This window comes from Klebsiella sp. K47 (genome assembly GCF_051858335.1).
In the GTDB taxonomy this organism is placed as follows: Bacteria; Pseudomonadota; Gammaproteobacteria; order Enterobacterales; family Enterobacteriaceae; genus Klebsiella; species Klebsiella pneumoniae.
Map to the genome: position 1 here is coordinate 56530 of NZ_JBPYUI010000022.1, position 42833 is coordinate 99362.

The 42833-nt window shown below is 57.4% G+C and carries 38 protein-coding genes and 1 riboswitch (1 of these 39 running past the window's edge); of the genes, 19 read left to right on the forward strand and 19 right to left on the reverse strand.

The window, feature by feature from the left end:
* On the reverse strand, positions 1–678 hold the 5' end (the start) of the coding sequence (cpxA, locus tag RRF55_RS19810; RefSeq protein WP_002882898.1) for an envelope stress sensor histidine kinase CpxA. Its footprint begins 696 nt before the window's first position; the window shows 678 of its 1374 coding nt (coding positions 1–678); it begins with the start codon at positions 676–678; its stop codon lies off the left edge, out of view.
* Entirely contained in the window at positions 675–1373 is a 699-nt protein-coding gene (gene cpxR / locus RRF55_RS19815) for an envelope stress response regulator transcription factor CpxR (RefSeq protein WP_002882901.1), read from the reverse strand. Before cpxR ends, cpxA begins: the two co-directional genes overlap by 4 nt.
* A gap of 149 nt (positions 1374–1522) precedes the next feature.
* Here cpxR and cpxP point away from each other — a divergent pair, with 149 nt between their 5' ends.
* The 3 genes from cpxP to pfkA all read left to right on the forward strand — a co-directional run bounded on the left by cpxP (position 1523) and on the right by pfkA (position 4246).
* Positions 1523–2026 (forward strand): cell-envelope stress modulator CpxP, encoded by a 504-nt coding sequence (gene cpxP, locus RRF55_RS19820; RefSeq protein WP_004178004.1) that lies wholly within the window; start codon positions 1523–1525, stop codon positions 2024–2026.
* A 158-nt stretch (positions 2027–2184) separates the two neighbouring features.
* Positions 2185–3087, forward strand: a complete 903-nt coding sequence (gene fieF / locus RRF55_RS19825; protein WP_002882907.1) for a CDF family cation-efflux transporter FieF — start codon at positions 2185–2187, stop codon at positions 3085–3087.
* Positions 3088–3283: 196 nt separating this feature from the next.
* Entirely contained in the window at positions 3284–4246 is a 963-nt protein-coding gene (pfkA, locus tag RRF55_RS19830; protein ID WP_002882911.1) for a 6-phosphofructokinase, read from the forward strand.
* Positions 4247–4307: 61 nt separating this feature from the next.
* On the opposite strand, the gene rraA is transcribed toward pfkA, so the two are convergent.
* From rraA to priA, 7 genes are all read right to left on the reverse strand, one after another.
* Positions 4308–4793 carry a ribonuclease E activity regulator RraA gene (gene rraA / locus RRF55_RS19835; protein WP_002882913.1) on the reverse strand — a complete coding sequence of 162 codons (486 nt, stop codon included), beginning with the start codon at positions 4791–4793 and terminating at the stop codon, positions 4308–4310.
* A 92-nt stretch (positions 4794–4885) separates the two neighbouring features.
* Entirely contained in the window at positions 4886–5806 is a 921-nt protein-coding gene (menA, locus tag RRF55_RS19840) for a 1,4-dihydroxy-2-naphthoate polyprenyltransferase (RefSeq protein WP_002882914.1), read from the reverse strand.
* A 69-nt stretch (positions 5807–5875) separates the two neighbouring features.
* Positions 5876–7210 carry an HslU--HslV peptidase ATPase subunit gene (gene hslU, locus RRF55_RS19845; RefSeq protein WP_002882917.1) on the reverse strand — a complete coding sequence of 445 codons (1335 nt, stop codon included), beginning with the start codon at positions 7208–7210 and terminating at the stop codon, positions 5876–5878.
* Positions 7211–7219: 9 nt separating this feature from the next.
* Positions 7220–7750 carry an ATP-dependent protease subunit HslV gene (hslV, locus tag RRF55_RS19850; protein ID WP_002882918.1) on the reverse strand — a complete coding sequence of 177 codons (531 nt, stop codon included), beginning with the start codon at positions 7748–7750 and terminating at the stop codon, positions 7220–7222.
* A 91-nt stretch (positions 7751–7841) separates the two neighbouring features.
* Positions 7842–8810 carry a cell division protein FtsN gene (gene ftsN, locus RRF55_RS19855; RefSeq protein ID WP_002882919.1) on the reverse strand — a complete coding sequence of 323 codons (969 nt, stop codon included), beginning with the start codon at positions 8808–8810 and terminating at the stop codon, positions 7842–7844.
* 93 nt (positions 8811–8903) lie between these two features.
* On the reverse strand, positions 8904–9932 hold the full coding sequence (gene cytR, locus RRF55_RS19860; RefSeq protein WP_002882921.1) for a DNA-binding transcriptional regulator CytR: 1029 nt from the start codon (positions 9930–9932) through the stop codon (positions 8904–8906).
* Positions 9933–10082: 150 nt separating this feature from the next.
* Positions 10083–12278 carry a primosomal protein N' gene (gene priA / locus RRF55_RS19865; RefSeq protein ID WP_004177997.1) on the reverse strand — a complete coding sequence of 732 codons (2196 nt, stop codon included), beginning with the start codon at positions 12276–12278 and terminating at the stop codon, positions 10083–10085.
* A gap of 252 nt (positions 12279–12530) precedes the next feature.
* Here priA and rpmE point away from each other — a divergent pair, with 252 nt between their 5' ends.
* Complete coding sequence (rpmE, locus tag RRF55_RS19870) at positions 12531–12743, forward strand: 50S ribosomal protein L31 (RefSeq protein ID WP_002882922.1); 213 nt, start codon at positions 12531–12533, stop codon at positions 12741–12743.
* Between the two features lie 101 nt (positions 12744–12844).
* On the opposite strand, the gene metJ is transcribed toward rpmE, so the two are convergent.
* Positions 12845–13162 (reverse strand): met regulon transcriptional regulator MetJ, encoded by a 318-nt coding sequence (metJ, locus tag RRF55_RS19875; protein ID WP_002882924.1) that lies wholly within the window; start codon positions 13160–13162, stop codon positions 12845–12847.
* A 267-nt stretch (positions 13163–13429) separates the two neighbouring features.
* Between metJ and metB the strand changes: the two genes are divergently transcribed.
* Together metB and RRF55_RS19885 are read left to right on the forward strand one after the other, a co-directional pair.
* Positions 13430–14590 (forward strand): cystathionine gamma-synthase, encoded by a 1161-nt coding sequence (metB, locus tag RRF55_RS19880; protein WP_004150388.1) that lies wholly within the window; start codon positions 13430–13432, stop codon positions 14588–14590.
* A gap of 2 nt (positions 14591–14592) precedes the next feature.
* Positions 14593–17025: a bifunctional aspartate kinase/homoserine dehydrogenase II gene (locus tag RRF55_RS19885; RefSeq protein WP_002882944.1), complete on the forward strand. Its 2433-nt coding sequence runs from the start codon at positions 14593–14595 to the stop codon at positions 17023–17025.
* Here the strand turns inward: RRF55_RS19885 and RRF55_RS19890 are convergent.
* Complete coding sequence (locus tag RRF55_RS19890; protein WP_004177992.1) at positions 17000–18136, reverse strand: IS1/IS1595 family N-terminal zinc-binding domain-containing protein; 1137 nt, start codon at positions 18134–18136, stop codon at positions 17000–17002. The two genes, RRF55_RS19885 and RRF55_RS19890, sit on opposite strands and share 26 nt — an antisense overlap.
* 138 nt (positions 18137–18274) lie before the next feature.
* Here RRF55_RS19890 and RRF55_RS19895 point away from each other — a divergent pair, with 138 nt between their 5' ends.
* Complete coding sequence (locus RRF55_RS19895; RefSeq protein ID WP_048290082.1) at positions 18275–19831, forward strand: bifunctional metallophosphatase/5'-nucleotidase; 1557 nt, start codon at positions 18275–18277, stop codon at positions 19829–19831.
* A gap of 37 nt (positions 19832–19868) precedes the next feature.
* Here RRF55_RS19895 and RRF55_RS19900 read toward each other — a convergent pair whose 3' ends face one another.
* Positions 19869–20240: a carboxymuconolactone decarboxylase family protein gene (locus RRF55_RS19900; protein ID WP_002882947.1), complete on the reverse strand. Its 372-nt coding sequence runs from the start codon at positions 20238–20240 to the stop codon at positions 19869–19871.
* 91 nt (positions 20241–20331) lie between these two features.
* Here RRF55_RS19900 and RRF55_RS19905 point away from each other — a divergent pair, with 91 nt between their 5' ends.
* From RRF55_RS19905 to RRF55_RS19915, 3 genes are all read left to right on the forward strand, one after another.
* Complete coding sequence (locus RRF55_RS19905; RefSeq protein WP_439419158.1) at positions 20332–21240, forward strand: LysR family transcriptional regulator; 909 nt, start codon at positions 20332–20334, stop codon at positions 21238–21240.
* A gap of 228 nt (positions 21241–21468) precedes the next feature.
* Positions 21469–22356 (forward strand): methylenetetrahydrofolate reductase, encoded by an 888-nt coding sequence (gene metF, locus RRF55_RS19910; protein WP_002882952.1) that lies wholly within the window; start codon positions 21469–21471, stop codon positions 22354–22356.
* Between the two features lie 143 nt (positions 22357–22499).
* Entirely contained in the window at positions 22500–23381 is an 882-nt protein-coding gene (locus tag RRF55_RS19915) for a DMT family transporter (protein ID WP_004177983.1), read from the forward strand.
* Positions 23382–23444: 63 nt separating this feature from the next.
* On the opposite strand, the gene gldA is transcribed toward RRF55_RS19915, so the two are convergent.
* The 3 genes from gldA to RRF55_RS19930 form a co-directional block, all read right to left on the reverse strand.
* A complete protein-coding gene (gene gldA / locus RRF55_RS19920; RefSeq protein WP_004146274.1) occupies positions 23445–24548 on the reverse strand; it encodes a bifunctional L-1,2-propanediol dehydrogenase/glycerol dehydrogenase in 1104 nt (367 codons plus the stop codon).
* Between the two features lie 54 nt (positions 24549–24602).
* On the reverse strand, positions 24603–25265 hold the full coding sequence (gene fsa / locus RRF55_RS19925; RefSeq protein ID WP_004177977.1) for a fructose-6-phosphate aldolase: 663 nt from the start codon (positions 25263–25265) through the stop codon (positions 24603–24605).
* Between the two features lie 205 nt (positions 25266–25470).
* Positions 25471–26457 carry an AraC family transcriptional regulator gene (locus RRF55_RS19930; protein WP_074185302.1) on the reverse strand — a complete coding sequence of 329 codons (987 nt, stop codon included), beginning with the start codon at positions 26455–26457 and terminating at the stop codon, positions 25471–25473.
* Positions 26458–26481: 24 nt separating this feature from the next.
* Here RRF55_RS19930 and zinT point away from each other — a divergent pair, with 24 nt between their 5' ends.
* Positions 26482–27132, forward strand: a complete 651-nt coding sequence (zinT, locus tag RRF55_RS19935; RefSeq protein ID WP_016530043.1) for a metal-binding protein ZinT — start codon at positions 26482–26484, stop codon at positions 27130–27132.
* Positions 27133–27175: 43 nt separating this feature from the next.
* On the opposite strand, the gene ppc is transcribed toward zinT, so the two are convergent.
* Positions 27176–29827: a phosphoenolpyruvate carboxylase gene (ppc, locus tag RRF55_RS19940; protein WP_004181636.1), complete on the reverse strand. Its 2652-nt coding sequence runs from the start codon at positions 29825–29827 to the stop codon at positions 27176–27178.
* A 258-nt stretch (positions 29828–30085) separates the two neighbouring features.
* On the reverse strand, positions 30086–31237 hold the full coding sequence (gene argE / locus RRF55_RS19945) for an acetylornithine deacetylase (RefSeq protein WP_004177969.1): 1152 nt from the start codon (positions 31235–31237) through the stop codon (positions 30086–30088).
* Between the two features lie 113 nt (positions 31238–31350).
* Here argE and argC point away from each other — a divergent pair, with 113 nt between their 5' ends.
* From argC to oxyR, 4 genes are all read left to right on the forward strand, one after another.
* Complete coding sequence (gene argC, locus RRF55_RS19950; RefSeq protein WP_004181637.1) at positions 31351–32355, forward strand: N-acetyl-gamma-glutamyl-phosphate reductase; 1005 nt, start codon at positions 31351–31353, stop codon at positions 32353–32355.
* A 6-nt stretch (positions 32356–32361) separates the two neighbouring features.
* Entirely contained in the window at positions 32362–33138 is a 777-nt protein-coding gene (gene argB / locus RRF55_RS19955) for an acetylglutamate kinase (protein WP_015959218.1), read from the forward strand.
* Positions 33139–33237: 99 nt separating this feature from the next.
* Positions 33238–34611, forward strand: a complete 1374-nt coding sequence (argH, locus tag RRF55_RS19960) for an argininosuccinate lyase (protein WP_004146283.1) — start codon at positions 33238–33240, stop codon at positions 34609–34611.
* A gap of 259 nt (positions 34612–34870) precedes the next feature.
* Complete coding sequence (gene oxyR, locus RRF55_RS19965) at positions 34871–35788, forward strand: DNA-binding transcriptional regulator OxyR (protein WP_002883015.1); 918 nt, start codon at positions 34871–34873, stop codon at positions 35786–35788.
* On the opposite strand, the gene sthA is transcribed toward oxyR, so the two are convergent.
* On the reverse strand, positions 35771–37171 hold the full coding sequence (gene sthA, locus RRF55_RS19970) for a Si-specific NAD(P)(+) transhydrogenase (protein ID WP_002883016.1): 1401 nt from the start codon (positions 37169–37171) through the stop codon (positions 35771–35773). The genes oxyR and sthA overlap by 18 nt on opposite strands.
* A gap of 196 nt (positions 37172–37367) precedes the next feature.
* Here sthA and fabR point away from each other — a divergent pair, with 196 nt between their 5' ends.
* Together fabR and RRF55_RS19980 are read left to right on the forward strand one after the other, a co-directional pair.
* Entirely contained in the window at positions 37368–38003 is a 636-nt protein-coding gene (gene fabR / locus RRF55_RS19975; RefSeq protein WP_004151856.1) for an HTH-type transcriptional repressor FabR, read from the forward strand.
* Positions 38004–38018: 15 nt separating this feature from the next.
* Positions 38019–38378 (forward strand): YijD family membrane protein, encoded by a 360-nt coding sequence (locus RRF55_RS19980; protein ID WP_002883021.1) that lies wholly within the window; start codon positions 38019–38021, stop codon positions 38376–38378.
* 51 nt (positions 38379–38429) lie between these two features.
* On the opposite strand, the gene trmA is transcribed toward RRF55_RS19980, so the two are convergent.
* On the reverse strand, positions 38430–39530 hold the full coding sequence (gene trmA, locus RRF55_RS19985) for a tRNA (uridine(54)-C5)-methyltransferase TrmA (RefSeq protein WP_002883023.1): 1101 nt from the start codon (positions 39528–39530) through the stop codon (positions 38430–38432).
* A 114-nt stretch (positions 39531–39644) separates the two neighbouring features.
* A riboswitch (cobalamin riboswitch) is annotated at positions 39645–39831 on the forward strand.
* Positions 39832–39896: 65 nt separating this feature from the next.
* Between trmA and btuB the strand changes: the two genes are divergently transcribed.
* On the forward strand, positions 39897–41735 hold the full coding sequence (gene btuB, locus RRF55_RS19990) for a TonB-dependent vitamin B12 receptor BtuB (protein WP_032415951.1): 1839 nt from the start codon (positions 39897–39899) through the stop codon (positions 41733–41735).
* Positions 41680–42531 carry a glutamate racemase gene (murI, locus tag RRF55_RS19995; protein ID WP_002883026.1) on the forward strand — a complete coding sequence of 284 codons (852 nt, stop codon included), beginning with the start codon at positions 41680–41682 and terminating at the stop codon, positions 42529–42531. The genes btuB and murI overlap by 56 nt, the downstream gene beginning before the upstream one ends.
* Positions 42532–42833 lie beyond the last annotated feature (302 nt).

Consider the following 42833-nt stretch of genomic DNA (forward strand, 5'->3'; position numbering starts at 1 on the left):
GTTAAAGCTGGCGCCGGCGGCTAAAAACTCCTGCGGCCCGGCTTCCAGCTCCGGATGCTGGCGCAGGTTGCCCTGGGCGACTTCATCGGCGGCATTTTTCAGCTTACGCGCCGGTTTCGCCAGGCTCCACGCCAGCCACAGCAGCAGCGGGGCGCTGACCAGCATCGTGACGATCAGCAGCAGCAGCGGCCGGTCAAACAGCAGGTTGATAAAGTCGGATTGTGAGGTGCTGGCGGGACGAATCAGATAGAGCTGATAGTTATCCTCCCCGTCCCGGACGGAAAACGGGCCCACCATTTCCAGGCGGCCATAGCGTTTTTTCTGCGGATGATCGGCGTTATCGGCCTGGCCGATAAAGTTACGAATGATCTGCATTTCGTTGCGTTCTGCGCCGATCACGCGGCCTTCGCTGGTCACCAGCAGCAGGCGTTGTCCCGGAGGCGCCCATTTATCGATGGCGCGAAACAAACGACGCCACCACATCAGGTCGTTTGGCGGATCGTTGGCCAGCTCGGCCTCGACGTGCTGCTCGATCATGATGCCCTGACGCTGCTCGCTTTCCAGCAGCTCGGTCATCTGCCGGGAATCCAGTTTGGGCAACATCAGCACCAGCATCAACACCAGCGCCAGCGTGAGCCAGAAGATGGCGAAGATGCGTGCAGTCAAACTTCCAATCATGAAGCGGAAACCATCAGATACCCGCGGCCACGCAGCGTTTTAAACCACGGATGGCCATCTTTGCGCTCCGGCAGCTTACGCCGCAGGTTGGAAATATGCATATCGATGGCGCGGTCGAACGGCGTCAGGCGCTTGCCTAACACTTCCTGGCTTAAATGCTCACGGGAGACTACCTGACCGAGATGCTGCGCTAACAGATAGAGCAGGGTGAACTCGGTGCCGGTGAGCTCCAGCGTCTGGCCATCGAAATTGGCTTCCTGGCGGCCCGGATTGAGGCTTAAGGCATCCACTTCCAGGGTTGGTGAGCCGGCTTCGGTCGTCTGCTGCTGCTCGCTCCAGTGGGAACGGCGCAGAATCGCGCGTATACGGGCCACCAGCTCGCGATCGTTGAATGGCTTAGGCAAATAGTCATCCGCGCCCAGCTCGAGGCCGAGAACGCGATCCAGCTCGCTTCCGCGCGCTGTTAGCATGATAACCGGAGTCTGGTGTGTCTGACGCAGCTCTTTCAGCGTATCGATACCGTTTTTCTTCGGCATCATCACGTCGAGCAGCAATAAATCAACGCTGTCGTCCAGAAGGGCCAGCGCCTGTTCCCCATCATGGGCCACCAGCACGTTAAAACCTTCCATATCGAGCAGCTCTTTTAACAGGGAGGTGAGCTCCCGGTCATCATCAACTAACAGGATTTTATTCATTGTTTAAATACCTCCGAGGCAGAAATTACGTCATCAAGGCCCGCTAATCCATGACTTTACGTTGTTTTACACCCCCTGACGCATGTTTGCAGCCTGAATCGTAGACTGTCTCTCGTTGAATCGCGACACAAACGTTTTGGGAGTATGTGATGCGCAATGTTATCGCTGCCGTCATGGCCTCAACGCTGGCGCTAAGTGCATATAGCCAGGCCGCTGAAGTCGTTACCAGCGTTAACTGGCTCCCCGGAGACGAAGGGGGACAGCGCGGTAGCCAAAGCCATATGTTTGACGGCATAAGTTTAACCGAGCAGCAACGTCAGCAGTTACGGGATCTTATGCAACGGGCACGCCACGACAGGCTCCCCGTTAATGTTAGCGAAATGGAGACAATGCATCGCCTTGTCACCGCAGAAAATTTTGATGAAAACGCTGTGCGCGCTCAGGCAGAAAAGATGGCGCAGGAACAGGTTGCCCGCCAGGTCGAGATGGCTAAGGTTCGCAACCAGATGTACCACCTGCTTACGCCAGAGCAGCAAGCGGTTTTAAATGCTAAGCACCAGCAGCGTATGGATCAGTTGCGTGAGGTTGCAAGGATGCAGAAAGGCTCAGCGATGATGCTTTCGAGTAGTAGCAACACCCTGCAACCCCAGTAACAAACCCTGTTTTCCTTGCCATAGACACCATCCCTGTCTTCCCCCACATGATGTGGGGGTTTTTTTTGCCCTTTTTACGGTAAATCAACTCCTTCGCCTATCCCGTGAGCGTCACAAGTTCGGGTTATACTAAGCGCATTGCAGGAGAAGGAGCCTATATGAATCAATCTTATGGCCGGTTGGTCAGTCGCGCCGCTATCGCCGCGACGGCTATGGCCTCCGCGTTACTTTTGATCAAAATTTTTGCGTGGTGGTATACCGGTTCTGTCAGTATTCTGGCTGCGCTGGTGGATTCGCTGGTGGACATTGCCGCCTCGCTGACCAACCTGCTGGTGGTTCGCTATTCGCTACAGCCTGCTGATGAAGAACATACCTTTGGTCATGGCAAAGCGGAGTCGCTGGCGGCGCTGGCGCAAAGCATGTTTATCTCCGGCTCGGCGCTGTTCCTGTTTCTCACCGGCATTCAGCACCTGGTGCGTCCGGAGCCGCTGCAGGCCGCCGGCGTCGGGGTCGTCGTCACATTGATCGCCCTCGTTAGTACGCTGGCGCTGGTGACTTTCCAGCGCTGGGTGGTGCGAAAAACTCAGAGCCAGGCGGTGCGGGCGGATATGCTTCATTATCAGTCTGATGTTATGATGAACGGCGCCATTCTGGTGGCGCTGGGCCTATCCTGGTACGGCTGGCATCGCGCCGACGCGTTGTTTGCCCTGGGGATTGGCATCTATATTTTATATAGCGCGCTGCGGATGGGCTATGAGGCGGTTCAGTCACTACTCGACCGCGCCTTGCCTGACGAGGAGCGTCAGGACATTATCACCATCGTGACCGCATGGCCCGGCATCCGCGGGGCGCACGATCTACGAACGCGGCAGTCAGGGCCGACCCGCTTTATTCAGATTCATTTGGAAATGGAAGATAACCTCCCGCTGGTGCAAGCCCACGTGATTGCAGACCAGGTGGAGCAGGCGATTCTGCGCCGTTTCCCGGGGTCCGATGTCATTATCCATCAGGATCCCAGCTCTGTGGTGCCAGCGGCGCAGCAGGGCTTTTTTGAGCGTTAGGTTATAGTCTGTAAACTCGATGTAAAAATGTGGGGCAGATCGGCATTTTTTGTATAAATTACCGCCGTTTGGTCTGACCTGAATCAATTCAGCTTGAGGCGTTTGATATACTATTGTCATTAGCGTCGTGCACTCCTGGTGAGGGAGCGCTTCAGGCAACAGAATTATTTTTTGCTTCCTAAGTTCAGAGGTAGTCATGATTAAGAAAATCGGTGTGTTGACAAGTGGCGGTGATGCGCCGGGCATGAACGCAGCAATTCGTGGCGTTGTGCGCGCGGCATTAACGGAAGGTCTGGAAGTTTTTGGAATCTATGACGGTTACCTCGGATTGTATGAAGACCGTATGGTTCAGCTCGACCGTTACAGCGTTTCCGACATGATCAACCGCGGCGGCACCTTCCTGGGCTCCGCTCGCTTCCCGGAATTCCGCGAAGAACACATCCGCGCTGTGGCTATCGAAAACATGAAGAAGCGCGGCCTGGACGCGCTGGTGGTTATCGGCGGTGACGGTTCCTATATGGGGGCGATGCGCCTGACCGAGATGGGCTTCCCATGCATCGGCCTGCCGGGCACCATCGACAACGATATCAAAGGCACTGACTACACCATCGGCTTCTTTACTGCCCTGAGCACCGTGGTGGAAGCGATTGACCGTTTGCGCGACACCTCCTCTTCGCACCAGCGTATCTCCGTGGTGGAAGTGATGGGCCGTTACTGTGGCGACCTGACCCTGGCGGCGGCGATTGCCGGCGGCTGTGAGTTCATCATGGTGCCTGAAGTGGAATATACCCGTGACGATCTGGTGGCAGAAATCAAAGCCGGTATCGCGAAAGGGAAAAAACACGCTATCGTGGCCATCACCGAGCACATGTGCGACGTTGACGAGCTGGCAAGCTACATCGAGAAAGAGACTGGCCGTGAAACTCGCGCCACCGTCCTCGGCCACATTCAGCGCGGCGGTTCCCCGGTTCCTTACGACCGCATCCTGGCTTCCCGCATGGGCGCCTATGCGATTGAGCTGCTGCTGCAGGGCCATGGCGGCCGTTGCGTCGGCATCCAGAACGAGAAGCTGGTGCACCACGACATCATCGATGCCATCGAGAACATGAAGCGTCCGTTCAAGAACGACTGGCTGGATTGCGCGAAGAAACTGTACTAAGTTACGCGCCGGATAAACAAAAGGCCTTCTCATGGAGAAGGCCTTTTTTATGGCGGAAGGTTTATTCGATATCCAGCGGGTCTTCCGACAGGATCATCCCGGTGTTATCGGCATACAGATGGTCGCCGGAGAAGAAAGTCACCCCGCCGAAATTGACGCGCACGTCGCTTTCGCCGATGCCTTCGCCAGCCGCGCCGACCGGAATAGCCGCCAGCGCCTGAATACCAATGTCCAGTTCCTCAAGGTCGTCAACCTGGCGCACCGCGCCATAGACCACCAACCCTTCCCATTCATTCTGGACGGCCAGACGCGCCAGGTCTGCGTCAATTAACGCGCGTCGTACTGAGCCGCCGCCGTCGATCAGGAGAATATGACCACGGCCATTCTGCTCGAGCAGATCGTAGAGCAACCCGTTATCCTCGAAACATTTAACCGTAATGATCTGTCCACCAAACGACGACCGTCCTCCAAAGTTAGAGAACAGCGGTTCCACGACGTTGACATCTTCCTGGTAGATGTCACAAAGCTCGGAAGTATCGTATTTCATAGGCTTAACGTTCAGTTGCTGCGAGAGTTTTTAGTATATCCCGCGAATCGCATTGTTGGCAAAATCATCAATTGTTAATTGATATTTGTCAGTTAAGCCATCAGCTTACTGGCAATAATTCCGATAACAAACAGCAGGTTGGTTAGTAAAGCCCCTTTGACCGTCTTTTCGAGCATTGGCCGCATCGCCAGCGGATCGGATTCGCGCAGGACGTAGCGCGCCTGTTTCACCAGCAGCGGCGTGGCGAGAATAAACAGCCAGCCCCAGGCTGAATGCAGCGCCAGCAGGTTAAACAGCGCCAGACACAGCAGGGCGCCGAGCAGCAGGCAGGCATGATAGCGGCGGGCATTGACCGGGCCCAGGCGCACGGCGAGGGTGTTCTTCCCGTTCTGCCGGTCGCTGTCGATATCGCGCAGATTATTGATGTTCAGCACGGCGGTCGCCAGCAGACCGCAGGCTGTCGCCGGCAGAAAAATGGCCGCTTCCACATTATGGGCTTGCAGATACCAGCTGCCGAGGACGCTCAGCCAGCCGAAGAAAACGAGTACTGAGATATCACCCAGACCAATATATCCATACGGACGGGTGCCCACCGTGTAGGTGATGGCGGCCACGATAGACAGGCCTCCCAGGGCGAGGAAGCCGATGAAATCGCCGACGCTCTGCCAGGCGGCGCACAGCAGCGCCAGACCAAACAGACAGATCAGCACGACGGTGACGATCAGGGCGCGCTTCATCTGCTGGGGGGTAATCACCCCTTTCTGCATCCCGCGCAGCGGCCCGATGCGATCCGGTTTATCGCTCCCCTTAACCGCGTCGCCGTAGTCATTGGCGAGGTTGGAAAGAATTTGCAGCAAGCCGGCGGTGATCAGCGCCAGCAGGGCAACCCAGGGATCAAAATGGCCCTGCTCCCAGGCAAGGACGGTGCCAACAATAATCGCGGCAAATGCCAGCGGTAACGTTTTAGGACGCAGGCTTTCCAGCCACGCCTGTGAACGGCTGATATCAGTCATAGTTATTTTAGCCAATAAAAATGGGGGCGATAGCCCCCATCAACAGTGATGAAAATGCATTGCACCGGATTATAGGATAAAACGGCTCAGATCTTCATCTGCCACCAGAACATCCAGGTGTTTACTCACATATTCGGCATCAATAGTGACGGTCTGGCCGTTCATCTCGCTGGCATCATAGGAGATATCTTCCACCAGGCGCTCCAGCACGGTGTGCAGGCGACGCGCACCGATGTTCTCGGTGGTTTCGTTTACCTGCCATGCGGCCTGGGCGATGCGCTTGATGCCGTCTTCGGTGAATTCGATGTTCACTCCTTCGGTCGCCATCAGCGCCTTGTACTGCACGGTGATGGAGGCATTCGGCTCGGTCAGGATGCGCTCGAAGTCGTGGGTGGTCAGCGCCTTCAGCTCAACGCGGATCGGCAGACGCCCCTGCAGTTCCGGGATCAGATCGGATGGGCTGGCCACCTGGAATGCGCCGGAGGCGATAAACAGGATGTGGTCGGTCTTGACCATCCCATGTTTGGTGGAGACGGTGCAGCCTTCCACCAGCGGCAGCAGGTCGCGCTGTACGCCTTCGCGGGAGACGTCCGGGCCGGAGGTGTTGCCGCCGCGCTTACAGATTTTGTCGATTTCGTCGATAAAGACGATACCGTGCTGCTCTACAGCGTCGATGGCTTCCTGCTTCAGCTCTTCCGGATTGACCAGTTTGGCCGCTTCTTCTTCAATCAGCAGCTTCATCGCGTCTTTGATTTTCAGCTTACGCGGTTTCTGCTTCTGGCCGCCGAGGTTCTGGAACATAGACTGCAGCTGGCTGGTCATCTCTTCCATGCCCGGAGGGGACATGATTTCAACGCCCATCGGCGCCGCAGCGAGATCGATTTCAATCTCTTTATCGTCCAGCTGGCCTTCACGCAGTTTTTTACGGAACGCCTGGCGCGCTGCAGACGGTTCCTGCGACGGCTCAGTCTGGCCCCAGTTGTTCTTCGCCGGTGGGATCAGCACGTCGAGCACGCGCTCTTCCGCCAGCTCTTCCGCGCGGTAACGGTTCTTATCGATGGACTGCATACGAACCATTTTGATCGCCGCATCGGTCAAATCGCGGATGATGGAGTCCACTTCTTTACCGACATAGCCCACTTCGGTGAACTTCGTCGCTTCAACTTTGATAAACGGCGCGTTGGCCAGTTTTGCCAGACGACGGGCGATTTCGGTTTTACCGACGCCGGTTGGGCCGATCATCAGAATGTTTTTCGGCGTGACTTCATGACGCAGTTCTTCGTTAAGCTGCATCCGACGCCAGCGGTTACGCAGGGCGATAGCAACAGAACGCTTGGCGGCGTCCTGACCGATAATGTGTTTGTCCAGTTCGCTGACAATTTCGCGTGGGGTCATTTCAGACATGGGAGATCCTTACGCTTTAGAAGGTAATTCTTCGATGGTGTGGAAATGGTTGGTATAGATGCAGATATCACCTGCAATATCCAACGCTTTCTCGGCGATGTCGCGCGCGCCCATATCGGTATTTTCCAACAGCGCGCGGGCCGCGGCCTGGGCGTAAGGACCGCCGGAGCCGATAGCAATCAAATCGTTTTCCGGCTGTACCACGTCACCGTTACCGGTGATGATAAGCGACGCGTTTTCGTCCGCGACGGCCAGCAGCGCTTCCAGTTTGCGCAACATCCGGTCAGTTCGCCAGTCTTTGGCCAGCTCAACGGCGGCCTTCACCAGATGGCCCTGGTGCATTTCCAGTTTACGTTCAAACAGTTCGAACAGCGTGAAGGCGTCGGCGGTGCCGCCAGCGAAACCGGCAATCACTTTGTCGTTGTACAGACGACGCACTTTCTTCACATTGCCCTTCATCACGGTGTTGCCCAGCGTGGCCTGGCCATCACCGGCAATAACAACATGGCCGTTACGGCGAACACTTACAATTGTAGTCACGAGCAGACCCCTTGGTTGCAAAAGCGGAACAGGGGCCCCGCGCTGTCCGCGGGGCCGAATGCAATTATAGATGGGGGGGATTTTGAGGGTTTCAACCCCTGGCGGCGAGACGAATGCAGTTCGCGTGTCCAGCCATCTTCAGGCGGGTGATCATCTCGTTGGCGCTTTCTTTGCCTTTCAACGGGCCAATAACCACGCGGTTCCAGCCGTTGTTAGTGGTAATGTGCGAAGCAAACCCTTCGAAAGCCAGCTGAGCGCGGACGGTTTCGGCCTGCTCGGCGCCTTTAAAAGAGCCGCACTGGATCATCCAGCTACGATCGTCTTTCTTCTCGGCGGTGGTTTTCGGCGCTTCTTCCACCCGAGTTACCGGCGCCGCGGCCTGGGTACGCGGCTGCGTGGTATTGGTATGCGCTGGCGTCTGCAGCAGATCCTGGTACGGCTGCTGGTTTGACGCGGTCTGCTTCGGTTGTTGCTGCTGAACCGGCTTCGGCTGCTGAACGCGCGGCGGCTGCTGTTGGACGGTCTGCGCCTGAGTCTGCGCCCACTGTTGCTGCTGCGCCTGCTGCTGTTGCTGCGCTAAACGCTGACGCTGAAGCGTCTGCTGGCGCTGCGCCGGCGTTTGTTCGTTCCACGGCACTTCGGTCAGCTGGGTCGGCTGCTGGCGCATATCGGCCTGCATCTGGGCGAGCAGCTGGCGCTGCTCGTCGGTCAGCTGTTCCGGTTTCATGACTTCGCCACCGGCGGTCGGTTCGGTCGGCGCGCGGACGCCAGGCTGGCGGCTTTCCAGCTCTTTAATATAGCGCCAGCGCTCTTCCGGTTTGGGCGGCAAGCCGTTGCCGGCGGCCTGGCGATTTTGCATCGCTTCCGCTTCTTCTTTCTTATGATGCGTAATGAAATAGAGGCCACCGATAAAGGCCACCAGCACAGCCGCCGCGATCGCCACCATCGCCGGTGAAATCGCCGGAAGGCTGCTTTGCTTATTCCTTGAGCTTCGGGTCGTGCTCTTTTTGCGCCGCGAAGAAGCCGGTTGGCTGCGGCGTACATAATCTCGTTGTGCCACTATCGTTTCGCTGTCTTATATTCGTTCGTCAGCCCGCCATGTTACTTAAGCGGCGGGCCTTTGACCAGAAGAGCAGGCCCGAAAGCCTGATGGTTATCGTCTGATTTTTTGCGTACTGCCGCGAACAATCAGTTCGCAATCGAGCAGACGCGAGCCGCTGTTCACGTTATGCCCCTGCATTTGCTCCAGTAATAGCAGCATTCCTTCACGGCCGATATCAAACCGTGGCTGTGAAACCGTGGTCAACGGCGGATCGCAAAATTCAGACAACGCGATGTTATCGAAGCCGACAATTGACAGGTCGTCCGGCACTTTCAGACCGCGACGTTTTGCCAGCGATAAGGCGCCCAGCGCCATCACATCGCTATGGCAAAAGACCGCCGTGGGCGGCACCGGCTGCGCCAGCAGCTGCTCCAGCGCATTGGCGCCGGCTTCGAAGGTAAAGTTGCCGCGAGCAATATAGTGCGGATCGACGGTGATACCGCTGCGGCGCAGCGCCTGCACATAACCCTGCAGGCGATAATGGCACAACGGCATATCTTCCGGGCCGGCGATACAGCCGATACGCTGATGTCCCAGCTCGTGGAGATAATTTACCGCGTTAAAGGCCGCCGTCAGGTTATCGATATGGACGGTGGGCAGCTCCAGCTCCGGCGCAAACTCATTCGACATGACCATTGGCGGCAAATTGCGCTGCTCTTCCACGCTGGCGTCAAACGGCAGGCGCGAGCTGAGCAGCACCATGCCGTCGATCTGCTTGGTGATGATAAGGTCGATAAAGGTTTTTTCTTTCTGATTCTGGTGGGCGCAATCGCCGATTAACACCAGATAGCCGTGCTCGGCGGCAGTGACTTCAATACCGCGGATCACTTCACTAAAGAAGGGGTCGCAGATATCCGGGACGATCACGAGGATCGTCCGCGATTCGTTGCGCTTCATATTGCGTCCGAGCGACTGCGGTAAATAGCCGACTTCCAGCGCCGCCTGCTCGACCCGGTTACGGGTGGCTTGCGACACCTTATCAGGGTTCATCAACGCTCGGGACACGGTTGCCGTGGAAACGTTTGCCTTGAGGGCGACGTCTTTCATGGTGGCGGCAACCACTTGTTTTTTGGGCTTCACCTGGTTTCTCCTCGCTGAATGGCGCTGGCATTTCCCTTGGGCGCTAACTGCTGCATCATTTTTATCAGATAGTCGCGGCAGTGAGTTACAGAATTTTCATGAAAAACGTGATGCTTGTTAAATTTTTCGATCCGGCTCGCAAGAGAAGGCTTATCCTTCAATCGGATCGACATCCAGCACCCACTTCACTTTTCTCGCCTCCGGAAGCGTATTGATCAGCGCCAGCGTACCGCTAACGATATGTTGCAGACGCACCCGCGAAGGATGCTGCAGCAATATTTGCCAGCGCCAGCGGCCGCCGCGCTTTGGCGCCAGCGCCGGAACCGGACCGAGCACCCATAGCTTTTCGTCGGCCAGCGGGCTGGCCTGCAGCAGATTGCGCAGCTGCTGTAAAAACAGCGGCGCCTGCTGGTTGTTATGGTCTTCCGCACGAATCAGCACATGGCTGGTCCACGGCGGCAGCTGCATCGTCTGCCGCTCTGCCAGCGCCTGTTCGGCAAAGGCGTCGTAGCCTTTATACAGCAGGGTCTGCAGTAGAGGGTGTTCCGGATGGTGGGTTTGAAGAATGACCTCGCCCTGTTTTCCTGCCCGGCCCGCTCGTCCGGAGACCTGGGTATAAAGCTGAGCGAAACGCTCTGCGGAGCGGAAATCAGCGGAAAACAGCGCCCCGTCGACATCCAGCAGGGAGACGAGGGTGACGTCCGGGAAGTGGTGCCCTTTGGCCAGCATTTGGGTGCCAATCAGAATACGCGCCCCGCCGCGATGGACGGCGGCGAGATGCTCCTCCAGCGCTCCTTTGCGGCTGGTGGTATCGCGGTCGATACGCGAGATAGGCACCTCAGGGAACAGCGGCGCCAGGGCCTGCTCCAGCTGCTCGGTGCCGATCCCTACCGGCACCAGATGCGTGGAGCCGCAGGAAGGACACTGGCGCGGGATCGGGCGCTGGCTGTCGCAATGGTGGCAGCGCAGATGGTGCTGCGCCTGGTGCAACGTATAGTAACTGTCGCAGCGCGGGCATTCCGCTATCCAGCCGCAATCGTGGCACAGCAGCGCTGGCGCAAAGCCGCGGCGGTTAAGAAACAGGATCACCTGGTTATCCGCTTGCAGGTGCTGGCGCATACGGCTAATCAGCGCGGGAGACAGGCCCGCCTGCAGCGGTTGCCCTTTGAGATCGAGCACGTGCTGCTGGGCCGGGCGCGCATTGCCCGCGCGTTTGCTTAAGGTTAACTGGCGGTATTTACCCTGGCGGACGTTATGCAGAGTCTCCAGCGCCGGCGTCGCCGAGCCGAGAATTATCGGGATCTGCTCGCTATGGGCGCGCCATACCGCCAGGTCGCGGGCATGGTAGCGCCAGCCTTCCTGCTGCTTGTAGGAGCTGTCATGCTCTTCGTCGATGACGATGACGCCGAGATCTTTAAATGGGGTAAACAGCGAGGAGCGGGTGCCGATCACAATGGCCGCTTCGCCATTTTTCGCCTTCAGCCAGGCCGAGAGACGTTCGCTGTCATTGAGCCCGGAGTGCAGCACTTCCACCGGCGCGTTAAAGCGCTGGCGAAATCGGGCGATGGTTTGCGGCGTCAGGCCGATCTCCGGCACCATCACCAGCGCCTGGCGCCCCTGCGCCAGCACATTCTCCAGCACGCTCAAATAGACTTCCGTTTTCCCGGAGCCGGTAATACCCGCCAGCAGCCAGGCGGAGAAACGATCGGCGGCGCTGTGGATCGCCCCGACGGCGGTGGCCTGCTCGGTATTCAGGCGCAGGCGTTCGCCGGCAACCGAATACGCGCTGCGCCAGTCGGTGAGGGCGGGCGCTTCGCAGGCCAGCTCCGCCAGCCCTTTACCGCGCAGCGCCTGCAGCGCCGCTTCATTGAATTCCAGTTCGCCAACCTGATGACGCCAGATTTTGCCCTGGCGCAGCGCCGCCAGCGCCTGCTGCTGCTTCCGGGAGCGTTTCAGACCGTTAAGGTCGACAACCTGCCCCTGCTCGGTGGCGAACCAGTACCACAGCGGCGTGGCGCTGGCGGGTTTGCCCTGGCGCAGCATAACGGGTAATGCATGGAACAGCACATCGCCGATCGGGTGATGGTAATACTCAGCCGCCCACATCAGCAGTCGCCAGACAGTCGTGGAGAAGACCGGCTCGTCGTCCAGCGCTTCGGCGACCGGTTTTAGCTCATCCAGCGGCAGTTCGCTGCGCTCGCTCACCGCCGCGACAATGCCGATCCGCTCCTGTTTGCCGAACGGCACCCGCACCCGACAGCCCGCTTTGACCGCCATGCCTTCAGGCAGCAGGTAGTCAAAAGTGCGCGGTAGCGGAACGGGTAGGGCAACGTGGGCGACGGACATGTCATCTTCCTGACTTGAAATCTGGCGGGATAGTATACACATTACGATAAGGCGGCGCGGATCAGTTTGCATATGCTGGTCAAATTCTGTATGATTCGCCGCCTTTGATGCGCTTTATATCGCATTGAAGATTGACCATTACCGCGTGCTTCACGCTGTCAGCAGCGTAGAAGGCGACGGGAAATTACTAATATCGCGTGGTGTCTGGCGTTAGGGCTGGAAGAGCGACGCGGCCTTAACTGAGGTTCTCCCATGAAAAAAGGTATTCACCCAAATTACGACGAAATTACTGCTACCTGTTCTTGCGGTAATGTCATGAAAATCCGCTCCACCGTTGGTCACGACCTGAACCTCGACGTGTGCGGCAAATGCCACCCGTTCTTCACCGGCAAACAGCGTGATGTTGCTACCGGTGGCCGTGTTGACCGCTTCAACAAGCGCTTCAGCATCCCGGGCAGCAAGTAAGTTGCCAGAAGAAGCCGCCTCAGGGCGGCTTTTTTGTCTCTCCCGCCTGCCTGGGCGGGAAAGAAAAAAGGGCGGAAGATTATTCCGCCCTTTTTATCGTCTCAGTATTCCCACGTATCCGGGTCGATTCCCAGTTCACGCATAATCGCTTTCGCCGCTTCCGGGATCTCATCGCTGCGCTCTTTACGCAGGTCTTCATCGTTAGGCAACGGTTGTCCGGTAAAGGCATGCAGAAACGCTTCGCACAGCAGCTCGCTGTTGGTCGCGTGACGCAGGTTATTCACCTGACGACGCGTGCGTTCATCGGTGAGGATTTTTAACACCTTCAGAGGAATGGAAACCGTAATTTTCTTTACTTGTTCACTCTTCTTACCGTGCTCAGCGTATGGGCTGATATATTCGCCGCTCCATTCAGCCATGAGATACCTTAATCCTCTGTTTATTAGTGAAGGGCCAGAATATTCCGCCCGGGCTATAATTGCGCGTAGTTTACCGTATGCGCGGGCTTTCTGACATGAGATAAGCCGCCGACGACGTGCGCTAATGCATATAATTTTAACGGCTATTTGCACTTTGCTCAATCTATACGCAAAGAAGTTTAGATGTCCAGATGTATTGACGTCTATTGTGACAATGATTACTCTGGAGCCTGACTTTTCACCGATTCAGCCCAGGAACTTCCCAACATGACGCGTAAACAGGCCACCATCGCAGTGCGTAGCGGTTTAAATGACGACGAGCAGTACGGTTGCGTTGTCCCGCCGATTCACCTCTCCAGTACCTATAACTTCACCGGCTTTAATGAACCGCGCGCCCACGACTACTCCCGTCGTGGCAATCCGACGCGCGATGTGGTGCAGCGCGCCTTAGCGGAGCTGGAGGGCGGCGCCGGCGCGGTGCTGACCAATACCGGAATGTCGGCGATCCTGCTGGTGACGACGGTGTTCCTTAAACCGGGCGATCTGCTGGTGGCGCCGCACGACTGCTACGGCGGCAGCTACCGTCTGTTCGACAGCCTGGCGAAGCGCGGCTGCTATCGCGTCCAGTTTGTCGATCAAAGCGATGAGCAGGCGCTGCGGGCGGCGCTGGCGGAAAAACCGAAGCTGGTGTTGGTGGAAAGCCCAAGTAATCCATTGCTGCGGGTGGTGGATATTGCGAAAATCTGTGGTCTGGCGCGTGAGGCCGGGGCAATTAGCGTGGTGGACAACACCTTCCTGAGCCCGGCGTTGCAAAACCCGCTGGCGCTGGGCGCCGATCTGGTGCTGCATTCCTGTACCAAATACCTCAATGGTCACTCCGATGTGGTGGCCGGGGTGGTGATTGCCAAAGATCCGGCAACTGTCACCGAACTGGCATGGTGGGCGAATAATATTGGCGTCACCGGCAGCGCCTTCGACAGCTATCTGCTGTTGCGCGGGCTGCGGACGCTGTCTCCACGGATGGAAGTGGCGCAGCGAAATGCCCTGGCGATCGTTGAGTATCTGAAAACCCAGCCGCTGGTGAAAAAGCTGTATCATCCATCGCTGCCGGAAAACCAGGGGCATGAAATTGCGGCGCGTCAGCAAAAAGGTTTTGGCGCAATGTTAAGCTTCGAGCTTGACGGTGACGAGCAGACGCTGCGCCGTTTTCTGAGCGGGCTGTCGCTGTTTACACTGGCGGAATCGCTGGGGGGCGTTGAAAGCCTGATTTCCCATGCGGCAACGATGACGCATGCCGGCATGGCGCCTGAAGCGCGTGCCGCCGCCGGAATTTCAGAAACGCTCCTGCGTATATCGACCGGTATTGAAGATGGTGAAGATTTAATTGCCGACCTGGAAAATGGCTTCCGGGCAGCAAACGAGGAATAAAGATGAGTGTGATTGCGCAGGCAGGGGCGAAGGGTCGTCAGCTGCACAAATTTGGTGGGAGTAGTTTAGCGGATGCGAAATGTTACCTGCGCGTCGCGGGGATCATGAAGGAGTATTCGCAGGCGGGGGATATGATGGTCGTCTCCGCCGCTGGCAGCACCACCAACCAGCTGATCAGCTGGCTTAAGCTTAGCCAGAGCGATCGCCTTGCTGCGCATCAGGTTCAGCAGTCGCTTCGCCGCTATCACACCGAGCTGATTGGCGGTCTGCTGGAGCCTGCGGCGGCGGATACGTTGATAGCCGCCTTTATCCACGACCTTGAGCGTCTGGCTGGTCTGCTGGACGGCGGGGTTTCCGAAGCGGTCTATGCGGAAGTGGTCGGCCATGGGGAAGTGTGGTCCGCGCGCCTGATGGCGGCGGTTCTCAACCAGCTGGGTATGGAAGCCGCCTGGCTGGACGCGCGCGCGTTCCTGCGCGCGGAACGCGCCGCGCAGCCGCAGGTGGATGAGGGATTATCTTACCCACTGCTGCAGCAGCTGATGGCGCAGCATCCTAACAAACGTCTGGTGGTGACCGGCTTTATCTCCCGCAACCAGGCCGGCGAAACCGTCCTGCTGGGCCGTAACGGGTCTGACTACTCTGCCACCCAGATCGGCGCGCTGGCGGGCGCCTCCCGGGTCACTATCTGGAGCGACGTTGCCGGGGTGTACAGCGCGGATCCGCGCAAGGTGAAAGACGCCTGCCTGCTGCCGCTGCTGCGTCTGGACGAAGCCAGCGAGCTGGCGCGCCTGGCCGCGCCGGTGCTCCATGCCCGCACGCTACAGCCGGTTTCCGCCAGTGATATCGATCTGCAGTTACGCTGCAGCTACACGCCGGAACAGGGTTCCACGCGCATTGAGCGCGTGCTGGCCTCCGGTACCGGCGCACGGATTGTCACCAGCCATGACGACGTCTGCCTGGTGGAGTTCCAGGTGCCGGCCGGTCACGATTTCAAACTGGCGCATAAAGAGCTGGACGCTCTGCTCAAACGCGCCCAGCTGCGCCCGTTAGCCGTTGGCGTCCATGCCGACCGTAAGCTGCTGCAGTTCTGCTATACCTCCGAGGTGGCCGACAGCGCGCTGAAATTGCTCGATGAAGCCGGTCTGCCGGGCGAGCTGCGTCTGCGTCAGAAGCTGGCGCTGGTGGCGATGGTGGGCGCGGGAGTCACCCGTAACCCGCTGCACTGCCACCGTTTCTGGCAGCAGCTCAAAGGGCAGCCGGTGGAGTTCACCTGGCAGTCTGAAGAGGGGATCAGCCTGGTGGCGGTGCTACGCGCCGGGCCGACGGAAAGCCTGATCCAGGGGCTGCATCAGTCCTTGTTTCGCGCCGAAAAGCGTATTGGCCTGATGCTGTTCGGCAAAGGGAACATTGGTTCCCGCTGGCTGGAGCTTTTCGCCCGTGAACAAACTACGCTCTCGGCGCGTACCGGTTTCGAGTTTATTCTCGCCGGCGTAGTCGACAGTAAACGCAGCCTGCTGAATTACGACGGGCTGGATGCCAGCCGGGCGCTGGCTTTCTTCAACGATGAAGCGGTGGAGCAGGATGAAGAGTCGCTGTTCCTGTGGATGCGCGCGCACCCGTATGATGATTTAGTGGTGCTGGACGTCACCGCCAGCGAACAGCTGGCCGACCAGTATCTTGATTTCGCCAGCCATGGCTTCCACGTCATTAGCGCCAACAAGCTGGCGGGCGCCAGCAGCAGTGATAAATATCGTCAGATCCACGACGCTTTTGAGAAAACGGGGCGCCACTGGCTATATAACGCCACCGTGGGCGCCGGCTTGCCGGTGAACCATACGGTGCGCGACCTGATCGACAGCGGCGATACTATTCTCGGCCTGAGCGGTATCTTCTCGGGAACGCTCTCCTGGCTGTTCCTGCAGTTCGATGGCACCGTGCCGTTCACCGACCTGGTGGATCAGGCGTGGCAGCAGGGGCTGACCGAGCCGGATCCGCGCGTCGATCTGTCCGGTAAGGATGTGATGCGTAAGCTGGTGATCCTCGCGCGGGAAGCGGGCTATGACATCGAACCGGATCAGGTGCGTGTGGAATCACTGGTGCCGGCGCACTGTGAAGAGGGGTCGGTCGATCACTTCTTTGAGAATGGCGAAGAGCTGAACGAGCAGATGCTGCAGCGTCTGGAAGCGGCCCGCGAGATGGGGCTGGTGCTCCGCTACGTGGCGCGCTTTGATGCCAACGGCAAAGCACGCGTCGGTGTGGAAGCGGTACGCGAAGAGCACCCGCTGGCGGCGCTGCTGCCGTGCGATAACGTGTTTGCCATCGAAAGCCGCTGGTATCGCGATAACCCGCTGGTGATCCGCGGGCCCGGCGCCGGGCGCGATGTGACCGCCGGGGCGATCCAGTCGGATATTAACCGCCTGGCGCAGCTGCTGTAAGCGTCGCGTTATACTCTTGAACCAGTGAGGCCACTATTTGCGTTACGCGCCCTGCGGAATACAGGGCGCTCTGCGCAAACGCGGGTCTGTTTTTCAGCCATATTGTAAACCGTCGGCTGGCCGCAAGGTCTGGTAGAAAGGCGTTCTCTTCTACAGTGCCGGCAAGCCGGCAGACCATTTTCTGATTCTCTTCCTGCGTCCAACGCTGCCATGAATTTTGCCACCAGCCATGATGGGTTTTCCCCTGTAGCTGCCACGGAGCCGGGCTGGCTGGGTTCCTTATCTCTTCTTCCACATACCATAGATCGCCTTGCCGCTGACGAAAAAGCGGCGCCCAGGCAACGATCGCCGCGCCGCGTAAAAAGCATTCATGCGCAATAACGTGCGTTTTCACCTCTGGAAACCGCTGGCTGAGCAGTTTGAAATGACCGTGCGCGGCGATAACCGGGCGCAATATATTGCCGCGGGCATGGCGCTTTTGCATTGCGCTGCCGTACTGGATTTCATCGAACTGACTGCGTTGTAAAAAGCGCATTTCAGTGAGAGAAATACGTTGAATAATATCGTCAGTCTCCTCCCTGTCGGCTTGTCCGCCGCGCCAGTGATAGCGTAATGATTCGCCTACCGCGAAAGGAGTGAAATTAGAGGTAAGATGAATAACATTACCGCGCACGGCATCAAAGCTTAATAAAAAATAGAGCTTTTGCCCGGCGGCATTACCCTGGAATGGCGCTATCAACGGTACGCTGCAAATACGTCGTGGGGCTTCAATTGGGGCGATGTGTGGGAATTTTGGCGTCCAGACCTTTTTACAGTGGCGGCACTGAAGGCGTTGCGTACCCTGCGGATTGCGGCCGTAGCGAATAATATCCCGCTGATAGCATACCGGGCAAAAATAGCCGTAGCGGCGGGCATGATCCGTCAGATAAGCCGCCAGCCAGGGGCGGAATTCCCGTTCGTTAAACAGGGGGGGATAGCTGCCGCAGGCTGCGCAGTAGAGCGCCGGGTAGCCCAGCCGAAAATTCGGGAAATGATACTCAGCCGCAGACGGTAAACCTAAATTGCGGCAGCCAAAAGTTTTACAGGCGTTAATGGTAAAGAGAGTATCCACTGGCAGGTCAATACCAACGATTTTTACAGGTCGTTAATTTTGTCCTGCTCAGGTTGCATACAACTGTGAATGCTCTCACATATAAAAGTCTTTCAGAACGTAACTTAGCGGTTCTTTATCACTCTGAAAGGAACTCCGATGAAACTAAAAACAATGAGCGCAGCACTTCTGTTGACTTTGCCTTTCTGGGCCTGCGCCAAAGATGTCACCATAATTTATACCAACGATCTTCATGCCCATGTCGAACCTTATAAAGTGCCATGGATTGCGGATGGTAAACGAGATATTGGCGGTTGGGCGAATATCACGACGATGGTGAAACAGGAAAAAGCGAAAAATAACGCGACCTGTTTTTTTGATGCCGGAGATTATTTTACCGGGCCTTACATCAGTAGCCTGACGAAGGGCAAAGCGATAATCGATATTATGAATACGATGTCCTACGATGCGGTGACTATCGGTAATCATGAGTTCGATCACGGCTGGGATAATACGTTGCTTCAGCTTAGCCAGGCGACATTCCCGATTGTTCAGGGCAATATTTTTTATCAGAACAGCGATAAATCGTTCTGGGATAAGCCCTATACCATTATCGAAAAAGATGGCGTGAAAATTGGCGTGATTGGCCTGCACGGCGTGTTTGCTTTTAATGACACCGTTTCTGCCGCGACGCGAGTGGGTATCGAAGCGCGCGATGAGGTGAAATGGCTACAGCATTATATCGATGAACTTAACGGTAAAGTGGATCTGACCGTGGCCCTGATCCATGAAGGCGTCCCGGCGCGTCAGTCGAGCCAGGGGGGAACCGATGTGCGTCGTGCGCTGGATAAAGATATTCAGACTGCGGGTCAGGTGAAAGGTCTGGACGTTTTAATTACCGGCCATGCTCACGTTGGCACACCGGAGCCCATTAAAGTGGGTAATACGTTGATTCTTTCTACCGATAGCGGCGGCATCGATGTGGGTAAACTGGTGCTGGATTATCAGGAGAAACCGCACCAATTCACGGTGAAGCACTTTGAGCTGAAGACGCTTTATGCCGATGAGTGGAAGCCTGATCCGCAGACAAAACAGGTCATCGACGGCTGGAATAAGCAACTTGATCAACTGGTGCAGCAGGTCATTACACAATCGCCCGTTGAACTGACCCGTGCGTATGGCATCTCTTCGCCGTTGGGCAATCTTGCCGCTGACGCCTTGCTGTTGGCAGCAGGTAGGAGTACGCAGATGGCGTTAACCAACTCGGGCGGGATCCGGAATGAGATCCCCGCCGGGGCGGTGAGCATGGGCGCCGTTATCAGCACCTTCCCGTTTCCCAACGAGCTGGTCACCATGGATCTAACCGGGAAGCAGTTGCGTAGCCTGATGGAGCATGGCGCCGGGTTGAGCAACGGCGTGCTGCAGGTCTCCCGGGGACTGGAAATGAAGTATGACAGCAGCAAACCTGTGGGCCAGCGCGTTGTGTTATTCAGGCTAAACGGTAAACCGATTGACGATACGACGGTTTACCATATTGCCACCAACAGCTTCCTTGCAGATGGCGGCGATGGTTTTGTCGCGTTTACCGAGGGGCAGGCGCGTAATACCTCCGGCGGCTATTACGTTTCAAATGCGGTCGTAGACTATTTCAAAGCCGGGCAAAAGATAACGGATGAGCAGCTTAACGGGCAGCGCGTTGTCGATGTGAAGAAATAAGTTTTTAAGGCCGGGCAGTCAGCCCGGCCTTAAGCGATCAGTGGGCCGCAAATACCGCCCTGGCGGCAAACAGGCCGTTGAGGGCCGCCGGGAATCCGGCATAGACTGCCATCTGCATGATCGCTTCCGTAATCTCCTCTTGCGTCAGGCCGACGTTTAATCCTGCGGCAATGTGTACTTTCAGCTGTGGCTCGGCGTTACCCAACGCCGTGAGCGCGGCGATGGTGGCGATTTCCCGGCTGCGTAAATCGAGCCCTGGCCTGGCGTAAATATCGCCGAAGGGGAACTCAATCAGATAGCGGGCGAAATCGGGGGCGATATCCCGCAGGCTGTCGACGACAGCTTCCCCGCCCTTACCATCCACCCGCTGAAGCATTTCCTGACCGATGATATAACGTTCGCTGGACATCGTTTTTTCCTCTCTGTGATGGTGCGTTAAGAGGAAGGGTAGGGAAGTGTGCCGGACTTGAGTAATACCCTTTTCGTGATACCTTTTCAGTATGACAACTTCAAGATTACATTCTCTGGATATTCGCCTGCTGCGCGCCTTTGCCGTGGTAGCGGAGGAAAATAACATCAGCCGGGCGGCGCAGCGGTTATTTATCTCGCAGCCGCCGCTGACCCGCCATATCCGCCATCTGGAAGCGCAGCTGGGGGTGACGCTGTTTCAGCGCCATAGCAAAGGCCTGATCCTGAGCGACGCGGGTAAAGAGGTGCTGGAGATGATTCAACCTCTGCTGGCGCTCCAGGAACGCACGCTGGCGGCATTGAGTGAGCTCGCCGTTCACTCGCCGCAGGCTCTACGTCTGGGCGTGACGACGGCCTTCGAACAGGGCATTTTCGCCGCCGTTGAGGCTGCGCTGAGCGAACATACCCGCGCGTTGCATATCACCCGCCACGCCTCACCGGCGCTGGCTCAGCAGGTACGCAAAGGCAAACTCGATGCGGCGCTGGTCGCGCTGCCGCTCAATACTGAAGGGCTGCACCTGCACCCATTGCCGTATCATGAGCCGCTCATTGCGGCATTACCGGCCTCCTGGCCGGAAGCCGCCAGGCCAGGGCTGACGTTAAGCGCGCTCAATCATCGGCCGCTGTTCTGGTTTAAACGCGAGCGTAATCCTGGTTTCTTTGACTACACGCGCCGCATTTTCGACCGGGCTGGCTATGCCCCGACGTATGTGGAAGAGCCGGCCGAGCATGATGTGCTGCTGGCGCGTATTGCGCGCGGGGAAGGCATGATCCTGCTGCCGGCGTCCTTTTCCGCGATTCAGCGTCAGGGGGTGGCGTTCTGCCCGGTGGCTGAGGGCGACGCGATGCCGTTAAGCCTAGGGGTTATTTATCCGCCTCACCAGGCAGAGTCCGTGCAGCAATGGCTTTCTCTGCTGGATGGCATTCTGGCGACTGGCTAGTCTCAGGCTGACTCGCGAGCCACCTTATATTGCCCACCGAGCCGCTTCCTGTGCGTGGCCAGGTGATCGGAAGATGAACTTTTTTCATGTAGGTGACCTATTCCTCACTCTTTACGCAGATTTTTCTATTGACGCCCGCGCGCTTTTCCGTCATTTTTACATCTGGACGTCTAAACGTATAGAAGTTCGCAATATAACAGCCATTACATGCGATTGATGAGGTAAGGTATGAGCTTTTTTCACGCCAATCAGCGGGAAGCCCTGAATCAGAGCCTGGCGGAAGTCCAGGGCCAGATTAATGTGTCTTTTGAATTCTTTCCGCCGCGCACCAGTGAAATGGAGCAAACCCTGTGGAAATCCATCGATCGCCTGAGCAGTCTGAAACCGAAGTTTGTTTCGGTAACCTATGGCGCGAACTCTGGCGAGCGCGATCGCACCCACAGCATCATCAAAGGCATTAAAGAGCGAACCGGTCTGGAAGCAGCGCCGCACCTGACCTGTATCGATGCCAGCCGCGATGAGTTGCGCACTATCGCTCAGGATTACTGGAACAACGGTATCCGCCATATCGTCGCCCTGCGCGGCGACCTGCCGCCGGGCAGCGGTAAACCGGATATGTACGCCGCCGATCTGGTGACGTTGCTGAAAGAGGTAGGCGATTTTGATATCTCTGTCGCCGCGTATCCGGAAGTGCATCCGGAGGCGAAAAGCGCGCAGGCGGATTTACTGAACCTGAAGCGCAAAGTAGAAGCAGGGGCCAACCGCGCGATCACCCAGTTCTTCTTCGATGTGGAAAGCTACCTGCGTTTTCGCGATCGCTGCGTCTCGGCAGGCATCGACGTGGAAATCATTCCCGGTATCCTGCCGGTCTCCAACTTTAAACAGGCGAAAAAGTTTGCGGATATGACCAACGTCCGTATCCCGGTGTGGATGTCAAAAATGTTCGAAGGGCTGGATAACGACGCCGAAACCCGTCAACTGGTGGGGGCGAATATCGCCATGGACATGGTGAAGATCTTAAGCCGGGAAGGGGTCAAGGATTTCCACTTCTACACCCTGAACCGCGCCGAAATGAGCTACGCCATCTGCCATACGCTGGGCGTACGCCCGGCCTGAGTTTTCATTAACGTTTAGTGCGATGGCGAAGCCGGTATTCGCCATCGCTTTTTTTTGCCCAAAACGCTGATACAGGTCAGGGGAGAGCAGAAGATAAAGCGCGTATAGTGCCAGCCTGATAATTGACAGGGATGGGTTATGCAATGGCAAGGAAGAGCGATCCACTGGCGTTTGGTGGGTTGGCGTTATTAACGCTGATCTGGAGCTTTAGCTGGATCGCGATGAAGCAAGTGACGAGCTATATCGGCGCTTTTGACTTCACGGCGCTGCGCTGTATTTTTGGCGCCGTGGTGCTATGGATAGTGATGTTGATCCGCGGTAAAGCGCTCAAGCCGACGCCTTTCGGCTACACCCTGGCGATCGCGTTATTGCAAACCTGCGGCATGGTCGGTCTGGCACAGTGGGCGCTAATGAGCGGTGGCGCCGGTAAAGTGGCGATCCTGAGTTATACCATGCCATTCTGGGTAGTGGTGATGGCCGCGTTATTCTTAGGTGAGCGCATGCGGCGATGGCAGTATATCGCCATCGGGGTGGCATGCGTGGGCCTGATACTCGTACTTCAGCCTTGGCAACTCGACTTTACCTCCCTGAAAAGCGCCTTGCTGGCGATCCTCTCCGGCGTGAGCTGGGGGGCAGGTGCGATCGTCGCGAAGCGTATGTATACCCGGTATCCGCAGGTTGATTTGCTGGCGCTAACGACATGGCAGATGCTATATGCCGCCGTAGTAATGAGCGTAGTGGCCTGGCTCGTCCCGCAACGGGCGGTAGACTGGCAGCCCGACGTTTTCTGGGCCCTGGCTTACAGCGCAATCCTTGCAACGGCGCTGGCCTGGAGTCTGTGGCTTTTTGTACTGCGTAATTTACCGGCAAGTATAGCCGGTCTGAGTACGCTGGCCGTACCGGTCTGTGGCGTGCTATTTTCCTGGTGGCTACTACATGAAAATCCAGGAAAGGTGGAAGGTTGTGGCATTGCGTTGATAGTACTGGCGTTGGCGATGATCAGTATCAAGAGACGAGGGGCATAGCCTGCTCCGGCCTGCAGAGATGCATAAAAAACACCCGGCTGTCGCCGGGTGTTTTGCTCTGGTTTATTCCCATTCCTGCAGGAAGCGCTGACCATACTGGTCGGCCACCAGCAGCGCGGCGTAGACCTGGTCGGAATCAACGCCGCCCGGCATATTGTGAATGGTTTCGCCTTCAGCGCAGGCGGCTTCCGCCACCAGACGCATTTTGGTCGGGATATCACCTTTGATATCCAGCTGCGCCAGGGTGATCGGCAGCCCAACGCTGTGGCACAGCGCGGCGACGGTCTCTATTTCGTCCACCGGCGCATTTTCCAGCACCAGCTGCGTCAGGGTTCCGAACGCCACTTTTTCCCCGTGATAATAGTGATGGGCGTCAGGGATGGCCGTCATGCCGTTATGAATCGCGTGCGCCGCCGCGAGACCACCGCTTTCGAAACCCACGCCGCTCAGATAGGTGTTGGCTTCCACCACCCGCTCCAGCGCCGGGGTGACCACGTGCTGTTCGGCGGCCAGCATCGCTTTTTCACCCTCTTCGAGTAAGGTGTTGTAGCATAGCTCGGCCAGCGCCAGCGCCGCCTGGGTGCACTTCCCGCCCGCCATGGTGGTGGCGCCGCTACGGGAGCAGGCGCGGGCTTCGAACCAGGTAGCCAGCGCATCGCCAATCCCGGCGGCCAGCAGGCGGGCCGGCGCGCCGGCAACGATCTGCGTATCGACAATGACCATGTTGGGGTTGCGCGGCAGCATCAGGTAGCTGTCGAATTCCCCTTCGTCGGTGTATATCACCGACAGCGCGCTGCACGGCGCATCGGTGGAGGCGATGGTGGGGGCGATCGCCACCGGCACATTCATAAAGTGGGCCAGCGCTTTCGCGGTATCCAGGGTTTTGCCACCGCCGATCCCCAGCACGGCGGTGCACTTCGCGTTGCCGGCGATATCGCGTAGGCGGTTGATTTCATTATGCGAACACTCACCGCCAAACGGCGCGATTTCGGCCGCCAGGCCAGCGTCGGCCAGGCTTTTACGCAGCATCTCTTCCGCAAACCCCAGGACGAACTTATCACCGACCACCAGCCAGCGCTCGGCCAGCGGTTTCAGATAGTCGCCGAGGCGCTTGATGGCGCCTGCGCCCTGGATATATTTGCCTGGTGATTGAATAATGCGATCCATTTCGATTCCTCCTCGATGACCGTGACGCCGCCCGCAGGCGGCTCGCGGATCCGGTTACAGATTCAGCGTGCCAAAGGCGTTATTCCAGTCTTGTTCAAACTTCTCTATGGCTGACTCTACCGCAGGGGTGCCGAGCATTTGTTGCGCTACATCTAGTGGAAGGGTGATTGCTTCGCAGCCAGCCAGCAGACAATCCAGCGCCTGGCGTGGCGTTTTGAAGCTTGCCGCCAGAACTTTGCTCTCGGGCGCATGCATTTCCAGCAGGGATTGCAGCTCCTGCACCATGCGGATGCCGTCCCCGCCCTGGGCGTCGACGCGGTTAACGTAAGGCGCGACGTACTTTGCGCCGGCCAGCGCGGCCAGCAGGCCTTGCGAAGCGCTGTAGACGGCGGTGCCAAGGGTCGGGATGCCTTCTTTCTTCAGCAGTTTGATAGCGGCGAGCCCTTCGGCGGTGACCGGGATTTTGACCACAATGCCCGGCACGGCATTGCTCAGACGTTTGGCCTCTTCCACCATGCCCTGCGCGTCGCGGCTCATGGTCTGCGCAAAGAGGGTGCCCTCCGGACCGACGGCTTTTTGCAGGCGCGGCAGCACATCCCAGACCGGGACTTTACCGGCGGCGATAATGCTCGGGTTGGTGGTTACCCCGGCCAGCGGGTAGATGCGGGCCAGGCGTTCCACTTCGGCGACGTTGGCGGTATCCAGATAGAGTTCCATTGTGTTTTCCTCAATGCTTAATTCGGTGCTGTCGTTGAGGTAAGCATACGGCTTTCGTTCGAAGGATAGCCAGATGACAAATTTGCCAAAAACTGGATAAATGTACGCATCGTGATTAAGGATGATTTAGATCACATTTATCGGCGCTGGCTGGGATGGGAGGTAACTATAGCGCGCACAAAAGTCAGGTTTAACACACAAAAATCTAGTTTTTTACCGGGGATGTTTTTTCCGTCAGCTGGCTATGGTACTGGCGGCGGTATTCAGACGGCGAGCGTTCCGTAGTTTTGCGGAACAGGCGGCAGAAGTAGTTGCTGTCGGCGAAGCCGCAGGCGTGGGCGATGTCTTTCACTTTCATATCGTGGCCCTTCAGCAGCATACGGGCCTGTTCGAGACGAATATGGTTTAGATATTCATTGAAGCCCATTGGCCCACATTTCTGGAACAGATGGGAAAGATAGTTGGGAGAGAGGTAGAACGCCTGGGCCACCGATTCCCGGCTCAGCGGTTCCGCATAATGGATGTCCATATATTGGCGGATCGCTTCAAACAACGCCTGGCTGCGCGAGGAGGTTTGCGCCTGGCTGCCGAGAAGATCATGGCAGTGGCTGAGCAGGCTGACGACGATGCTGCGGGCGGTTTGCTGCTCCTGCGGTTGCATCCGGAGTTCATTGAGCGCCTGCAGCAGAAATGATCCGACGCGCGGCCCGCGGCGCAGCGCCTGCCGCTTGTCGACAACAGTTATCGCCTTGCCATTCCAGTGCTGCAGCGAGCACTCCAGCTGCTGCTTAGCGAACAGGATGCTTAACAGCAGGCAAGGCGCTTGCCACTGCGGGCAGTTCCAGCTATCGCCAGGGATATAGAGCACGTCATGGGCCTCAAGGAGCGGGGCGTTATCGCCGAGCGCCTGGTCGGGCAACTGCCCATCGAGGAGGATATTCAGACGGGGAAAATCCACCTGCACCACCGGCTCAGCAGGCGAGCGCGTCTCGCCGGCGAAATAAACCCGGCCAAGGCTGGTCTGCTTTTTTAGCAATGCATCAATAAGTTGATTGATATCGTTGTCCATCATTCTTCCGTTCAGCGCATCACCCTTTTCATCATACCGGACATTATTCCAGCGGTAAAAGCGCTTGCCTGTCGCTCTTGCCTCCCAGATAAGATATGTTATATCGTAACAATTTGTCGCCATTGATAGCAAACTCAGGAGAGAGTAATGACCAGAAAGATCCCCCTGCTGGCCTTAGGATTCGGCATGGCTTTAGCCAGCGCCCAGGCGTTCGCCCACGGCAACCATAGCCATGGCCCGGCGTTAACCGAAGTGGAGCGTCAGGCCAGCGAAGGCATTTTTGCGGATAAAGATGTGCAGGACCGCGCGCTGAGCGACTGGGAAGGCGTCTGGCAGTCGGTGAACCCGTATCTGCTCAATGGCGATCTCGATCCGGTGCTGGAGCAGAAGGCGAAAAAGCCCGGCGGCAAGAGCGTGGAGGAGTATCGCGCCTATTATAAGAAGGGCTACGCCACCGCTGTGGAGCAGATTGGCATTGAAGATGACGTGATTGAGTTCCACGTTGGCCAGACCGTCAATAGCTGCAAATACCGCTATTCAGGCTATAAAATTCTGCATTACGCCTCCGGTAAGAAGGGCGTGCGTTATCTGTTCGAGTGCCAGCAGGGCGATGCCAAGGCGCCGAAATTTGTGCAATTCAGCGACCATATCATTGGCCCGCGTAAATCACAGCATTTCCATATTTTCATGGGCAATGAATCACAGGAGGCGTTGCTGAAAGAGATGGATAACTGGCCGACCTATTATCCGTATGCGCTGCATAAAGAACAGATCGTTGATGAGATGCTGCACCACTAGAACGGGCGGAAAACCCCCGGCCGGGCGGCCGGGGGGAGAAAGATTAACCGGTGTTACGCATACCGGCGGCGACGCCGGCGATGGTGACCATCAGCGCTTGTTCAACGCGCGGATCCGGGTCCTTGCCCTCTTCTTCAGCCTGGCGTGAACGGTGCAGCAGTTCCGCCTGCAGGACGTTCAGCGGGTCGGTATAGATATTACGCAGCTGGATAGACTCGGCGATCCACGGCAGGTCGGCCATCAGATGGGAGTCGTTGGCGATGGCCAGCACGACGTTGATATCGGCAGCCAGCAGCTTGCGCAGCTCGGAACCCAGCGCCCACAGCTCCGGCTTCACCAGGCGCTGATCGTAGTACTCCGCCAGCCACAGGTCGGCCTTCGAGTAAACCATCTCCAGCATGCCGAGGCGGGTAGAGAAGAACGGCCAGTCGCGACACATGGCTTCCAGTTCACTCTGTTTTCCACCTTCGACCACCTTCTGCAGCGCAGCGCCAGCGCCCAGCCAGGCCGGCAGCATCAGGCGGTTCTGGGTCCAGGCGAAGATCCACGGAATGGCGCGCAGCGACTCGACGCCGCCGGTTGGACGACGTTTTGCCGGACGCGAACCCAGCGGCAGTTTGCCCAGCTCCTGCTCCGGGGTCGCAGAGCGGAAGTAAGGGACGAAATCTTTGTTTTCACGCACGTAGCCGCGATACATCTTGCACGACACGTCGGACAGCTCGGCCATGATGTCGCGCCATTCTGCTTTCGGCTCCGGCGGCGGCAGCAGGTTGGCTTCCAGAATGGCGCTGGTATACAGCGACAGGCTGCTGATGGTGACTTCCGGCAGGCCGTACTTAAAGCGGATCATCTCGCCCTGCTCGGTAACGCGCAGACCGCCTTTCAGGCTTCCCGGCGGCTGCGAGAGCAGCGCGGCGTGGGCCGGCGCGCCGCCGCGGCCGATAGAGCCGCCGCGACCGTGGAACAGCGTCAGTTCAATACCGGCTTTTTCGCAGGTTTTGATCAGCGCGTCCTGCGCCTGGTACTGCGCCCAGGAGGCGGCCATCACGCCGGCATCTTTAGCGGAGTCAGAGTAGCCGATCATGACCATCTGCTTGCCCTGGATAAAGCCGCGGTACCAGTCGATATTCAGCAGCTGGGTCATGACGTCGTTGGCGTTGTTGAGGTCATCCAGCGTTTCGAACAGCGGGGCCACCGGCAGAGCAAAGCCAATCCCGGCTTCTTTCAGCAGGAGATGAACCGCCAGCACATCGGACGGCGTTTTCGCCATCGAGATCACGTAGGCGGCGATCGATCCGCGCGGCGCCTCGGCGATCACCTTGCAGGTGTCGAGAACTTCACGCGTCTCTTCGCTTGGCTCCCACTGGCGCGGCAGCAGCGGACGTTTGGAATTCAGTTCGCGGATCAGGAAAGCCTGTTTGTCGGCTTCCGACCAGCTTTCGTAGTCGCCGATCCCGAGGTAACGGGTCATTTCACCCAGCGCTTCGGTATGGCGGGTGCTTTCCTGACGAATATCAATACGCACCAGCGGTACGCCGAAAGACTTCACGCGGCGCAGGGTGTCGAGCAGCTCGCCGTTGGCGATAATGCCCATGCCGCAGGCCTGCAGCGATTTATAGCAGGCGTACAGCGGCTCCCACAGCTGCTCGTTCTGAGTGATCAGTCCCGCCGGTTTCGGCAGCTTCTGGCCTTTCAGGCGCGCTTCCAGCCAGGCCTGGGTCTCCATCAGCTGAGAGCGCAGTTTTTTCATCAGATAACGGTACGGTTCCTGAGCGCCCTCGGCGCCAGCCAGGGCGCGCAGCTCGTCGGTACACTCCACCATCGACAGCTCGGAGATCAGCACCTGCACGTCTTTGAGGAACAGGTCGGTCGCTTTCCAGCGGCTGAGCAGCAGCACGTGGCGGGTGATGTCGGCAGTCACGTTCGGGTTGCCGTCGCGGTCGCCGCCCATCCACGAGGTGAAACGCACCGGGACGAAGTCCACCGGCAGCTGATAGCCAAGGTTGGCTTCCAGCTGTTCGTTCAGCTCGCGCAGATAGTTAGGCACCCCTTCCCACAGGCTGTTTTCCACCACCGCGAAGCCCCATTTGGCTTCATCGACCGGGGAAGGGCGGTGCTTACGAATTTCATCGGTATGCCACGACTGGGCGATCAGCTGGCGCAGACGGCGCATTAGCTGATGGTGCTCGTAGTCAGCGATATCTTTGTTGTCCAACTGCTTAAGGCAGTTGTTCACTTCCACCATTTTATGGATCAGCGTCCGGCGGGTGATCTCGGTCGGGTGGGCGGTTAACACCAGCTCCAGAGACAGCGATTCCACCGCTTGTTTGATGGTCTCTTCGTTGAGATTGGGTTGGTCTTTGAGCTTTCTCAGGGTACGCGCAATGACTTCCGGATTGCTGGCCGCTTCGCCATTCGCCGAAATGCTGTGGTACTGCTCAGCGGTGTTGGCCAGATTCAGAAACTGGCTGAAGGCACGGGCCACCGGCAGCAGTTCGTCGTTTGACAAATTCTGCAGCGTGGTCAGCAGCTCCTGGCGGTTAGCTTCGTTGCCGGCGCGTGAAGATTTGGACAACTTACGGATAGTTTCGACACGATCAAGAATATTTTCTCCCAATGCATCCTTGATGGTATCGCCCAGCACCTTGCCGAGCATACTGACATTACTACGCAATGCGGAATATTGTTCGTTCATGTTACCCCAGACACCCCATCTCATTTTATTTTGTTATATCCGCTGCGCTGGAACGTGAGCAACGGATAAGCAACCCGTCTTTTATAAAGCCACGTAAATACCCCCACGTCAATTACTGCGAAATCGCTTCAGCAAACGAGTAAATCGCCGTAATTTGCGAAATTTAATTCAGGGAGCGCTGGATAAGCATCGCTTATGGAAATGTGACGATCGTCACCGTTCCGCCCCGGGAGAACGGGGCGGAAAAAGAGGGCGATTTTAGTGCCAGCAGAAGTGATGAACCACCTGGCTAATCAGCTCCCGGGTCGGCTTGATAAAGCGCGTCTCCAGATACTCGTCAGGCTGATGGGCCTGATTGATGGAGCCCGGGCCGAGAACCAGCGTCGGACACAGCGTCTGGATAAACGGCGCTTCGGTGCAGTAATTCACCACGTCGGTCTGCGCGCCAAGCAGTTTCTCGACCACCTGCACCAGCTTATGGTCCGGCGGGCACTCGTAGCCGGGGATCGGCGGATGCAGCTCAGAGACCGTCAGGCGGCCCGGCCAGCGTTCGCTGACCGGGGCCAGCGCCTCGCCCAACAGACCATTAAGATCGTTTAGGGTCATCCCCGGCAGCGGGCGGATATCCATATGCAGTTCACAGCAGGCGCAGATACGGTTTGAGGCATCGCCGCCATGGATAGCGCCCAGGTTGAGGGTTGGGTAAGGGACCGTAAACGCCTCGAAGTGATAGCGCTCTTTAAGCAGATCGCGCAACTGCATAATCCGGCCGATGGCGTCGTGCATCAGCTCAATCGCGTTGACCCCGCGCGCCGGATCGCTGGAGTGGCCGGACTGGCCCTGAATACGGATCGCGTTGGACATATGGCCTTTATGGGCGCGGATCGGCTGCAGGGAGGTGGGCTCGCCGATGATGGCGCAGTCCGGGCGCAGCCGGGTGGTTTCGGCAAAGTAGCGCGCGCCGGCCATGCTGGTCTCTTCGTCGGCGGTGGCCAGAATATACAGCGGCTTTTTCAGCGTGGTGACGTCGACATCGCGCAGGGCGTCGAGAATAAAGGCGAAGAAGCCTTTCATATCGGCCGTGCCGAGGCCGTAGAGCTTGTTATCGTGTTCGGTGAGGGTGAACGGGTCGCGCGTCCAGCGGCCATCATCGAACGGCACGGTATCGGTATGCCCGGCGAGCAGCAGGCCGCCGGCGCCGTGTCCGGTGCTGGCCAGCAGGTTGAATTTATGGCGCGTATCCGGCACCGGCTGTATCTCAACATTGAAGCCGAGATCGCGGAACCAGCCTGCCAGCAAATTGATTAAAGACTCATTGCTTTGATCGAGAGCCTCTTCAGTCGCGCTGATGGACGGTGTGGCGATCAACGCGCGGTAAATCTCGATAAAGGGCGGTAAATTGTTTTTCATTGTTGACACACCTTGGGTCGTGATAGTATCAATATTCATGCATTTATTGTGAATAAAAATACAATATCGTTGAGCGTAAGAAAACCCATCGAATGTAAGGAGATGCGCTTCCAATGTTAAATACGCTGATTGTGGGTGCCAGTGGTTATGCCGGCGCAGAGCTGGTGACCTATATCAATCGTCATCCGCATATGAACATAACCGCTTTGACGGTCTCCGCGCAAAGCAATGATGCGGGAAAATTAATTTCCGACCTGCATCCGCAGCTCAAAGGCATTGTCGATATGCCGCTGCAGCCGATGTCCGATATCAGCGAATTCAGCGCTGGCGTGGACGTGGTGTTTCTCGCCACCGCGCACGAAGTGAGTCACGATCTGGCGCCGCAGTTCCTTGCCGCTGGCTGCGTGGTGTTCGATCTCTCCGGTGCCTTCCGCGTTAACGATGGGGCGTTCTACGAAAAATATTACGGTTTCACTCATCAGCATCCCGACCTGCTCAAACAGGCGGTGTATGGTCTGGCGGAGTGGAGCGCGGATGCGCTTAAAGACGCGCAGTTAATCGCAGTGCCAGGCTGCTATCCGACGGCGGCGCAGCTGTCGCTGAAGCCGCTGATTGAGGCCAATCTGCTGGATCTCAACCAGTGGCCGGTAATCAACGCTACCAGCGGGGTGAGCGGCGCGGGTCGTAAGGCCGCGATCGGCAACAGCTTCTGTGAAGTTAGCCTGCAGCCGTACGGCATATTTAACCATCGCCATCAGCCGGAGATTGCCAGCCACCTCGGGGCAAAGGTAATTTTTACCCCGCACCTGGGTAATTTTAAGCGCGGCATCCTGGAAACCATTACCTGCCGCCTGAAGCCGGGCGTCGGCCATGCGCAGATCGCGGCGGTTTACCAGCAGGCTTACGCCGATAAACCACTGGTACGTTTATATGATAAAGGCGTGCCCGCTTTGAAAAGCGTCGAAGGCCTGCCATTCTGTGATATCGGTTTTGCCGTGCAGGACGATCATCTCATCGTCGTCGCGGCAGAGGATAACCTGCTGAAAGGCGCCGCAGCGCAGGCGGTGCAGTGCGCGAATATTCGTTTCGGCTTCGCTGAGACGCAGTCTCTTATTTAAGGTGTGATGATGAACCCATTAATTATCAAACTTGGCGGCGTATTACTCGATAGCGAAGAAGCGCTGGAGCGCCTGTTTACCGCGCTGGTTAACTACCGTGAAGCGCACCAGCGTCCGCTGATTATCGTCCACGGCGGCGGCTGCGTGGTGGATGAGCTGATGAAGCAGCTCAACCTGCCGGTGCAGAAGAAAAATGGCCTGCGCGTTACGCCGGCTGAGCAAATCGACATCATCACCGGCGCGCTGGCGGGAACCGCCAACAAGACGCTGCTGGCGTGGGCGAAAAAACATGGTATTTCCTCGGTAGGCCTGTTCCTCGGCGATGGCGATAGCGTGAAGGTGACGCAGCTGGATGCTGAGCTGGGCCATGTCGGGCTGGCGCAGCCGGGCTCCCCGACGCTGATCAACACCCTGTTGGCCGGCGGTTACCTGCCGGTGGTGAGCTCTATCGGGGTGACCGATGAAGGCCAGCTGATGAACGTCAACGCTGACCAGGCGGCGACAGCGCTGGCGGCCACCCTGGGGGCGGATCTGATCCTGTTGTCTGACGTTAGCGGTATCCTCGACGGTAAAGGGCAGCGCATTGCCGAGATGACCGCCGAGAAAGCGGAGCAGCTGATCGAGCAGGGGATTATCACCGACGGCATGATTGTTAAAGTGAATGCGGCCCTTGACGCCGCACGTGCTCTGGGTCGTCCGGTGGATATCGCCTCCTGGCGTCACGCCGAGCAGCTGCCGGCGTTATTTAACGGCACGCCGATCGGCACACGTATTCTGGCTTAAGATTTCATGCCCGGCGGCGCGTCGTCTGCCGGGCTTACAAGACCGTAGGCCGGGCGGCACAATGCCGCCGGCGGAACTAACGAATAAAGGAAGCATGTTATGGCACTTTGGGGCGGGCGTTTTACACAGGCAGCAGATCAACGGTTCAAACAGTTCAACGACTCGTTGCGCTTCGACTATCGTCTGGCGGAGCAGGATATCGTTGGCTCTGTCGCCTGGTCGAAAGCGCTGGTAACGGTCGGCGTTCTGAGTGCCGCTGAACAGCAGCAGCTTGAAGAAGCGTTGAACGTGCTGCTGGAAGAGGTGCGCGCCAATCCGCAGCAAATCCTCGCCAGCGATGCCGAAGATATTCACAGCTGGGTGGAAGGCAAGCTGATCGATAAAGTGGGCCAGCTGGGCAAGAAACTGCACACCGGGCGCAGCCGTAACGACCAGGTCGCCACCGATCTTAAACTGTGGTGCAAAGATACCGTTGTCGAACTGCTCTCGGCGAACCGCCAGCTGCAGAGCGCGCTGGTGGAGACCGCCCAGCAGAATCAGGACGCGGTAATGCCGGGGTACACCCACCTGCAGCGCGCCCAGCCGGTGACGTTCGCGCACTGGTGTCTGGCCTACGTTGAAATGCTGGCGCGTGACGAAAGCCGTCTGCAGGACGCGCTGAAGCGCCTCGACGTCAGCCCGCTGGGCTGCGGCGCGCTGGCGGGGACGGCGTATGAGATCGACCGCGAGCAGCTGGCCGGCTGGCTGGGCTTTGCCTCCGCCACCCGCAACAGCCTCGACAGCGTGTCCGATCGCGATCATGTGCTGGAGCTGCTTTCCGATGCGGCTATCGGCATGGTGCATCTGTCGCGCTTTGCGGAAGATTTGATTTTCTTTAACTCCGGCGAGGCGAACTTCGTCGAGCTTTCCGACCGCGTGACCTCCGGCTCCTCGCTGATGCCGCAGAAGAAAAACCCGGACGCCCTGGAGCTTATCCGTGGCAAATGCGGCCGCGTGCAGGGTGCGCTGACCGGCATGATGATGACGCTGAAAGGACTGCCGCTGGCCTACAACAAAGACATGCAGGAAGATAAAGAGGGGCTTTTCGACGCCCTGGATACCTGGCTCGACTGCCTGCATATGGCGGCCCTGGTGCTGGACGGCATTCAGGTAAAACGCCCGCGCTGTGCGGAAGCGGCGCAGCAGGGCTATGCCAACGCCACTGAGCTGGCGGATTATCTGGTGGCGAAAGGCGTACCGTTCCGCGAGGCGCACCATATTGTCGGTGAAGCGGTAGTGGAAGCCATTGCGCAAGGGAAACCGCTGGAAGCGCTGACCCTGGCCGATCTGCAGAAATTCAGCCCAGTGATTGCGGACGATGTGTATCCGATCCTGTCGCTGCAGTCCTGTCTTGAGAAACGCGCAGCGAAAGGCGGCGTCTCGCCGCAGCAGGTAGCCCAGGCTATCAACGAGGCGAAGGCTCGTTTAAGCTAATCCTTAGATATCTGCCCTCCCTGACCCGGCCAAGCCCAGCGACGCCGGGTTTTTTATGCAAAAAAAAAGCGGACGCAAGGTCCGCAAAAGTTCACGTTGGCTTTAGTTGTTCGGGTAGAGAAACAGTGTGACGGGTCAGTGATTTTCACAGGTAGACCGTCTTTATGGGCGTATTATTGAACAGAAAACTTGATAGGGATAATCGTTCGTTGCTATGCTATCTATCGCCATGGACTATCGTGGCGATGGAGGATGAATAATGAATATTCGCGATCTTGAATACCTGGTAGCGCTCGCCGAACACCGCCACTTCCGGCGGGCGGCTGACTCATGCCATGTGAGCCAACCGACGCTCAGCGGACAGATCCGCAAGCTGGAGGATGAGCTTGGCGTCATGCTGCTGGAGCGCACCAGCCGTAAGGTTCTGTTTACCCAGGCGGGGCTGTTGCTGGTGGATCAGGCGCGTACCGTGTTACGCGAAGTAAAAGTGCTCAAGGAAATGGCAAGCCAACAAGGGGAAACCATGTCCGGGCCGCTGCATATCGGCCTGATCCCGACAATTGGCCCGTACCTGCTGCCGCACATCATTCCGATGCTGCATCAGACCTTCCCGAAGCTGGAAATGTATCTGCACGAAGCGCAGACCCATCAGCTGCTGGCTCAGCTCGACAGCGGTAAGCTCGACTGCGCCATCCTGGCGCTGGTCAAAGAGAGCGAGGCCTTTATCGAGGTGCCGCTGTTCGATGAGCCGATGATGTTGGCTATCTATGAAGATCATCCGTGGGCGAACCGCGATCGGGTGCCGATGTCGGATCTGGCCGGTGAAAAGCTGCTGATGCTGGAGGATGGCCACTGCCTGCGCGATCAGGCGATGGGCTTCTGCTTTGAAGCGGGGGCGGATGAGGATACCCACTTCCGCGCGACCAGCCTGGAAACGCTGCGCAATATGGTGGCGGCAGGCAGCGGCATTACCCTGCTGCCGGCGCTGGCGGTGCCGCAGGAGAGAAAACGCGATGGCGTAGTCTACCTGCCGTGCATTAAGCCAGAGCCAAGACGCACCATCGGTCTGGTTTATCGTCCGGGCTCCCCGCTGCGCAGCCGCTATGAACATCTGGCGGAGGCCATCCGCGGCACGATGGATGGCCATTTCGACAAGGCGTTAAAACAGGCGGTTTAAGCCGTTCAGCGCGGCAACCCGGTACGCTTCCGCCATGGTCGGGTAGTTAAAGGTGGTGTTGACGAAGTACTCAATGGTGTTGCCACCGCCTTTCTGCTCCATGATCGCCTGGCCGATATGAATAATTTCGGCCGCGCGCTCGCCAAAGCAGTGAATGCCAAGGATCTCCTTGGTTTCACGATGGAACAGGATCTTCAGCGTACCAACGCTCATACCGACGATTTGCGCCCGCGCCAGGTGTTTAAACTGGGCGCGGCCCACCTCATACGGCACTTTCATCGCCGTCAGCTGCTGCTCGGTTTTCCCGACGGAGCTGATTTCCGGAATGGTATAGATCCCGGTCGGGATATCTTCAATCAGATGCGCTGAGGCTTCGCCTTTCACCAGCGCCTGGGCGGCAATGCGTCCTTGATCGTAAGCGGCAGAAGCCAGGCTTGGATAGCCGATGACATCGCCAACCGCATAGATGTGCGGGAGGGCGGTCTGATACATGCTGTTGACCTTCAGCTGACCGCGGCTGTCGGTCTGCAGACCGATATTTTCCAGCGCCAGGGTGTCGGTGTTGCCGGTGCGGCCGTTAGCGTACAGCAGGCAATCGGCCTTCAGCTTTTTGCCGGACTTCAGGTGCATGATCACCCCGTCATCCACCCCTTCAATTTTCTCATACTCCTCGTTGTGGCGAATAACCACGCCGCTGTTCCAGAAGTGATAAGAGAGCGAGTCTGACATCTCCTGATCGAGGAAGGCCAGCAGACGATCGCGGGTGTTGATCAGATCGACCTTCACCTCCATGCCGCGGAAGATCGACGCATATTCACAACCGATCACCCCGGCGCCGTAAATGATCACATGGCGCGGCTCATGCTGCAGGCTGAGAATCGAATCGCTGTCATAGATGCGCGGGTGGTGGAAATCGACATCCGCCGGATGGTAGGGGCGCGATCCGCAGGCGATAACGAATTTCTCCGCGGTCACAGTCTCGACCGTGCCGTCATGGCACTCCAGCGCCAGAGTATGCTCATCCACGAAGTGGGCATTGCCCTGCAGAATTTCACAGTGGTTGCGCTCATAGAATCCCTGGCGCATATGAGTCTGCTGGTTGATGACGCTGTCGGCATGGTTAAGGATGTCGGCGAAAGAAGAGCGAAGAAGGCGGGAGTGATCGCTGTAGAGGGGGTTTTGGTTAAACTCGATAATACGGCTGACGGCATGGCGGAGGGCTTTCGACGGGATGGTGCCCCAGTGGGTGCAACCGCCGCCGACATTATGGTAGCGCTCGATGACGGCAACGCGTGCTCCCTGTTTCACCAGTCCCATGGCGGCGCCTTCCCCGCCAGGACCGGAACCAATCACTATTGCATCATAATCCCAAGAGTGTGACATGGCATTACTCACCTGTTTTATACATAAAATAAACACGATGATAACATTCGCTGCGCTTTAACCCAATTATCGTTGTGCTTTTTTGCAGCATAAAAGCAGAAACGGCTCGTAAACAATCATTCACAATCCAGGGCAAACCGATTAGTTTTAATCTCTGGTATAGTGCCAGCAGGGCTATTGGAAGGATTCATACATCGTGATGGGCGTAAGAGCACAACAAAAAGAAAAAACCCGCCGTTCGCTGGTGGAAGCGGCATTCAGCCAACTTAGCGCTGAGCGGAGTTTCGCCAGCCTGAGCTTGCGTGAAGTGGCACGGGAAGCAGGGATCGCGCCGACGTCCTTTTATCGTCATTTTCGCGACGTCGATGAGCTGGGCCTGACGATGGTCGATGAGAGCGGACTGATGCTGCGCCAGCTGATGCGCCAGGCGCGCCAGCGGATAGCCAAAGGCGGCAGCGTGATCCGCACCTCGGTCTCCACCTTTATGGAATTTATCGGTAACAACCCGAACGCCTTCCGCCTGCTGCTGCGCGAGCGCTCGGGAACTTCTGCGGCGTTTCGCGCCGCCGTCGCACGCGAGATCCAGCACTTTATTGCGGAACTCGCCGACTATTTAGAACTCGAAAACCATATGCCGCGCGCCTTTACCGAAGCGCAGGCTGAAGCTATGGTCACCATCGTTTTTAGCGCTGGCGCGGAAGCGCTGGATGTCGGCCCTGAGCAGCGCCGGCAGCTGGAGGAACGGTTGGTACTGCAGCTTCGAATGATCTCGAAAGGCGCGTATTACTGGTATCGCCGTGAACAAGAAAAAATGTCACATCATTCCGAATAACGTGAAGGACGAGCAATGAAACACTCAGTTCAAGATAAAGGTACGCTGCTGCTGGCGCTGATTGCCGGGTTATCCATTAATGGCGCCTTTGCGGCGCTGTTCAGTTCGATAGTTCCGTTTTCCGTCTTCCCCATTTTATCCCTGCTGCTGACGGTCTACTGTCTGCATCAGCGCTATCAGAATCGCAGTATGCCCGTTGGGCTACCGGGCCTGGCCGCCGCCTTTTTTATTCTCGGGGTGCTGTTGTACAGCACCGTCGTGCGTGCGGAGTACCCGGATATCGGTTCTAACTTCTTCCCGGCCGTTCTGTCCGTCGCGATGGTCTTCTGGATCGGCTACAAGATGCGTAACCGCAAAGATACCGCAGCCGAGTAAGCCGCCAGCGGTAAAAAAACCGGCAATATGACGTTGCCGGTTTTTTTGGGCCTATTTGCGGGTCAGCAGGACGCCGCACTCCATGTGATGGGTATACGGGAACTGGTCGAACAGCGCCAGCCGGGTAACGTTGTGCGTCTGACTTAGCGTTTCCAGATTGCGACACAGCGTTTCCGGGTTGCACGAAATATACAAAATACGCGGATAGGCCTGCACCATTTTTTCCGTCTCGCTGTCCAGCCCGCTGCGCGGTGGATCGACGAAGATGGTTTCGCACTGATAGCTATGCAGATCGATACCCTGCAGCCGGTTGAACTGCCGCACCCCGTTCATCGCCTGAGTAAACTCTTCCGCCGCCATGCGGATAATCTGCACGTTGTCGATATGGTTAGCGGCGATGTTGTACTGCGCCGCCGCCACCGACGGTTTGGCGATTTCGGTGGCCAATACGCGATCGAAATTACGCGCCAGCGCCAGCGAGAAGTTACCGTTGCCGCAGTACAATTCCAGCAGGTCGCCAGTCGCCCCTTTGGTGACATCCAGTGCCCACTCCAGCATCTGAATGTTCATGGCCGCGTTCGGTTGGGTAAAGCTGTTTTCCACCTGACGGTAGATCATCTCCCGCCCGCCAACCGGCAGGCGTTCATCTATATAATCCTGATCGAGCTCGATTTTAGTTTTGGTCGCCCGCCCAATCAGATGCACATTGAGCCCCTGGGCTCGCAGGGCGTCACGCAGCGCCTCCGCTTGCTCACGCCAGGCATCGTCCAGCTTTTTATGATACAGCAGCGAAACGACCGCCTGGTTGCTGAGGGTGGTCAGATAGTCAATCTGGAACAGCTTCTGGCGTAGCACGGGATTGTTGCGTACGCCCTCCAGCATGGCGGTCATCAGCTGATTGATCAGCGCGCTGGCGGCCGGGAAGCTGTCAACGCGAATCCGCGACCGGGTCTGCTGATCGAAAATAATATGGTACAGATCGTCGCCATCGTGCCACAGACGGAACTCGGCGCGCATACGGTAGTGGCTGACCGGCGAACGAAACACTTCCGGAACCGGCGCGGCAAAAGGCGCCATCATGGTTTGCAAACGGACGACTTTTTCTGCCAGCTGCGCTTCGTATTGTTCGGTAGGAAGGTGTTCGGGGGTCATGATGTATCCTGAATAAAATAAGTACGCGGGGATTGTAGGGAAAGCGCCGGGGATGTCCAGCCTCGAATGCCGCGGGAAATATAATTAGCAGTCTGGACATCTATATGGTTCTGATTGTAGCATTCGCCTACCGGTCCTGTGAGTTAAAAGGGAACCCAGTGGAAATCTGGGGCTGACGCGCAGCGGTAAGGAAGGTGAGAAATGAGCGCACTCGGTGCAGACACTGCGGCTAGCCGTGGGAAGTCATTATTTCTTGAAACAGCCTCCAAGCCCGAAGACCTGCCGGAATACGTCGCACTGGGTTTTATCGTCGCGAGCAACTGATAAAACCTGCGGCATCCTTTTTCTGTTTCGGATGCTTTTACAATGATTAAAAAAGCTTCGCTGATGGCGGCCTTATCCGTCACGGCATTTTCCGGCTGGGCGCAGGATAGCAATTCAGATACGTTGGTGGTGACAGCAAACCGTTTTCAACAGCCGGTCAATACCGTGCTGGCGCCGACCGACATTGTGACGCGCGATGACATCGACCGCTGGCAGTCCAAAGATTTAAACGATGTCATGCGTCGTCTTCCCGGCGTTGATATTGCCCGCAACGGCGGCATGGGGCAGAGCGCTTCGCTGTATGTTCGGGGGACGGAGGCTCGTCACGTGCTGGTGCTGATCGACGGTGTGCCGATGGCGCGTCCGGGGATCTCCAACGGCGTAGATATCAGTCAGATCCCTATCTCACTGGTCCAGCGGGTGGAATACATCCGCGGCCCGCGCTCCGCGGTGTACGGCTCCGGAGCGATCGGCGGGGTGGTGAACATCATCACCATGACCGACGCTGAGCGTTCGCAGATCAACGCTGGCGCGGGTACGAACGGCTATCAGTCCTATGACGGCGCCTTTAACAAGCGGTTTGGCGATACGTTGGTTACCGCTGCTGGCGCCTATCAGACCACCAAAGGGTTTAACGTCCAGCCGAATTCCTCTTACAGCGGCGACAGCGATCGCGACGGCTACCGCAATAAAATGCTGTGGGGCGGGGTACAGCATCAGTTCGATGACAACTTCTCGGGGTTCTTCCGCGGCTATGGTTATTCCGCCAACGCTGACTATGACCAGGGTAACTGGGGCTACGCAGGTGGAAACGATGAAGATCAATCCTATACCCAATCCTGGGATACCGGTCTGCACTACCACTCCGGAATTTACTCCTCCCAGCTGATTGCTAACTATCAGCGCATCAAAGATTACAACTACAGCAGCGACGCTGGCCGCTATGCCGCGGGCACCACCCTGGATGATATGGAACAGCGCTATATCCAGTGGGGAAATAATGTTGTGGTAGGCCATGGGGCAGTGAGCGGCGGCGTTGACTGGAAACAAGAGAAGCTGAAATCCAGCGGAACGACCAGTACCGACGTGTATAAGCGTGACACCACCGGTCTTTATCTGACGGGACAGCAGCAGATTGACAGCGTGACGCTGGAAGCTTCCGGCCGTGAGGATCATGACGAGCAGTTTGGCTGGCACGGTACCTGGCAGACGGCCGCAGGCTGGGAATTTATCGACGGTTATCGGACAACGCTCTCGTACGGCACAGGATTCCTCGCCCCCTCCCTCGGGCAGCAGTACGGGGCAGAACGCTTTGGCATCGCCTCTAACCCGAATCTGAAGCCAGAGGAGTCGAAGCAATGGGAAGCGGGCCTTGAAGGGTTAACGGGGCCGGTCGACTGGCGCCTCTCCGCGTATCGCTATGAGATTCAAAACCTCATCGATTACGACAACAACGCCTATTACAACGTCAAGTCGGCGACGATTAAGGGGCTGGAGTGGACGGGGAATATAACCACCGGGCCGGTGGAGCACCATCTGACGCTGCAGTATGTTGACCCTCGCGATGATGAAACCAATAAGATCCTCTATCGCCGGGCGAAGCAGCAGGTGAAATACGAGCTGAACGGCCAGGTCTACGATCTGGGGTGGGATGTGACGTATCACTACATCGGCAAGCGTTACGATTATGACTACGACAACTCGCGTACCGTCAATATGGGTGGGTTGAGCCTCTGGGATGTCGGTTTATCGTATCCCGTCACCTCACACCTGACAGTTCGTGGTAAAATAGCCAACCTGTTCGATAAAGATTACGAGACAGTTTATGGCTACCAATCTGCAGGACGGGAATACACCTTGTCTGGCAGCTACACCTTCTGATCCACGTCCCACCGTGCTGGTGTTTGATTCCGGCGTCGGTGGGTTGTCGGTTTATAATGAGATTCGGCAGCTGCTGCCGAATCTGCATTACATCTATGCTTTCGATAACGTTGCCTTCCCCTATGGCGAGAAGAGCGAGGAGTTTATCGTTGAGCGCGTTGTGGAAATCGTCACTGCTGTCCAGCAGCGTTATCCCCTGGCGCTGGCGGTGATCGCCTGCAATACCGCCAGTACCGTCTCCCTGCCTGCCCTGCGTGAAAAGTTCGCTTTCCCCGTCGTTGGCGTGGTGCCGGCGATCAAGCCCGCCGCCCGTTTAACGGCGAACGGCATTGTTGGCCTGCTGGCGACGCGCGGTACCGTAAAGCGTCCTTATACCCGTGAGCTGATCGACCGCTTTGCCAATGAATGTCGGATTGAAATGCTGGGGTCGGCGGAGCTGGTGGAGCTGGCGGAAGCGAAGCTGCACGGCGAGCCTGTGCCGTTAGAAGAGCTGCGCCGTATCCTGCGCCCGTGGCTGCGGATGCAGGAGCCGCCGGATACGGTGGTGCTGGGCTGCACCCATTTTCCTCTTTTACAGGAGGAGCTGCAGCGCGTTCTGCCGGAAGGCACGCGGCTGATCGATTCTGGCGCGGCGATTGCCCGTCGCACCGCCTGGCTGTTAGAGCATGAAGCGCCGGATGCGAAGTCCAGCGACGAGAATAAAGCATTCTGCATGGCGCTGACGGCAGAAACAGAACAGCTTTTACCCGTTCTGCGTCGCTATGGCTTCTCGACGCTGGAAAAATTACCGCTCTAAGGGCGTTTTGCACAAAAAAGAGACGGTTGAATAATTTTTTGAAAACAGGGCTTGTCAACGTCTCAGAACTCCCTATAATGCGCCTCCACTGACACGGAACAACGGCAAGCAAGCCGCCGGGTCAGCAGGGTTTTAGCGGTGAAGTTCAGCGCTAAAAACTGACAGAGAAAAGCAAAATAAGGGCTTGACTCTGAATGAGGAAAACGTATTATACGGGACCTCGCAACGGTGAGCTGAAAGCCGCGTTGCAACTGCTCTTTAACAATTTATCAGACAATCTGTGTGGGCACTCAAAGTGACAT

Excerpts from the sequence above, each read along its gene's own strand:
- cpxR (WP_002882901.1), bottom strand. The coding sequence starts at position 1,373 with ATGAATAAAATCCTGTTAGTTGATGATGACCGGGAGCTCACCTCCCTG.
- cpxP (WP_004178004.1), top strand. The coding sequence starts at position 1,523 with ATGCGCAATGTTATCGCTGCCGTCATGGCCTCAACGCTGGCGCTAAGT.
- fieF (WP_002882907.1), top strand. The coding sequence starts at position 2,185 with ATGAATCAATCTTATGGCCGGTTGGTCAGTCGCGCCGCTATCGCCGCG.
- pfkA (WP_002882911.1), top strand. The coding sequence starts at position 3,284 with ATGATTAAGAAAATCGGTGTGTTGACAAGTGGCGGTGATGCGCCGGGC.
- rraA (WP_002882913.1), bottom strand. The coding sequence starts at position 4,793 with ATGAAATACGATACTTCCGAGCTTTGTGACATCTACCAGGAAGATGTC.
- menA (WP_002882914.1), bottom strand. The coding sequence starts at position 5,806 with ATGACTGATATCAGCCGTTCACAGGCGTGGCTGGAAAGCCTGCGTCCT.
- hslU (WP_002882917.1), bottom strand. The coding sequence starts at position 7,210 with ATGTCTGAAATGACCCCACGCGAAATTGTCAGCGAACTGGACAAACAC.
- priA (WP_004177997.1), bottom strand. The coding sequence starts at position 12,278 with ATGTCCGTCGCCCACGTTGCCCTACCCGTTCCGCTACCGCGCACTTTT.
- rpmE (WP_002882922.1), top strand. The coding sequence starts at position 12,531 with ATGAAAAAAGGTATTCACCCAAATTACGACGAAATTACTGCTACCTGT.
- metJ (WP_002882924.1), bottom strand. The coding sequence starts at position 13,162 with ATGGCTGAATGGAGCGGCGAATATATCAGCCCATACGCTGAGCACGGT.
- metB (WP_004150388.1), top strand. The coding sequence starts at position 13,430 with ATGACGCGTAAACAGGCCACCATCGCAGTGCGTAGCGGTTTAAATGAC.
- RRF55_RS19885 (WP_002882944.1), top strand. The coding sequence starts at position 14,593 with ATGAGTGTGATTGCGCAGGCAGGGGCGAAGGGTCGTCAGCTGCACAAA.
- RRF55_RS19895 (WP_048290082.1), top strand. The coding sequence starts at position 18,275 with ATGAAACTAAAAACAATGAGCGCAGCACTTCTGTTGACTTTGCCTTTC.
- RRF55_RS19900 (WP_002882947.1), bottom strand. The coding sequence starts at position 20,240 with ATGTCCAGCGAACGTTATATCATCGGTCAGGAAATGCTTCAGCGGGTG.
- RRF55_RS19905 (WP_439419158.1), top strand. The coding sequence starts at position 20,332 with ATGACAACTTCAAGATTACATTCTCTGGATATTCGCCTGCTGCGCGCC.
- metF (WP_002882952.1), top strand. The coding sequence starts at position 21,469 with ATGAGCTTTTTTCACGCCAATCAGCGGGAAGCCCTGAATCAGAGCCTG.
- RRF55_RS19915 (WP_004177983.1), top strand. The coding sequence starts at position 22,500 with ATGGCAAGGAAGAGCGATCCACTGGCGTTTGGTGGGTTGGCGTTATTA.
- gldA (WP_004146274.1), bottom strand. The coding sequence starts at position 24,548 with ATGGATCGCATTATTCAATCACCAGGCAAATATATCCAGGGCGCAGGC.
- fsa (WP_004177977.1), bottom strand. The coding sequence starts at position 25,265 with ATGGAACTCTATCTGGATACCGCCAACGTCGCCGAAGTGGAACGCCTG.
- RRF55_RS19930 (WP_074185302.1), bottom strand. The coding sequence starts at position 26,457 with ATGGCGACAAATTGTTACGATATAACATATCTTATCTGGGAGGCAAGA.
- zinT (WP_016530043.1), top strand. The coding sequence starts at position 26,482 with ATGACCAGAAAGATCCCCCTGCTGGCCTTAGGATTCGGCATGGCTTTA.
- ppc (WP_004181636.1), bottom strand. The coding sequence starts at position 29,827 with ATGAACGAACAATATTCCGCATTGCGTAGTAATGTCAGTATGCTCGGC.
- argE (WP_004177969.1), bottom strand. The coding sequence starts at position 31,237 with ATGAAAAACAATTTACCGCCCTTTATCGAGATTTACCGCGCGTTGATC.
- argC (WP_004181637.1), top strand. The coding sequence starts at position 31,351 with ATGTTAAATACGCTGATTGTGGGTGCCAGTGGTTATGCCGGCGCAGAG.
- argB (WP_015959218.1), top strand. The coding sequence starts at position 32,362 with ATGATGAACCCATTAATTATCAAACTTGGCGGCGTATTACTCGATAGC.
- argH (WP_004146283.1), top strand. The coding sequence starts at position 33,238 with ATGGCACTTTGGGGCGGGCGTTTTACACAGGCAGCAGATCAACGGTTC.
- oxyR (WP_002883015.1), top strand. The coding sequence starts at position 34,871 with ATGAATATTCGCGATCTTGAATACCTGGTAGCGCTCGCCGAACACCGC.
- sthA (WP_002883016.1), bottom strand. The coding sequence starts at position 37,171 with ATGTCACACTCTTGGGATTATGATGCAATAGTGATTGGTTCCGGTCCT.
- RRF55_RS19980 (WP_002883021.1), top strand. The coding sequence starts at position 38,019 with ATGAAACACTCAGTTCAAGATAAAGGTACGCTGCTGCTGGCGCTGATT.
- trmA (WP_002883023.1), bottom strand. The coding sequence starts at position 39,530 with ATGACCCCCGAACACCTTCCTACCGAACAATACGAAGCGCAGCTGGCA.
- btuB (WP_032415951.1), top strand. The coding sequence starts at position 39,897 with ATGATTAAAAAAGCTTCGCTGATGGCGGCCTTATCCGTCACGGCATTT.
- murI (WP_002883026.1), top strand. The coding sequence starts at position 41,680 with ATGGCTACCAATCTGCAGGACGGGAATACACCTTGTCTGGCAGCTACA.